We start from the raw sequence: 45,781 nt of genomic DNA, 5'->3' as shown, positions 1-45,781 counted from the left end.
CGTCTGCTGTGCAGTGTCTGGCATGACACGCCCCCTGGTTTGGGTGGGGTTGTGGTTGTGTTGGTGGTTGATGGTGGTGGGGAAACGCCCGGTCCCTTTTCGAACCCGGTAGCTAAGCCCATTTCATGCTGATGGTACTGCACTCGTTGGGGTGTGGGAGAGTAGGTTGCCGCCAACACTAAAACTTCATCAAAAGGGTGGGGTAGGGAAACTCGTGATGGTTTCCCTACCCCCCTTTTTTTGTGTGTATAGGTGTGTGCGCGTGCCGGAGGCGCACACCAAGCAAGGGGCAGCAGGGGGGGGCACGGACCAACCCAAACCCACCAATCCTACTGTCACCCCCTCGGGTATAGTGAACCCCGTGGAAAAGCAGCACATGAATCGAGATCGTCGGCATTCGCAGCGCGCGGGGAGCCGCAATGGCACCAACCCGCAGCGCTATGGCTTCCGGGAGGAGCGCGCCAAGAAGCGCGAGAACGAGCCCGCGATTGCCGAGGACGTGGATATTCGGGATCTCGATCCGATGGTGCTGCAGGATCTCAAGGTTTTGTCCAAGCAGAACGCGGAGAGCGTGGCCAAGCACATGATTATGGCGGCCACGCTGATGGACGAGGACCCCCAGTTGGCGCTGCGGCACGCCCGCGCGGCGAAGAACCGGGCGGGCCGCGTGGCGGTGGCGCGGGAGACCAACGGGATCGCGGCCTATCGCGCGGGGGAGTGGAAGGAGGCGCTGTCCGAGCTGCGGGCGGCGCGCCGGATGAGCGGCGGCCCGGGCCTGTTGGCGCTCATGGCGGATTGCGAGCGCGGCCTGGGGCGCCCGATGAAGGCCATCGAGATCGGCCGCTCGGAGGAGGCCTCGGAGCTTGATCCGGAGTCCCGGGTGGAGCTGGGGATCGTGTTGGCCGGAGCGCGGCAGGACCTGGAGCAGTTTGACGCCGCGGTGCTCACGCTGGAGCAGCTCAACCCCTCCCTGGAGGCCACGGGCTTGACTGCGGCGCGCCTGGACTACGCCTACGCGGACGCGCTCGCGGCCGCGGGGCGAGAGGAGGAGGCCAGGGCGTGGTTTAAGCGCGTGGTGGAGCTGGACGAGGAGGGCCTTTTTGACGCCCAGGAGCGGCTGCAATGACGCTGATCCAGCGCTACGATGCCTTGCTCTTTGACCTGGACGGGACCGTGTGGCACGGGGATGTTCCCATTCCGGGCGCGGCGGAGGCCCTGCGGGGGTGCGATCCGATCTACCTGACTAATAACGCCTCGAAGGCCCCGGAGGAGGTGCAGGACAAGCTCGCCGGCATGGGCTTTCCCCGGGGCAGCGTGTTGACCTCGGCGCAGGCGGCGGTGGCGCTGGCTGCGGAGACTAAGCCGGGTGCCTCCGCGCTGATTCTCGGGGCGGATTCCTTCCGTCGCCTGGCCCGGGAGGCCGGGCTGCGGGTGGTCGAGAGCGCGGACGAGCGCCCGGACTTTGTGCTGCACGGGCACAGCCCGGAGACCGGGTGGCGCCAGCTCTCGGAGGCGGCGCTGGCCATTCGCGCCGGTGCGCGCTATATCGCCTCCAACCGGGATACCTCCCTGCCCTCGGAGCGCGGCCTGATGGTGGGCAACGGCTCCATGGTGGCGGCGGTGGAGTCGGCCACCGGGGTGCGCGCGGTGGCCGCGGGAAAGCCGGAGACCAGGATGTTCGAGCAGGCGGCCCGGGGCGCGGAGCGGCCCCTGGTGATCGGGGATCGCCTGGACACGGACATCGCCGGGGGCGTGGCGGCGGGGATGGACACGCTGCACGTGCTCACGGGCGTTTCCACGGCGTGGGATCTGCTCACGGCGCCCCCGGAGCACCGCCCCACCTACGTGGCGGAGGATCTGGGGGGACTGCACATGGAGCCGGAGGCTCTTCGCCCCGGCCCCCGGGAGGGGGCGCGGGCCTATCGGGACGGCGACGCGATCGTCGTGGAGGGGCCTGCGCACCAGGGGCTGCTCGCGGCGCTTCCGCTGGCCTGGGAGGCCCCCTTCTCCGAGGTCCGGGGCCTATGAGTCCGGAGGAGCTGCGGGAGGAGCTGGATAGGATACTCGACCAGGGAAACACCGCGGACGTTTTGGAAGAGGCTCACGATCTTTTGCAGGGCGCGCTGAGGAAGGATAGTTGATGCGCAGGAGGCTGGACGCGGAGCTGGTGCGCCGCAAGATCGCTCGTTCCCGGGAGCAGGCGGTGGAGATGATCCGCTCCGGTCGCGTCACGGTGGGCGGCTTTCCCGCCCACAAGCCTGCGACCGTGGTGGAGGAGGGGGCGTCGATACGCGTGGAGGCCGCCGAGGAGGACACCTGGGCCTCGCGCGGGGCGCACAAGCTCATCGGCGCCCTGGACGCCTTCGGGGTGGACCCCTCGGGACGGCGCGTGCTGGACGCGGGGGCGTCCACGGGTGGCTTCACGGACGTGCTGCTGCGGCGCGGGGCCCGCGAGGTGGTGGCCGTGGACGTGGGCTACGGCCAGTTGATCTGGCGGCTGCAAAACGATCTCCGGGTGCGGGTGCACGATCGCACCAACGTGCGCTCCCTGACCCCGGAGCAGATCGGGGGCACCTGCGAGATGATGGTGGGGGATCTTTCCTTTATCTCCCTGCGGCTCGTGCTCCCGGCCCTGGCTCGGTGCGTGACCGGGGATCTGTTCCCGATGGTCAAGCCCCAGTTCGAGGTGGGTAAGGAGAGCCTGGGCAGCGGCGGGGTGGTGCGCAGCGCGGCCCTGCGCGCGGAGGCCACCGCACGGGTGGCGCACGAGGCGCAGGAGCTGGGCCTGGGCCTGCGGCAGGTGGTGGCCTCGCCGCTGCCGGGGCCGCAGGGAAACGTGGAGTTCTTTTTGTGGCTCACCCGGGGCGCCCCTCCGGCGCGCAACGTGGAGGAGATGGTGGCTCAGGCGGTGAAGGAGGGTCCGCAATGACGCGCGAGGTGCTGTTGGTTCCCCCGATGGGCGATAACGTGGAGGCCGCGCAGCGGGCGGCGGAACTCCTCGCCGCGGGCAACGTGACCGTGCGACCCCCGAGGGCGGGCGTCAGCGCGAACGTGGAGCTGGTGCTGGTGCTCGGGGGCGATGGCACCTTCCTGCGCGCCGCCGATATCGCCCACGAGGCGGACCTCCCGGTGCTGGGCATCAACCTGGGGCACGTGGGCTTCCTGGCGGAGTGGGAGGCGGAGTCCCTGGAGGAGGCCGTGGGGCGGGTGATCGACCGCGATTACCGGGTGGAGGATCGCATGACCATCGACGCCACGGTGCTCTCGGAGTCCCTGGCCCCCATCGCCCACGGCTGGGCGCTCAACGAGGTCAGCATAGAAAACGTGCACCGGCACGGAGTGCTGGACGCCAGCCTGGAGGTGGACGGGCGCCCGGTGAGTTCCTTCGGCTGCGACGGGGTGCTGATCTCCACGCCCACGGGCTCCACCGCGTATGCCTTTTCCGCGGGCGGCCCGGTGTTGTGGCCGGAGCTGGACGCGATCCTGGTGGTGCCTAACAACGCGCACGCGCTGTTTACCAAGCCCCTGGTGATAAGCCCGCACTCCACGGCCGCGGTGGAGTCCCTGTCCCCGGCGCGCGTGGTGATGGACGGCTTCCGCGAGGTGACCATGCCCGCGGGGGCCCGGGTGGAGGCGGCCCGGGGCACGCGGCCCGTGCGGTGGGTGCGCCTCGACGATTCCCCGTTTGCGGATCGCCTGGTGTCCAAGCTGGACCTGCCGGTGCAGGGCTGGCGTGGTAGGAAGGATAACCATGCTGGCTGAACTCACCATTGAAAACCTCGGCGTGATCCCGCAGGCCACGGCGGAGCTCAGCGAGGGGCTCACCGTGCTCACGGGGGAAACCGGCGCGGGTAAGACGATGGTGGTCACGGGCCTGCGCCTGCTCACGGGCGGGCGCGCGGATGCCTCGCGCATCCGCAACGGGGCGAGCAAGGCCGTGGTGGAGGGGCGCTTCGTGGCGGGCGCGGAGTCCGCCGCCATCGCGGAGGAGGCGGGCGGCGAGGCGGACGAGAACGGCGAGTTCATCGCCTCGCGCACCGTGGCGAGCAGCGGGCGGTCCCGCGCCCACCTGGGCGGGCGCGCGGTGCCCGCCGCAACCCTGGCGTCGTTTAGCCAGGGCCTCCTGACCATCCACGGCCAGAACGATCAGCTCCGGCTGCGGGCCCCGGAGCAGCAGCGCGAGGCCCTGGACCGCTACGCCCGGATCGACCTCGGCCCCTACCGGGAGGCGTATCGGGCGTGGAAGGAGCTCCAGCGGGACCTGCGGCGCCGGACGGAGTCGCGCCGAGAGCTGGCGCAGGAGGCGGACCGCCTGGAGTTTGCCCTCAAGGAGATCGCGGAGGTGGACCCCCAGCCGGGCGAGGAGGAGGAGCTCGCGGCCCTGGTGCGCCGCCTCCAGGACGTGGACGGGCTGCGGGAGCAGGCCACCACGGCCCTGGCGGCGATCGACGGCGCGGAGGCCTTCGGGGAGACGGACGAGGCGGACCCGGCCTCGACGCTGCTGGGGCGCGCGGCCCACGCCCTGCACGGCGACCCCGTGCTCGACGAGCTAGGCCAGCGGCTCTCCGGCATCACCTCGGCGCTGGGGGAGATCACCGCCGAGCTGGGCGCCTTCCTCTCCGACCTGCCCACCGATCCCGACGCCCTGGAGACCGCCCTCCAGCGGCAGTTCCAGCTCAAGACCCTCACCCGCAAGTACGCGCCGGACATTGACGGCGTGATCGCCTGGCGGGACAAGGCCAGGGACCGGCTCGAGCGGATGGATACCTCCACGGAGGCGCTGGAGGAGCTGAAGAGCAAGGTCGCCGCGGCGCACGAGGACGTGCTCGCGCTCGGCACCCGGATCAGTAAGGCCCGGCGCCGGGCCGCCACGGAGCTGGGCGCGGCGGTCTCCGAGGAGCTGCACGGCCTGGCGATGCCGAAGGCGCGCCTCATCGTGGACGTTCGGGTGGGTGATCCCGGCCCGGAGGGCCTGGACGAGGTCTCGCTGCTGCTGGCCGCCAACCCGGAGGCCCCCGCCCGCCCCGTGGACGCGGCGGCCTCCGGCGGCGAGCTGTCCCGGGTGATGCTGGCCCTCGAGGTGATCCTGGCCGGGGTGTCCCCGGGCACCACCCTCGTGTTTGACGAGGTGGACGCGGGGGTGGGCGGGCGCGCCGCGATGGAGATCGGGCGCAGGCTGGCGCGGCTGGGCAGGCACAACCAGGTGATCGCGGTGACCCACCTGCCCCAGGTGGCGGCCTACGCGGACACGCACCTGCACGTGGCCAAGGACGACACGGTGACCTCCGGGGTGGAGGTGCTCACCGGCCAGCGCCGCGTGGAGGAGCTGGCGCGCATGCTGGCGGGCCTGGTGGACGCCACGGGCCTGGCGCACGCGGCGGAATTGTTGGAGCGGGCTCAGGAGTTTTCCCGCGCGCCTTCGCCACTTAGCGGCGAGAACGCGCCATCATGAGTGCATGAGTCTGTTCTCCCGCAAAGACGATCTCCCCGGCACGCACGGGGTGCTGCGCGATTGTACCCCCAGGGGCAAGGGCCTCAAGCGTTTTTCCCAGGGGGACATCGCGGTTATTGATTCCCCGGATATTTCGCGCCGCCTTGCGCAGGATCTCATCGACCTCCGCCCCTCGGCGGTGGTCAACAAGTCCGCCTTTAGCACCGGGGCCGTCCCCAACTTCGGCCCCACCATGCTGCTGGACGCCTCCATTGTGCTCATCGACTCCGTGGGGTCCCTGGGCGGGCTGCGCGACGGCAAGAAGGGGCGCGTGACCGAGGAGGGCGGGGTGTACCACGGGGATAAGCACCTGGCCGACGGCCACGTGGTGGCGCGGGAGGAGGCCGAAAAGACGTTCAACGAGGCCCAGCGCTCCCTGGTGGAGCGCATGGAGGCCTACTTTGGCAACACCGTGGAGTTCCTCAACTCCGAGGCGCCCCTGCTGGTGGACGGCCTGGGCATCCCGGACATCGGGGAGGACATCCAGGGGCGCAAGACCCTGGTGGTCAGCCCCGGGGCGCGCCATCGCGAGCAGGTCGAGGCGCTGCGCTACTTCATCCGCGAGTACGAGCCCTACATCGTGGGCGTGGAGGGCGCCGCGGACACCCTGGTGGACATGGGCTACCGCCCGCACCTCATCGTGGGAAACCCCGTGGAGGTGGGGGCGGAGACGCTGCGCAGCGGCGCGCGCGTGGTGCTGCCCGCCGACGCGGACGGGCACGCCTCCGGCCTGGAGCGCATCCAGGACCTCGGCATCGGGGCCATGACCTTCCCGGCGGCCACGGACTCCGCCACGGACCTGGCGCTGCTGCTGGTGGAGTACCACGGCGCGGAGCTAATCGTGAACGCGGGCGCCCCGCTGAGCCTCGACGGCATGTTCGCGGGCAAGCACGCCCCCGCGGCCCTGGTCACCCGGACCAAGGTGGGCACCAAGCTCGTGGACGCGGACTCCGTGGCCAACCTCTACATCGTTCCCTCCGGCGGCAGCCTCGGCTGGCTGTGGGCGATCCTCGGGGTGCTGGTGGCCTGCGCCGCGATCGTCCTCATCGCGGGCATGGGCGGCGAGGGCAGCTTCAACCAAAATCTCATCGATACCTGGAATAACCTGGCGCTGACCGTCCAGGGCTGGTTTAAGGAGTAACGCATGGCAAAGGGAGTAGTCATCGCCGGCCTGGGCTTTGGCATCGCCATAGGCTCCGCCCTCGGGGCCTTCGTGCTCGCCCCCGTGGACCACACCGACGAGGAGGCCGTGTCCCGCGCCGAGCGGGAGGCGCAGAACAAGGCGCAGGAGGCGGACGCCTCCGATGAGGTGGTGCAGGCCCTGGCCCCCGCCGCGCTGGCGGGCACCCTGGAGCAGCGCCCGGTGCTGATCTTTGCCACGCCCGAGGCCGCGGACCAGGTGGGGCCGGTGCGCAATTGGCTGAATCGCTCGGGCGCGATCGACGCCGGGCAGATCACCCTGGAGCGGCGCTTTAGCGACCAGGAGGGCGCGGACAGCCTCAAGACCATCGTCACCAACACCCTGCCTGCGGGCGCGCAGCTCTCCGAGAACAGCCTGGACCCGGGGACCCACGCGGGCGAGGCCCTCGGCTCCGCCCTCATGCTCAACCCCGAGACCGGAGAGCCGCAGGCCACGGAGGAGGAGCGCGCCGACCTGCTCAGGTCGCTGCGGGACGCGGGCTTTATCTCCTATGCCAGCGGGACCATCCTGCCCGCCCAGGGGATCGTGATCCTCACCGGGCAGGAGGAGGGCTTCGCGCAGCGCAGCCTGGAGAACTTTGCCAAGGCGCTGGACACCCGGGGCAACGCGGTGACCTCGGCCCGGGGCGTGGATAGGGTGTCCGAGCAGGTCAACCTGGTGGTGAGGCTGCGGGATCTGTTAAGCTGAGGTTCCGTGAAAAAATATATTTTTGTTACGGGGGGCGTGGTTTCCTCTTTGGGGAAGGGGCTGACGGCGGCGAGCCTGGGGCAGCTCCTGACGGCGCGGGGCCTCTCCGTGACCATGCAGAAGCTCGATCCCTACCTCAACGTGGACCCCGGCACGATGAACCCCTTCGAGCACGGCGAGGTCTTTGTCACCGAGGACGGCGCGGAGACGGACCTGGACCTCGGGCACTACGAGCGCTTCCTCGACCGGGATCTCACGGCCAACGCCAACGTCACCACGGGCAAGGTCTACTCCACGGTGATCGCCAAGGAGCGCCGGGGAGAGTACCTGGGCAAGACCGTCCAGGTCATCCCGCATATCACGGACGAGATCAAGGATCGCATCCTGGCGATGGACGACGCCGACGTGGTGATCTGCGAGATCGGCGGCACGGTGGGGGACATCGAGTCCCAGCCCTTCCTCGAGGCCGTGCGCCAGGTGCGCCACGAGGTGGGCCGGGACAACGTGTTTTTCATCCACGTCTCCCTCGTGCCCTACCTTGCCCCCTCGGGGGAGCTCAAGACCAAGCCCACCCAGCACTCCGTGGCGGAGCTGCGCTCCATCGGCATCGTCCCGGACGCCCTGGTGCTGCGCTGCGACCGGGAGGTCCCGGAGGCGATGAAGAAGAAGATCGCCCTGATGTGCGACGTGGACGAGGAGGGCGTGATCTCCTGCGCGGATTCCGCCTCCATCTACAACATCCCCGAGGTGCTGTACCGCGAGCACCTCGATACCTTTCTGATCCGCCGCTTGGGCCTGCCCTTCCGCGACGTGGACTGGACGGCCTGGGCCGACCTCCTGGATCGGGTGCACAACCCGCGTGGCGAGGTCACCGTGGGCATCGTGGGCAAGTACATCGACCTGCCCGACGCCTATCTCTCCGTGGTCGAGGCGGTGCGCGCCGCCGCCTTCGCGCACCGGCTGCGCGCCCGCATCCGGTGGATCTCGGCGGACGACCTTACGCCGCTGTCCGAGTGCGACGCCCTGGTGGTTCCCGGGGGCTTCGGGGTGCGTGGCATCGAGGGCAAGATCGAGGCGGTGCGGTACGCCCGCGAGAACAAGGTCCCGCTGCTGGGGATCTGCCTGGGGCTGCAGTGCGTGGTGATCGAGGCCGCCCGCAGCCTGGGACTGGAGGCCTCGTCCACGGAGTTCGACCCCGATACCCCCGCCCCGGTGATCGCCACGATGGCCGAGCAGGAGGACGCCGTGGCGGGGCGCGCGGACCTGGGCGGCACCATGCGCCTGGGCGCGTACCCGGCGCGCCTGCGGGAGGGGTCGGTGGTGGCCTCGCTGTACGGCACCACCGAGGTCTCGGAGCGGCACCGCCACCGGTACGAGGTGAACAACGCCTACCGCGCGCGGATCGAGGAGTCCGGCCTGGTCTTTTCCGGCACCTCCCCGGACGGCGGCCTGGTGGAGTTCGTGGAGTATCCCGATCACCCCTTCCTGGTGGCCACCCAGGCGCACCCGGAGTACAAGTCCCGCCCCACCCGGGCGCACCCGCTCTTTGAGGGATTGATCGCGGCATGTATGAAGTAACCGAATCCTCCCTGCTCCTGGACGCCTCCATCGTCGCCGTGCGCCGGGACGCCGTGACCATGCCTCGGCGCGTCGCGCACCGCGACGTGGTGGAGCACTTCGGCTCCGCCGCCGTGGTGGCCTATGACGGCGAGCGCATCGCGCTGATCCGCCAGTACCGGCACGCGCTGGGACGGCGGCTCTGGGAGCTGCCCGCCGGCCTTCTCGACGTTCCCGGGGAGTCCGCGCTGGACGCGGCCCGGCGCGAGCTGCGGGAGGAGACGGGGCTGCGGGCGCGGACGTGGGGAATGCTCCTCGACCTCGCCACCAGCCCGGGCATGAGCGACGAGGCCACGCGGATCTACCTGGCCACCGACCTGAGCACCGTGGAGCGCCCCGAGCCCGAGGACGAGGAGGCGGACATGGAGCTGGCATGGGTGCCCCTGGACGAGGCCAAGCGCATGGTGCTGCGCGGGGAGATCGTGAACTCCATCGCGGTGGCGGGCATCTTTGCCGCCGCCGAGGGGGCCGCGCGCCCCGCCGAAAGCCCCTTCGACCTGCGCCCGTATGCCCTGGCGAGGAGGCGTGATGGAGCTGGCGGAAACCTGGCTTAACCACCTGGCGGTGGAGCGCGGGCTCAGCGGGAACACGCTGAGCAACTACCGGCGGGACGTGCGCCGCTACCTGGACTGGCTGGGCAAGCCGCTGGCGCAGGTGACCAAGGCGGACGTGGAGGCCTACGTGGCGGACATCCAGCGCGGCGGGCTGTCTGCGGCCTCGGCGGGCCGGGCCCTGGTGGTGGTGCGCGGCCTCCACCGCTTTGCGGTGGAGGAGGGGGCGCTGGACGTGGACGTGGCGCGGGAGGTATCCCCGCCGCGCACCGGGCAGCACCTGCCCGACGTCTGGTCGGTGGAGGACGTCAGCGCCCTGCTGGACTCCATACCGGGGGAGAGCCCGATCGACCTGCGGGACCGGGCGCTGCTGGAGCTGCTGTACGCCACCGGCGCCCGCATCTCCGAGATCGTGGCGCTGGACGTGGACGACGTGGACGAGATGCTGGTGCTCACGGGCAAGGGCTCCAAGCAGCGGATGGTGCCGGTGGGCACGGCCGCGCTGCGCGCGGTGGAGGCGTACACCGTGCGCGGGCGCCCGGCGTTCCAGGGCGGGCGGGCGCTGTTTTTGAACCGGCGCGGGGGGCGGCTCTCGCGGCAGAGCAGTTGGGCGGTGCTCAAGGCGCGCGCGGCGGCCGCGGGGATTGACAAGCACATCTCCCCGCACACGCTGCGCCATAGCTTTGCCACCCACCTGCTTCAGGGCGGGGCGGACGTTCGCGTGGTGCAGGAGCTGCTCGGGCACTCCTCGGTGACCACCACCCAGATCTACACCCACGTCACCGCGGACAGCCTGCGCAGCGTGTGGCGGCAGGCGCACCCCCGGGCCTAGCGGGCGGTGCGGGGCGGTGCAGGGCAGCGCGGCGACAGGGGGCGTCGGCGGGCCGGGTCAAGTCCACGGACTTGTTTCTGTAAAGGCCGGGGCGACCCTGTAGTCTTGTAGCAGGAATGACACCGGTGTAGTTCAGTCAAGGAAGTGGGTATGACTGTGGGCGATGACGTCGGGCTAACGGGCAGGCCGCTGCGTGACCTGCCCGAGCCCGCCCCGCTGACCAGCCACGGGCCGGCCACGATCGTGGCGATGTGCAATCAAAAGGGTGGGGTGGGCAAGACCACCTCCACCATCAACCTGGGCGCGTGCCTGGCGGAGCTGGGCCGTAAAGTCCTGCTCGTTGACCTCGACCCGCAGGGGGCGCTGTCCGCCGGGCTCGGCGTCCCGCACGAGGACCTGGACGTCACTGTGTACAACCTGCTGGTGGACAACCGATCCAGCATCCACAGCGCGCTGCACCGCACGAGCGTGCCGGGCATGGACCTGGTGCCCGCCAACATCGACCTCTCCGCGGCGGAGATTCAGCTGGTCAACGAGGTGGGGCGCGAGCAGACCCTGGCGCGCGCCCTGCGCCCGGTCATGAGGGACTACGACTTCATCATCCTGGACTGCCAGCCCTCCCTGGGGCTGCTCACGGTCAACGCCCTGGCCTGCGCCCACGGGGTCATCATCCCCATGGAGTGCGAGTACTTCTCCCTGCGCGGCCTAGCCCTGCTCACGGACACCGTGGAGAAGGTGCGCGACCGCCTGAACTTTGACCTGGACATCATGGGCATCCTGGTGACCATGTTCGACCGCCGCACGAGCCACGCCCGCGAGGTGATGTCCCGGGTGGTGGAGGTCTTTGGGGACAAGGTCTTTGACTCCGTGATCACCCGCACCGTGCGCTTCCCGGAGACCTCCGTGGCCGGGGAGCCGATCATCTCCTGGGCGCCCCGCTCGCAGGGCGCGGAGCAGTACCGGGATCTGGCCAAAGAGGTCATCGAGCGGGCGTGAGCGATTTCCGCGTGGCCCTCGATAACTTCGAGGGCCCCTTTGATCTGCTGCTGCAGCTCATCCACGCCAAGAAGCTCAACGTCACCGAGGTGGCGCTGGCGGAGGTCACCGACGAGTTCATCGCCTATACCCGGGCGCTGGGCGCGGCGGCGGAGCTGGAGGAGACCACGGAGTTCCTCGTGGTGGCGGCGACCCTGCTGGACCTGAAAGCCGCGCGCCTGGTCCCGCGCGGGGAGGTGGACGACGAGGCGGACATGGAGCTGCTGTCCGCCCGCGACCTCCTCTTCGCCCGCCTGTTGCAGTACCGCGCCTACAAGAAGGTGGCGGACCTGCTGGCCCAGTGGCAGCGCCGCGCGCAGCGGCGCTACCCCCGCGCGGTGGGCATGGAGGAGCGCTACGCCCAGTTGCTGCCGCCCGTGACGCTGCCGGGCCGGGAGAGGTTCGCGGAGATCGCCGCCGGGGTCTTTCGCCCGAAGCCCCCGCCGGAGGTGGGCACCGATCACCTGCACCAGGTGGCGGTGTCCGTGCCGGAGCAGGCGGGGCGGCTCATGGACATGCTGCGCCTGGCCGGGGTGGAGCGCTGGCTCACGTTTGCGGTGCTCACCCGGGACTGCGGCGTCTCCATGGAGGCGGTGGGGCGCTTCCTCGCGCTGCTGGAGCTGTACAAGGCCAAGGCGGTGGAGGTGGACCAGCCGGACCCGCTGGGCGAGCTCAGCGTGGCCTGGACCGGCCTGGAGGTGGATCCGGCGGTCGTTGCCGCAGCTAATTGGGATTAAGGTGGTGCGCATGGCGGCAATCATCGATGTGGAACAGTGCGCCGGCTTGCGGGGCAAGGCGGCGATCCTCTACGCCACGGATCACCCGGGCGAGGGCATTCCCGGCTCGCTGGCGGTGGACCTCAGCGAGCCCGTGGCCGATCCCCGGGATCGCTTCGAGGCCCTGGGCATTAGCGACGCCACCCCGGTGGTGGCCTACGGAGAGCTGGCGCCCTGCGTGTGGTGGCTGGCCAGGGTGGCGGGCCTGCGCAACGTCGCGGTCCTTGACGGCGGCCTGCACGCCTGGGAGGCCTCCGGGCGCGCCACGGGCGCGCTGGGGGAGCCCGGCGGGCGCGGGACGATCACCGCGGACATGGCAGAGGAGTTCATCGCCGAAGAGGAGGAGTCCGACGGCTACGTGACCACGCTGCGCGTGGACGAGGCCCTGCACGCCGCGCTGGTGGACGAGCGCGGCTACTTCTCGCCCTCCGCGCGGCGGGTGCTGGAGGAGCGCGCGGGCGGTGCCCGGGCGCTGATCTTTAGCCGGGGGGAGCGCGCCTGCGCCGGGGCGCTCGCGGCCACGGTGGCCGGCTACGGGGACGTGCGGGTGATCCCGTGACGCTGCGCTCCCAGATCGAGTCCATCCTGCTGGTGGTGGACGCCCCGGTGACCCCGGCCAGCGTGGCGCGGGCGGTGGAGGCCGAGGAATCCGTGGTGCTCGACGCGCTGCGGGAGATCGCACGGGACTTTGACGAGCGCGAATCCGGCTTTGACCTGCGGGAGAGCGCCGAGGGCTGGCGGCTTTATACGCGCCAGGCCAACGCGCCCGCGGTGGAGGCCTTCGTGCTCGACGGCACGCAGACCCGGCTCTCGCGGGCGGCCCTGGAGACGCTGGCCGTGGTGGCGTATCGCCAGCCGGTGACCAGGGCCCAGGTCTCCGCCGTGCGCGGGGTCAACGTGGACGGGGTGATGCGCACCCTGCAGCTGCGCGGCCTCATCAAGGAGGCGGACGCCCCCTACACCTACGCCACCACGGAGCTGTTCCTCGAGCTGATGGGCATGGACTCGCTGGATCGGCTGCCGGATCTCGCGCCCCTCTTACCGGAACTCGATCATATTGATGAGGAGTATCCGGGGTAGGATGACGGGCGCAGAGTAAGCACTCCAGGAAGGACACATTTGTGAAGGACGAGCCCATCGAGCTCTCTTTTGCCCGCCCCGCGCGACGTCAAAACGTGAGTCTCAGCGAGCGCCGCGAGAACCCCTCGGCGGGAGGAGTTCGCCTTCAGAAGGTCCTCGCCCAGGCGGGGGTGGCCTCGCGGCGGCACTCGGAGATCCTCATCGACGCCGGGCGCGTGGAGGTCAACGGCACGGTGGTGCGCCGCCAGGGCATGCGCGTGGACCCCAACGTGGACATCATCCGCGTGGACGGTGTGCGCGTGAACGTCAACGAGGAGACCGTGTACTTCGTGCTGAACAAGCCGCGCGGGATGCAGTCCACCATGCACGATGACATGGGCCGCCCCTGCATCGGGGACATCGTGGGCGAGCGCGTGGCCGCGGGCAAGCGCCTCTTCCACGTGGGCCGCCTCGACGCGGACACCGAGGGCCTCATCATGCTCACCAACGACGGCGAGCTGGCCAACCGCCTCATGCACCCCAAGTACGAGGTGAAAAAGACCTACCTGGCCACCGTGCTCGGTGAGGCGGACAAGGCGCTCGTCTCCGCGCTGCGCCGGGGCCTCGAGCTGGAGGACGGCCCCGCCAAGGTGGACTACGCGCAGGTGGTGGACGCCCACAACGGGCAGTCCATCGTGCGCGTGGAGCTGCACGAGGGCCGCAAGCACATCGTGCGCCGCCTGCTCAAGGAGGCCGGCTATCCGGTGCAGCGCCTGGTGCGGACCAAGATTCACACCGTGCAACTGGGGGAGCAAAAGCCCGGCTCCATGCGGGCGCTGAACAGTTCGGAACTAACTAGCTTGTACAAGGCGGTGGGAATGTGAATCAGCCCCAACTGATCGTCGCGGTGGACGGCCCCGCCGGGACGGGCAAGTCCAGCACGTGCCGGGCGCTCGCGGAGCGCCTGGACGCCCTCTACGTGGACACCGGCGCCATGTATCGCGTGGCCACCCTCGCCGTGCTGCGCGCCGGGATCGATCCGGCGGACACCCGGGCCGTGGTGGCCGCCACCGCGGATCTGCCCACGGACTACGACGAGGAGGAGATTCGCGGGCCGGAGGTGACCGCGCACGTCTCCGCCGTCTCCGCCATCCCCGAGGTGCGCAGGAACCTCGTGGAGTTTCAGCGCCGGGTGGCGCTGGAGGCCGGGCGCGCGATCGTTGAGGGGCGCGACATCGGCACCGTGGTGTTTCCCGATGCCCCGGTGAAGGTCTACCTCACGGCGGAGCCCGAGGTGCGCGCGCGCCGCCGCTACGAGCAGGACCTCGCCGCCGGGCGTAAGGCGGAGTTCGAGGCGGTGCTCGCGGACGTGCTCCGCCGCGACGAGGCGGACTCCACCCGGGAGGACTCCCCGCTGCGCCCCGCCGAGGACGCCGTGGTGGTGGACACCTCCGAGATGAGCCTGGAGGAGGTCGTGGACCACCTCACCGGGCTGATCCTGGACAGTGAGATGGCCCTGGAGTACGAGGAGGACCACGAGAGGGAGGCCCTGTGCACGGTGGCCGTGGTGGGCCGCCCCAACGTGGGCAAGTCCTCCCTGGTCAACAGGTTCCTGGGCCGCCGGGAGGCCGTGGTGGAGGACAACCCCGGCGTGACGCGCGACCGCGTGAGCTATCTGGCGGAGTGGACCGGGCAGCGCTTCTGGGTGCAGGACACCGGCGGCTGGGACCCCAACGTCAAGGGCATCCACGCCGCCATCGCCCGCCAGGCGGAGGCCGCCATGGCCACCGCGGACGTGATCGTGCTGGTGGTGGACTCCAAGGTGGGCATCACCGCCACGGACGAGGTCATGGCCCGGCGCCTGCAGCGCGCCGAGGTGCCCGTGATCCTGGTGGCCAACAAGTTCGACTCCGACGCCCAGTACGCCGACGTCGCGGAGCTGTATTCGCTGGGTCTGGGCGATCCCTACCCGGTCTCGGCCCAGCACGGGCGCGGCGGCGCGGACGTGCTGGACAAGATCGTCGCCTCCTTCCCGGAGGAGCCCAAGGCGGCGTCGATCGTCTCCGGGCCGCGCCGGGTGGCGCTGGTGGGCCGCCCCAACGTGGGCAAGTCCTCCCTGCTCAACAAGTTCACCGGCGAGGAGCGCTCGGTGGTGGACAACGTGGCGGGCACCACCGTGGACCCGGTGGATTCCCTGGTGCAGCTCGACCAGCACCTGTGGAAGTTCGTGGACACCGCCGGCCTGCGCAAGAAGGTTCGCAACGCCCAGGGCCACGAGTACTACGCCTCGCTGCGCACGCGTGGGGTCATCGACGCCGCCGAGGTGTGCGTGATGCTCATCGACGCCTCCGCGCCCATCTCCGAGCAGGATCAGCGCGTGCTGAACATGGTGCTGGAGGCGGGCAAGGCCCTGGTGATCGGGATGAACAAGTGGGACCTCATGGACGAGGACCGCCGGTGGGAGCTGGACCGTGAGCTGGACCTCCAGCTCGCGCACCTGCCCTGGGTCAGCCGCATCAACATCTCCGCCAAGACGGGGCGCGCCCTCCAGAAGCTGGAACCGGCCATGCTGGAGGCCCTCGAGAGCTGGGACCAGCGCGTCTCCACGGGCAGGCTCAACAACTGGCTGCGCGAGACCATCGCCAAGAACCCGCCGCCGATGAAGAACAACCGCCTGCCCAAGGTGCTCTTTGCCACCCAGGCCAGCACCCGGCCCCCGACGATCGTCCTGTTTACCACGGGCTTCCTCGACGCCGGATACCGCCGCTACCTAGAGCGCAAGCTGCGCGAGGAGTTCGGCTTTCACGGTAGCCCGGTGCGCATCGCGGTGCGCGTGCGCGAGAGGACGAAGGCGTCGCAGCGGTAGGGCAGCGCCACCACGGAATCGGGGCGGTATCCGGAGTGCTCGTAGAGGTACCACTCCAGGTTCTCCTGCACCCGGCGGCGGACGCGCTGCGGGGAGCGCAGCCAGTAGGAGCGGGTGCGGGCCAGCGCGATGATCTCCGGGGGCGTCAGCGCGTCCGTCCAGGCGGTGCGCACCTCCCGGGCGATGGCCCAGGGGGCGGCGATCTCGGGAAGAAAGCCGGGGCGCAGCACGTCCCCGGCGTGCATGATGCGGGTTAAGCGCAGCACCCAGGGGTCGGAGACGTCGATGGTGTTCCAGGCCAGCAGGACCACCCCGCCGGGGCGCACGATGCGGTCCAGCTCCGCGCAGGCCAGGGGGACGTTGACCCAGTGCCACGTCTGCGCGCAGGCGGCGGCGTCCACGGAGGCGTCGGCAAGCCCGGTGTGCTCGGCCGTGGCCTGCCAGGCCGGGGCGTACCGGGCGGCGAGCCGGATCATCTCCGCGCTGGGGTCGAGGGCGAGCACCGCGTGCCGCCGCGCGAGGGCGGCGGTGAGCTTGCCGGTCCCGGCGCCGATGTCCACCACCGTGCCCGCCCCGCCCAGCAGGTCGGTGACCTCGGGCGGGTAGGAGGGGCGGGCGTCGTGGTACTCGCTGGCCCCGGTGCGGAAGGCCCGCGCGAGGGCCAGGCGCTGCTCGGTATCGCGGAAGCGTGGCCGCTGCGCTCGGGAGGGATACACGGGTTAGGATGGTACCCCGTGCTCTTTTTGCTTCGCACCATCGTCTCCCGGCGCGCCCTGCTCGCCGGGGCGCTGATGTCCCTTTCTTTCGTGTGCAACGGGCTGACCCCCGTGGTGGTGGGCCGCGCCATCGATCATTCCATCGCCTCCCGGGAGCCGCTCTGGCCGTGGCTGGCGGCGCTGCTCGGCCTCTTCGCGGTCAACGCGCTGTGCGCCTGGCGGGGCCGTTGCCTCGCGCTGCGCGCGGTGCAGGAAAAGGACCACGAGCTGCGCATGAGGGTCACCGACCGCCTGGACGCGGGCATGGAGCCCGGGGCCTTCCTCTCCGTGGCCAGCGTGGACACCCGCCGGGTGGCGGATGCCGTCATGCTCATGGTCTTTCCCGTGGCCGAGGTGGCCTCCATCCTGTATGCCTCGGTGGCCCTGGTGACCGTCTCGGTCCCCCTGGGCCTGGCCGTGCTCTGCGGCGGGCCGCTCATCGTGTGGGTATCGCTCCGCGCCGCCAGGCCCCTGCGCCGCGCGGCGGTCGCCCGCCAGGCCTCCGTGGCCCGGGCGGCCTCCGTGGCCACCTCGATCCTCGGCGGTCTGCGCACGCTCAAGGGCCTCGGCGTCACCGGGGCGGCCGCCCGCCGCTACGGTGACGCCTCGGAGGAGGCCTATCGCCGCGCCGTGGCGGCCAACGCCGCGCACGCCAGGCTCAACGCCACCACGGACGCCGTGGGCCTGCTCTACGTGGTGGGCATCGCCCTGGCCGCCGCGCGCATGGACTTAAGCATCGGGCAGCTCATCGCGGTGGTGGGCATCGCGCAATTCATCATCCACCCCATGACCATGCTGGGCAAGAACATCGCCTCGCGCTGGGCCGCCGCGCAGGCCAGCGCCGAGCGCATCCGCGCGGTGCTGAACGCCCCGCCCGCCCCGACCCCCGCCGAGGCCCCGGAGGGCTCCGGGCTGGAGGTGCGCTCCGGGGAGTGCCCGTATGCCTCGGGCCCCGGGGTGATCGTGGCCCCGCGCCGCGCCCACCTCTTCGACGGCACGGTCTACGAGAACGTACACCCCGACCCCGAGCGCGCCCGCCACGCCCTGTGGGTCGCCGCGGGGTCCGAGATCCCCAACAGGGACGTGGGCGAGGGCGGCGCGGCGCTCTCCGGCGGACAGCGCCAGCGCGTGGCCCTGGCCCGCGCCATCGCCACCCGGGCCCCGATCCTGGTGCTCAACGAGCCCACCACGGCCGTGGACTCCGTCACCGAGCACACCATCGCCCGGCGGGTCCGCGCCGAGCGCAGCGGGCTGACCACCCTGGTGTATAGCGAGGCCCCGGCGTGGCGGGAGGCGGCATGTTCCCCGTAGCCCCGTGGTCGCAGATCCGCCGCCAGATACGGCCCACCCCGCGCTTTGCGGCGGGAATCGTCCTCCTGCTCTGCGGCTCCGCTCTCAGCGTGAGCATTGCCGCCCTCATGGGCCGCCTCGTGGACGGCGAGGCGGTGGCCCTCGTGGCCCCGCGCCTGGTGGGCGCGGCGCTCGGGGCCGCGCTGCTCAGCGCCTCCGGCTTCTACCTCGTCTCCACCCAGGCTGAGCGCGGCATCGCCACCCTGCGCGCCACGATGGTGGGCACCGCCCTGGCCCTGCCCATACACCGCGTGGAGGAGTCCGGCACCGGGGACCTGGTCAGCAGGTCCACCGACGACGTCGCGGAGCTGTCCTCGGCGGTCACCGGCACCGTCCCCATCCTCTCGAGCTGCCTGTTCACCGTGCTCAGCACCGCCGTGGCCCTGGCCTCCGTGGACTGGCGCTTCCTGGGCGTGCTCGCGGTCGCCCCGCTGTACTACGCCGGGGCGCGCCGATACCTCGCGGTGGCACCGCGGAGCTACGCCGAGGAACGCGCCGCCCGCAGCAGCAGGGCGCGCCGGGTGCTCGAGGCCGTCCACGGGGCGGAGACGGTGCGGGCCTACGGCATGGAGGAGGAGATCCGGCGGGGGATACGCGAGTCCTCCCGGACGGTGATGGAGCGCGGCATCCACGCGCGCGGCACCCTGGTGACGCTGCAGGCGTGGATCACCCTGTGCGAGTTCCTCACGCTCGCCCTGGCTCTGCTGATCGGCCACGGCCTGCACCTGAGCGTGGGCACGGTGACCGGGGCGCTGCTCATGCTGATTCGGCTGCGCGGCCCGGTCATGATGTTCATGCGGGTGCTCGACACGGTGCAGTCCGCCTACGCCTGCCTCGCGCGCATCGCCGGCGTGCCCGAGGCCGGGCCGCAGGAGGACACCGGCGTGGGGGAGCCCACGGGCCGCGCGAGCCTGGAGCGCGCCTGCCTGAGCTACGGGGACGGGGGCGTGCGCGGCATCGACCTGCGGCTCGACGGCCAGGTGGTGGCGCTCGTCGGCGCGTCCGGGGCGGGCAAGACCACGGTGGCGGCCCTGCTGGCGGGCCTGCGCGTGCCGGATGAGGGGCGGGCGTTGATCGACGGAGTGGAGGTATCCCGCCTGTCCGATAGGGAGCGCGCCGGGCGCGTGGCGCTGATCTCCCAGGAGGTGCACGTCTTTGGCACCCCGCGCGAGGACCTCGCCTTGACCCAGGCCTCGGAGGAGCGCATGCGGGAGGCGCTGCGCCGGGTGGGGGCGGACTGGGCCGAGGACCTGGATCGGGAGGAGCCCCTGGACCCGGTGCAGGCGCAGCAGTTGGCGCTCGCCCGGGTGCTGCTGCTCGATCCCGCCCTGGTCATCATGGACGAGGCCACCGCCGAGTCCGGAAGCCTGGACGCCGCCGCGGCCGAGGTGATGCGGGGCCGCACGGTGTTGGTGGTGGCCCACCGTCTTGACCAGGCGACCCTAGCGGATAAGGTTTTGGTTATGGAAAGCGGCGAGGTGATAGAGCAGGGCAGCCACGAGGAGCTGCTCGCGCGCGGTGAGCAGTACGCCCGGCTCTGGCAGGCCTGGACGAGGGGCCGCCGCGGATGAAGCAGCTCCGCGCGGTTCTTGCGCTCGTGGCCGTGGGGATCATCGCCGGGTTTTCCCTGGTGGGACTCGTGTCCGTGCAAAAGGAGGAGGAAACGGGCTACGAGCCCTTCCCGGAGACCGAGCCCGGAAACAGCTCCGTCATCGCCTTGGAGTCCGCCGGGCTGAACCGCTCCCTGATCCTCTCGCGCCCCGCCAGCCCGGCCCCGGAGGCCGGATACCCCGTGATCTTCATGTTCCACGGGTGGCAGGAGACCGCCGTGCTCATGCAGGAGTACGCGCAGATGGACGGCGCGCAGGCCCTCGTGGTGTACCCGGACGGCCTCGCGCGCGCGTGGGGCGGCGGCCCGTACGCCGAGACCAACGAGAATCGCGGGGACGAGACCCTGGTGCGCGACATCGTTGAGCGGCTGGATCGCACGTACCCCATCGACCGGGAGCGCGTCTTTGCCGCGGGCATGTCCAACGGCGGCGGCTTTGCCACCCTGCTGGGCTGCCGGGCGGACGATGTGATCAAGGCGGTGGCGTCCGTGTCCTCCGCCAACTACGACGGCCTGCGCGACGGCTGTTCGGAGGCCCCCATGCCCACCCTTGCCATCCACGGCACGGCGGACCAGGCCATGCTCTTCGACGGCGGGACGCGCCACGGCGCCCGCTACTATTCCATCGCGGAGGCCAGGGAGGCCGACGTGGCGCGCAACAAGTGCCGGGAGCCCATCACCAAGATGGTGGGAGAGACCATCGAGCGCACCGTGTGGCAGGGCTGCGACGCCCGCACGGAGTTCTACACCATCTACGGCGGCGTGCACATCTGGGACGGCAAGCCGGAGGACCAGAACGCCACTGTGCCCCCGCGCTTTGCCACGGAGACGCTGCTGGAGTTCTTCGGGGTGGAGGAGGAATAAAAGAGGAATAACGGGGGAAACAAAAAAGAGGGCCGCGAGGGCCCTCTTTTTTAAGAGTCGGACTGACAGGATTTGAACCTGCGACCCCTACACCCCCAGTGTAGTGCGCTGCCAAACTGCGCCACAGTCCGCCGTGCATTGTCTGCAACGAGTAATCAGGTTACAGCAGTGTGCTTATTTTACTAAATCCCCAGCACACAGGCCCTAAACCAGGCGTCGATGAGGTCCGCCACCCGGTGCGCGGCCCCCGGGGCGGTGAGCATGTGATCGGCCTCCACGCTGAGGCAGGACGCGTGCGGGACGAGGGACTCGTCCCAGGGGACGATCTCGTCCGTGGGGGAGTGCACCACCAGCAGCGGGCCGGGGAGATCGCGCAGCGGCGGGTGCGCGGCGAGGTCGTCGAGGAAGCCGGCGGGCAGCCCCACCGGGTACCCGCCGATGACCGCCCTGTCCCCGCTGACGTAAGGCAGGATCGAGGCGTGCGGGTCGCGCGGGGTGCCCACGGTGGCCAGGGCGGCGCCCAGCCCAGAGCGCAGCACGGCCGCCCCGCCCAGGGAGTGCCCCACGAGCAGGCCCGGGGCGGCGTGGTGCCGCTCCATCCAACCGTAGGCCTCGCGCAGCTCCGCGATGTTCTCGCTGAGCAGCAGGGAGGTGAAGTCGAAGCGCAGGGTGGCGATGCCGTGGTGGGCGAGCCGCTTGCTGATGCGCGCGGTGGCGAGGTTGCGCCGCGAGCCCGCGAAGCAGTGCGCCATGAGGGCGTAGGCCTGCGGGTGGTCGGGGGCGTCGAGAGAGCCCTCGGTGAAGGGGAGACGGACGTGTTGGGAACGCATTTTCACTAGGATATGGGGGTTGTAACCCGCACGCTACGGAAGGCATCACGTTATGGGCGCATTTGACTGGTTCTGGAAGGCCATGGGCTCGGGATCGAGCAGGAACCAGAAGCGCAGCATCGCTATCACGGATAAGGCCGCCGCGCGCTCCGAGGGGCTGGCGGAGTGCAGCCGGGAGGAACTGGGCGAGCGCGCCCGGGCCGCCACCTCCGGGGGGCAGCTCAAGGACCCCGCCGAGTTCCTCGCGGTGCTCGGGGAGGCCTCGCGGCGCACGCTGGGCATGACGCCCTTCAAGGTGCAGTCCCAGGCGGTGCTGCGCCTGCTGGAGGGCGACGTGGTGCACATGGCCACCGGCGAGGGCAAGACCCTAGTCGGGGCGATGGCCGCCACCGGCTTCGCCCTGATGGGCAAGCGCGTCCACGTGATTACCGTCAACGACTACCTGGCCTCCCGCGACGCCGAGTGGATGCGCCCGCTGGTGGAGTTCTTCGGGGTCAGTGTGGGCGCGATCACCCAGCGGCTCGGGCCGCAGGAGCGGCGCGAGGCCTATGCGCGCGACGTGGTCTACGGGCCGGTCAACGAGATCGGCTTCGACGTGCTGCGCGACCAGCAGGTCACCGAGCGCGCGCAGGCGGTGCAGGCCCCCGCGGACGTGGCCCTGGTGGACGAGGCCGACTCCGTCCTGGTGGACGAGGCCCTGGTGCCGCTGGTGCTGGCGGGAAACCAGCCCGGCGCCGCCCCCACCGGCCAGATCACCGACGTGGTGCGGGGCCTGCGGGAAAAGGAGGACTACACCACGGACGAGGACCAGCGCAACGTGTTCCTCACCGAGCAGGGCGCGCACAAGATCGAGCGCGCCCTGGGCATCGAGAGCCTCTACGACGACGAGCACGTGGGCGGCACGCTCATCCAGGTCAACCTCGCCCTCCACGCCCGCGCCCTGCTGCACCGCGACGTCCACTACATCGTGCGCGAGGGCAAGGTGCAGCTCATCGACGCCTCCCGGGGCCGCGTGGCCGACCTACAGCGCTGGCCCGACGGCCTCCAGGCTGCGGTGGAGGCCAAGGAGGGCCTCAGCGTGACCGAGGGCGGAAAGATCCTCGACACGATCACCCTCCAGGCCCTCATGGGGCGCTATCCCCTGGTGTGCGGCATGACCGGCACGGCGGTGGAGGCCACCGACCAGCTCCGGCAGTTCTACGACCTGCGGGTCTCCGTGATCGAGAGGGAGAAGCCGCTGCGGCGCTTCGACGAGGCGGACCGCATCTACGCCACGATGGAGGAGAAGAACGCGGCCATCGTGGAGGAGATCGCGCTGCTGCACGGCACCGGGCAGCCCGTGCTGGTGGGCACGCAGGATGTGGCCGAGTCCGAGGCCCTGGCCCAGGCCCTGGCCGCGCGCGGCATCGAGGCCGCCGTGCTCAACGCCAAGAACGACGCCCAGGAGGCCGAGATCATCGCCCAGGCCGGGCAGCCCGGCAGGGTCACCGTGTCCACGCAGATGGCCGGGCGCGGCACCGACATCCGCCTGGGCGAGGGCGTGACCGAGGGCCTGGCCGTCATCGGCACCTCGCGCCACCGCACCGCCCGCCTGGACAACCAGCTGCGCGGGCGCGCCGGGCGGCAGGGGGACCCGGGGCTCTCCCTCTTCTTCGTCTCCCTCGAGGACGACGTGGTGCTCACCGGCGGGGCGGGGGAGCAGGTCACCGCGCAGCCGGACCATCAGGGGCGCATCGAGCAGAAGAAGATCCAGGACTTCGTGGAGCACTGCCAGCGCGTCACCGAGGGGCAACTGCTGGAGATCCACGCCCAGACCTGGAAGTACAACAGGCTGCTGGCCGATCAGCGCGAGATCATCGACGCCCGCCGCGCCCGCCTGCTGGACACCGACCAGGCGTGGGAGGAGCTGGCCGAGCGGGCCCCGGAGCGGGCCGCCGAGGTGAGCGGGGGCAATCAGGCCACGCACAAGGCGGCGCGGCAGATCATGCTCTACCACCTCGACGCCGCGTGGGCCGATCACCTGGCGCTCATGGACGACGTGCGCGAGTCCATCCACCTGCGGGCGATCGCCCGGGAGACGCCCATCGACGAGTACCACCGCATCGCGGTGCGCGAGTTCAAGGAGCTGGCGCAGCGCGCCGTGGACGCGGCGGTGGAGACGTTTAAGGAGGTGCGCATCGACGAGGACGGTGCGCACCTGGAGGATCACGGCCTGGTGCGCCCCTCGGCCACATGGACCTATATGGTCTCCGATAACCCCCTGGCGGGGGGCAATTCCGTGGTGCGCGGCATCGGAAATATCTTCCGGTAGCATGTTGATCGTACGCGCATCGTTATGATCCGGAGACCACACCGGTGATGAGGCCACCAACCGGTGGGGATTATGCGCCCTGATCCACAAGTCTGTCTCGGTAATACCTGTGGCCAGGAGGCATAAATATCCGAGGGGACCACCATCGACACCATGACCCCCGGCGCTCTAAGTAGTACGCCGGGGAAAGCGACGCTGCCCGGTGGTGCGCGCATCATAGAATCATGAGCGAGAACCCCCACGGCGTGCGCCGCGCCTGCCGGTGGGGGTACCCCGCAGATGACTGACCAGGTGCCCCCGCTATACACGGGGTGTGAGAGATCCTGGGTAGGCCAGGCAAGCCCCTCACGGTGGCGGATACGACTCCCTCCACCACGAGGGAACTAAGACCAATATCGGCACCACCCGCGGTGAACTCTACAAGCTTATGCACCTGGCCTGACAGCAAGATCGCGTCCTAGAGGAATACCCCGCCGTCATACACGTAACAGCGGGAGCAGCATCGGGGTCAGGGAACACCGCCCACCGTGGCATCACGGGTAGTGGCTGTGGGGCAGGGGCGCACTCGCACAGGGCACGTCCTGAAGCGTCTCCCGTGAGTGCCCCACAGCACCCCACGGCGATATTGAGCGCTTCTTGAAGGGACTGCAGGGTCTGCATCATCAGGCAAACACCGCTTGCCCACCGGCCATGAACACCGAGAAGAAACCATGCCCACGGCATGGAACTAAGGGGTGATAGGTAAGAAGAATTGAGGCACCAACTATCTTCAGATTGGCACCTCAACTCTTAATCAGTCTCACGCCTTTTTCTTTGAGGAATGGATGAGACTCTTGCCCCGAGACGAGATGGAGAGAGTCGGCAGGAAAAAATGAAGAATGCCAAACCCTATCGTAAATACTCGCGCAATATCATTCGGGAATGCGATGGTAATAAAAATTACTGCCGCAAAGAAAAATATCACACGAATAACATCTTTCCAAGGATCCTTTTTCCTCGACGCGGATGCTAGAGCTGCGGAGAAAATGACAACAAAAAGCGCTCCATACATCCACGGGTAAGGTGTCTCATGCAGAAAACCGCTCCAGCTATAACGCTCAATGCTGACCGAAGCGTAAGCTGATAATACCGCCCAGATTAGCTCTGGTGCACGATTGAACAGACTCTTATTATGCATGATGAAACTCCCTCTGTTGCGTTAGTCTTCTTCGACTTCAACCACGAGAGGTGGGAATCCAGCACGACCATAGAGGGTCAAGCCACGCCCACTCGCGACCGCAGCGAGGATCTTAGCTGCAAGATCGATGAAAAACCCGGTACCGAGAACTGCGATGGCACCTGTAATAGCTGTTCCGACTGGCTCACCTTGAATGGATCCCCAGGCTACGAAGGCAGCTTCCAGCGCGACAGGGCCTGCTTCTGCTGCCGTGACCAGGGTTACGGCAGCGCCGACGGTCAGATCCTGGTGGGAGATGTGAACGATTCTGTGGTCATACGGAGTGATGAACCGTTGGTCGCTCTTGTTCTGGTTAAGAGTCTCTTGATTCAGGTTCATGATTCCATGAAGCTGTTGAAGTTCTTCATCGGAGAACCCATACTCAGGCTGGATCTCTTCATCGGTGAGATCAACAGTCAGTTTCCCGTCTTTTTGGCCTGATAGTGTTCACCAATGGAGGCCACCTTTTCGATGAACCGCAGATCCTCATCTGACATGTTCTCTAGGGCCTCAGCCGCCGCTTCTTCAATCCAGACAGTTTCTTTCTCCGTCTCGCCGGTTTCTGTGCTAGCAATATTTTCGGTGAATGCCAGTGCAATCATAGTTCCGGTTGCGATAGCCTTGATGGTTCGTGATTTTTCATGTTTCAACCTTTCCTGGCTTTTGTTGAAAATGCCTGTCCTTGAAGATTTTATTTTTGGGTTCCGTATCCTTTCTTTCGGTTCTTCTCCAGGGTACATCAATGATTCTCGGGCTGTAATGCATGTGGTTTATGCGCCCCCTTCTGGGTGTGTACGAAGTATGATTATACGGGTGAGGTTGATCACCAAAAAGTCTGAACCTTTATATGTGTCAGGTCACTCCCTCCGTTGGCGTGATCGGTAGGTTTCTGCTGTGACACGATTGCAGGCGGGAGGCTGGAAGCGGTAGGTTCCAGGAAATGGGCGGGCCGCCAGGCCTCGAGTTATATACCATGCCACTCATGGTGGGACTGATTGCGGGGGATCCGTGCTCTCTAGGCTGCAGGGTATAAACCAAGTCTATGGCTGGAAGGATGAGCGTTGGGGGATGGGAGGTTGAGGGGGCTGTTCTGGTGGAAACTTGCTTGCAAGCAATCCTGTCCTGTTTCTCGCAGCACAACCACCACCCGCCAGGAAGAATGATCGCCGCCCTGAGAATGCGAAGCACCCCGCCACTGGCGAACCTACCGAGGACCGCCAGTGCACCGACAATGATTGTGGCCCTCGCCCAGGATGGGCTCCTGGGCGAGGGGGCTCAGGGGCTATGAAGGATCATCCTTTCGCCATCGGTCTGTACGAAAGAATGATCCGCTACCCCCAGTTAAATGTCACAACCGGGGGTGGCGGAGAAGAAGCCTCCTATGTGGAGATGGTAACTCCTGAATAATTAGTTTTTGATTCGCTCCTTGGTTGGCACTTTCCAGTAGTTCCAGCCCCAGAATATATTCCAGATAAAGTACGCCGACCAGGCATAAAAAAATGGGCCAGTCTTAGTGTTATAGGGTTTTGTATCTGGATTGCTCTTGGCTACGAAGAAAATGCTCAGAAATGTCAGGGCCATGATTATGGCGATGTACAAGGCTGTAAGCCACACCGAGTGGAGTCGGAAAATGGCATCCAGGGTAAGTAGGAGAAGTACGCTTCGTGCGATTCCTCGAGCGTATTGTCCGAGGAAATAATTATGCCCACCACCCCACCCCGACCAAACAGCAATAATATAGGTTCGCTGCTTGGTTCGAGTTATGGGACCGTCCCGGATATAATCAAGTTCCTTGTCGATATATTCCGGAGTGTAGCCAAACACGTCTATGCTACCCTTGGCCCGTTACTGCACAGCTTCCGGCAGCAACAGCGAGACGTCCCGCCAAGACTGCGGGGTTGGAGCCTCCCATGGCCTTGATTGCTCCTTCGACACCGTAGCCGAGGGTTCCACTCGCGGCCATTTCTCCGTAGACGCGAACGATCAGCTCGGCTGCTTCTCGGAAGTGTCGATCCTTCAATTTCTTCCCGATCTCGACGGTTTTCTCGCGATCGGGAAGGGGGAAGGGGAGCATTCCAGCGAGGACGCACTCGGCGTAGGCGGCCCAGTCCCACTCTGCAGCTCGGAATGAACTGTTGCGCGGAGTGAAGGGATCGTCCTCGTTGAGCATCTCCGCCATCAGCTCGAGGTTGGAAGGATCAATCTCGGGGGCGACAGATACGGCTTCTTGTTCGTTTACATGCCATTCGCCATTCTCATCTTGAGAAACGACATTTGAGTAAAAATACTCAAAGCCTGCTGCGAGTTCGTCAGCGATCTGTTCCTCTTCTGATGACAGGGTATGGGTGGAAACCTGATTTACGGACGAGGGGTTTTCTGCTGCCTCTGCAACGCTCACGGAGGAAAAAGCTACGGATATTGCGAAAAGTGCGGAGAGAGATCGCTTTGCGATCTTCATGTTGGCTCCCTGCTTGATTACATGTGCATGATCCAGTGTGTATATGTAATTTTTCCGAGTCAAGGAATGGTGATTTCCCTAGGCCCTTTTGGGGGTGTCCGAAAGTAGGTTACGCAGGTGAGATCGGCCATATAACGTGTGGACCTTTTGCTGGTGTCGTGCCGTTCTAGGGTGGGGCAGTGGATGTTCCCGTGGGGGCATGGCAGTCCAAGTTATGACTCGAAGGATGAACCTTGGTGAAGCGGGGTACTGGAGGCTGCTCTGGTGGAGACTTGCTCGTGCGGGAAACGGGACTACTCGTATTCAGGCTTCTCTTGATTCGGGGTGCGGCAAGGACTTGCACGCCGGAACGCTAGGGCACCGTTCCGGCGGTATCGTCGTGCGATGAAACAGTCCATCACTCCTTCCCGCAGTGTACTGATTCTGGCACCCGTAATCTTGATAGGTGGTTAGGCGCGCTTGAACGCCCTCCGCGTAGGCCGCTTGGAGACCCGAAGAGGGGATTTCCGCTGTAGGCGAGTGCGTTGCGAGGGTTAGCACCCAAACTGGTCGGGGAATCGCACACATGCTGGGGATAGCGGTTGGTCGGGGCTGGAGCCATCGCCGGAGTCTGGGTTGAATGTCGGCTCAGCGTAAGGCGCAGCCGGGACGAACTCACCGAGCGGTACGGCCTCCTCTACCTCCGGGTACTGCTGAGGCGTCCATGCTGCACGCATTTGACTGTCACACGTTTCACTCCACCAGCTGGTGCCATCAGTGCAGAAAAGCGGTTCCAAACTGGTGTAAGCTCGGGTCTCCGCACGATGAGATTGCTGTCTCGAGGATGGGGGAGGTTTTAGCTGGTGCTACCTCTTGTGGCGTGGGGTCTACATCGAGGGGTGGACCTTGGGAGCGACAGTTTCTTCGGCTTCAGTGCTGGTTGGCTGGTTGCTGTCTGGGGGTTGAACTTTTCAGTTCGGACGTTGCAGGGGCATGGCCTTTGCCTTTTGTGCTGCCCTGATTGGTGAAGCTTTCTGGGGTTAGTTCCTACCTCAGCTAAGGACAGAACGCTTCAACCTTCATCGAACGACATGCCTCAGACGTAGAAGCCGCAGCACAACTCGGACACCTTGGAGATACAGGAGTCACACGACGGCACTACATCCGAGCACGCGCAGCGCAAGCCCCAGACCTATCGAACATACTTGAGAAACTGGCAGGCTAGGGTTTTATCATTAACCCATCACCTTGAAGCCCAACCGGCCCTATCCCACGCACCCCTGCAGGACACGGTAGGTTGACAGATTTAGGTTTCACCAGGTGAGATACATGAAGAGAGGCATCTAGGGGCGACAACCCCCATGCGCTTCATAACATCGCTATGATGTGAAGTTGGCGTTGACTCAACAAGTGGAGGTTAAAAGATGAGCGAGAACACCGGGACCGGCCAGCCGCAGGTGGAAACCACCTCGGTTTTCCGCGCCGACCTGCTCAAGGAAATGGAATCGGGTGCGCCCGCCGCCGTGAGCGCGGAGAACCTCCCGGAGGGTTCCGCTCTCCTCGTGGTCAAGCGCGGCCCGAACGCGGGCGCCCGCTTCCTCCTGGACCAGGCCACTACCACCGCGGGCCGCCACCCGGAGTCGGACATCTTCCTCGACGACGTGACCGTCTCCCGCCGCCACGCGGAGTTCCGCCTCACCGACGACGGCGAGTATGAGGTGGTGGACGTGGGATCCCTCAACGGCACCTACGTCAACCGCGAGCCGCGCAACTCCGAGACCCTGTCCACCGGCGATGAGATTCAGATCGGCAAGTTCCGTCTGGTTTATCTATCCGCCAAGTAACCCCTTTGTTGTTGTATGAGCGCTGTAACTAAGGCGGCGGCCGCGCCGAAGCCGAAGAAGACGATGTCCATCGGCGTGGTCCTGGAGCGGCTGCGTCAGGAGTTTCCCGACGTCACCGTGTCCAAGATTAGGTTCTTGGAGTCCGAGGGGCTGGTGACCCCCCAGCGGACGTCCTCTGGGTACCGTCGCTTCACTGACGACGACGTGGAGCGGCTTCGCTATATCCTCACCACGCAGCGCGACAACTACCTCCCGCTGAAGGTCATCCGGGAGCAGCTTGAGGCCATGGACTCCGGGCAGGTGACCGCGATCTCGCATTCGCTGGTCTCCCCGGAGAACTTCCGCAGCTCCCCGTTCCGCCTGACGGACGTGGAGGTGGCCCGCAAGGCGGGCGTGGCCGAGTCCGTGGTGGAGGAGTGCGTGGCCGCCCGGCTCATCAGCCCGGATGCGGCGGGTATGTTCACCGCGGACGACGTCACGGTGGTGAGTAACGCCGAGGCCCTGCGCGGCTTCGGCTTCGACGAGCGCCACCTGCGCTCGCTGCGCAACGCCGCGCGGCGCCAGGCGGACCTGATCGGCCAGGTGGCCGGGCCGGTGGCCAAGTCCCGTTCGCAGAGTGCCAAGCAGGAGGCCGAGGAGATGAGCCAGCAGATGAGCGCGCTGGTGGTCTCCCTGCACGCCTCCCTGTTCAAGAAGGCCCTGCGAGACGAGCTGGATCTATGATCCCGGTAGAGTTTCACGGCGTGCGCCGCACGGGGCCGGAGGATTTTTATTGCGTGGTCCTGCGCTGGGCCGAGCGCAACCGGCTGCTTCCGCTGTGGGTCGCGCCGGCGGCGGCCGCGGAGATCGAGGCCCGCGCGGCGGGCTATGTCCCGCGCCGCCCCGGGACCGTCGATCTGCTCGCGGAGGCGCTGAGCGCCATCGGGGTGGAAAAGGTGGGCATCACCAGCGCCTTCGAGGGCGTGTTCGTGGCCGAGATCACGCTGAGCGACGGCACCGAGGTGGACGCCCGCCCCTCCGACGCGCTCATGGTGGCCCAGCTTTTGGGCCTGCCCTTCTCCGTCTCCGAGGACGTGCTCACCCAGTTCTCCTTCTTCGCGGCGGATTCCGCGCTGCGCGAGTACCTGGGCCTGAGCTTTGGGGAGGAAGGCGCGGAGGATGCGCATGGGGCGGAGGATTCCGCCTCGGGGGACGCGCAGGCGGACGCCGACTTCGAGCGCATGATGCGCGAGCTCGGGGTCTCCGAGGAGGATCTGTCCGGAGGCGAGGGGGACGAGGGGGATGACAACGATGAGGGCTAGGTCTAAACTTCAACTTGAGGTTTAAGTTTTGGGCGTGTCGCGCGGTCACCACTTGACCTTGGGATAACCTTGGCATTGAATAAAAAGCCAAAGACCTACAGATCATTGGAGTACTGACGGTGAGCAACAACCAGGATCGCCCTGTGCAGGAATCACTCTTCGACCTCGGCCCCGGCGAAGAGGTCGGGTACCGGGTGCCCATCGCCTGCCAGGTGGCGGGGATTACGTACCGTCAGCTCGATTACTGGGCGCGCACCAACCTGGTCAAGCCCTCCATCCGGGGGGCGCAGGGCTCGGGCTCGCAGCGCCTTTATTCCTTCCGCGACATCCTGGTGCTCAAGATCGTCAAGCGGTTGCTGGACACGGGCATCTCCCTGCAGAACATCCGCCTCGCGGTGGAGCGGCTGCGCGACCGCGGCGTGGACGACATCGCGGAGATCACCCTGGTCTCCGACGGCACCACCGTGTACGAGTGCCACTCCGCCAACGAGGTGATCGACCTGCTCGGCGGCGGCCAGGGGGTCTTTGGTATCGCGGTGCCGGGCATCGTCAAGGAGCTCTCCGGCACCATCGCGGCCTTCCCCTCGGAGCGCATCGCGGGGGAAAGCAACGTCATCGCGGTGGACGAACTCGCGGCCCGGAGGGCCCGCAAGTCCTCCTAGCCGCTGCTTAGCGGGCGTACTCCGTAAGGAGCGGGTCCGCCTGATCGCCCACCTGCACAACCTCCAGGGAGACCTGGGGGTTTTCTAGCGTGGAGGCAAGCTGGCGGCCAAAGGCGGCGTCATCCAGGTCCTCGGGGGCGGTGCCGGAGGTAAACAGCACCACGCGCGCGGGCTGGCCCGTGGCCTGCGCCTGCTCGGCGGCGGTGCGCAGCGCCGCCAGCACCGAGGTGCGGGTCAGCGGAATGCCGCCGGTGCCAAAGCCGTTGAGCACGGGGGTGATCTCCTGGGCGGGGCCGAAGCCCACGTTATCGCGCCACGGGCGGGTGACGCCGGGGTTGAGCGGGGAGGAGTAGTTCCACAGCGCCACCGGCTGCTCGAGCGCGGCGGCCTCCTCGGCCAGGCGCGCGCGGGTGGCGTCAAACTGCGGCGCCATCTGCGCGGAGGCGTCCAGGAGGAAGAGGGTCTGCGGCTGCGCGGGCGCGGCCTCGGTGGCGTCGGGGTTCTCGGAGTTTTCGCCCTCATCGTTCTGAGCGCCCTCGGGGAGGTTCGGGTTGTTCACCTCGATGGCGGAGAAGGTCAGCTCCGCGCCCGGCAGCGCCGTGAACACGCGCCCCTCGGGGTTGGTCAAGGAGGTCACGGCGAGGGGAACGGCGGGGTCCTCTGGTGCGGGCACCTGGGAGTCGCGCGTCACGAGGGACTCGGCCTGCTCGGGGTCCCCGGCCAGCGCGGAGGCCGCCGCCTGGGCCACCGCCGGATCGCTGCCGTAGTACACGGACTGGGGGTCCACCTCGCCCTCGGGGGCCTGCGGGGTGCTCAGCCCCACCGGGGTGCTGCCCACCACCTTGGGCGGCTCGGGGGAGCGGCTCAGCCCCTGCTCCGCGAGGGCGGCGTCCGCGGCGGGGGAGTCCACCGCCACGTAGACCTGGGCCTGGGAGGGGGAGCTCACCAGCTCCGGGGTCACGCACTCCTCGGAGAAGTCGCGCAGGAACATGTCCGCTGCACCGGGGTACTGCTCCGCGACGTGCAGGACCGTGGGGTTCTCGCACGCGCCCTGGGCCTGGGAGGACTCGGAGGAATCGTTCTTGTGGTAGAAGAGCCACCAGACTACCGCGAGGATCACGAGGATGATGACGATGATCGTGGTGATCGTCGCCCCGTGACTCTTAGCTTCTGTCCTATGTTGACCGGGCACCGAGCAGTCCTCCCTTAGGTAGTCTCACTTTTAGCTAGAAGTTTAGCGTCTTTGACGATAGAAACAATCTTGATGAGCCGGTCGCGGATGGGCTCCGCGGCGTGCGCCAGCTCGCGCTGCCTGCGCACGTACTCGGCCTTGCCCTCCGGGGTCTCGATGGGCACCACCCCGAACCCCAGCCCGCGCACGTCGTACGGCGAGGCCTCCATGTCCAGCACCCGGGCGCGGCGGGCGAGCACGAAGGCGTCGAGAAGTAGGTCGCCCGGCACCAGGGGGCCGAGCTTGTGCGCCCACTTGTAGAGGTCCATCGTGGCGTGGACGCAGCCGCGCTGCTCGTGCTGCGCCTGGGCGGGGCGGCTGAGCACCGTGAGGTTGAGGGGGCGCGCGGGCGGGGTGAAAAAGCGGAAGGCGTCGTAGTGCGTGCAGCGCAGGCTGTGCTCCTCCACGACCTCGTTGGTGCGCGCGCCCAGCCGCAGCGGCAGATCGTGGCGCGGGGTGCCGTGGTAGACCATCGCCCACTCGTGCAGGCCAAAGCAATCGAAGCGCGCGGGGTTCGAGGCGGTGCGGGAGAGCAGCTCACCGATCTTGGCCACCCCCTCCCCGCGCCTCCGGAGGAAGGCGTCCACGTCCACACCCACGGGCTGCTCGCGGCGGTAGTCCCGCCACCCGGCGTGCGGGGGCTGACCGAGCAACTGGGTGCCCAGGCCGGGATGCCAGGAGCGCAGTTGACCGGGGCGCACCTGGTAGTAGTCGAAGAGGAAATCGTAGACCGGGTGCTTGCGGTGGTTGCGGCGGCGCTCCAGGTGGGCGCGGGTCAGGGCGTCCGCGCGGTCGGCGTGCTCGCGCATCCGGGCGCGCCACTGGGCGGGAACCAGGTAGCGCACTAGGCCTCCTCGTGCGTCCAGTCGGTGACGGTTCCCACGTACTCCTCGATGAGGTCCTCCAGCGCCACGATGCCGATGAGTTCGCCGCGATCGCGCACCTGCGCCATGTGCGCGGAGCGCAGGTGCAGCGTGTGCAGGGCGTGATCCAGGGGTTCCTGGCCGTCCACGAAGATCAGCGGCCGCAGCTGGCTGCGCGGGATCACCGCGTCCGGGGACGAGGAGGACATCCACCCGAGGACGTCCTTGACGTGGATGTAGCCCAGGTAGGAGCCGTCGCGCCCGGTGACCGGGAAGCGGGAAAAGCCCGTGTCCTGGACCAGCCGTTCCAGGTCCGCGATGGTGGGGCCGCTGCGGCCAAAGTCCAGGCTGCGCACCTGCGGCAGGGGGATCATGACCTCCTTGAGGCTGCGGTTCTCCGAGCGCAGCGCCTTGTTGAGGCGCGCGTGCTCCTCCGCGTCGATGTACCCCTCCGCGCGGGACTCCGCGATCATGGAGGCGAGCTGCTTTTGGTCCACGGTGGAATCCAGCTCGTCCTTCTGCTCGATGCCAAAGAGCCGCAGCGTGATCCGGGCGATCCAGTTGAGCAGCTCGATGAGCGGGCGGGTGACGCGCACCCAGCCGATGATGCCCGGTGCCAGCCACAGCGCCAGCGTCTCCGGCCCGGCGATGGCGATGTTCTTGGGCACCATCTCCCCGAAGAGGATGTGCAGGAAGGTGATGATCGCCAGCGCGATCACGAAGGACAGCGGGTGGATGAGGTTGGCGGGCACCCCGAGGGCGCTGAAGGGCTCCTCCACGAAGTGCGCTACGGCGGGCTCCGCGACTTTGCCGAGCACCAGGGAACACAGGGTGATGCCGAACTGCGCGCCGGCCAGCATGAGGGAGAGGTGCTCGGTGGCGTAGAGCACCCGGGGCGCGCCCGCCCGGCCCTGGGCGATGAGCGCCTCCACCCGGTCGCGGCGCGAGGAGATCAGGGCGAACTCGCTGGCCACGAAGAAGGCGTTGGCCAGCAGCAGGGCGGCGATCAGGGCCACGGTGGTCAGGATGCTCACTGCTGGTACTCCTTTGCCTCTTCCTCCGTGATGGGGGTGAAGATGACCCGGTCGATGCGGCGCTCGTCCATGCCGGAGACCCGCGCGATCCAGCGGCCCGAGGAATCGCCCAGCACGGTGGCGTCGCCCACCTTGGGGATGCGGCCGATCTGCGCCATGATGAGGCCGCCGAGGGTCTCATACGGCCCCTCCGGGGCGTGGTAGCCGATCTCCTCCGCCAGCTCGTTCGTGCGCACCAGCCCGGAGACCTCCCAGCTCGTGCCGAAGCGCTGGAAGTCGCGCTGCGCCACCTGGTCGTCGTGCTCGTCGTAGACGTCCCCGAGGATCTCCTCCACCACGTCCTCGATGGTGATGATCCCCGCGGTGCCGCCGTATTCGTCGGCCACCAGCACCATCTGCGAGCCCGCCGAGCGCACGGCCTTGAGCACCGCGTCCCCGCCCAGGGACTCGGGGATCGCCGGAATCCGGCGGGCCAGCGAGCCCACCGTGACCCGGTGGCGGTCCGCTGCGGGAACGGAGAAGGCGTCCTTGACGTGGACCACGCCGAGCGTCTCGTCTAAGTCCCCGTTGACCACCGGGAAGCGCGAGTGGCCGGTGTCCAGGCTCAGCGCGATGAGGTGGCTGACGCTCTCCTGGGCCTGGAGCAGGTCCACGGTGGAGCGCGGCGTCATCAGCTCCTCGGCCGTGGTCTCCCCGAACTTCAGGGAGGCCTCCAGCACCTCGGCCTTGGTGGCGTCGATGCCGCCCACGCCCACGGAGTTGCGCACCAGAGACCCCAACTCCTGCGGGGAGCGCGCGGAGGCGAGCTCGTCGGCGGGCTCGATGCCCATCCGGCGCACCGTCCAGTTGGCGGCGACGTTAAGGAAGTTGATGAACCACTTGAAGGAGACGTTAAAGACGTGCACCGGGTGGACCACCAGCCGGGCCACCGGCAGGGGCATGGTGATGGCGATGTTCTTGGGAACCAGCTCGCCAAAGACCATGGACAGCACCGTGGCCACGATCATGGCCAGCACCAGGGCGAGGGTCTCCGAGGAATCCGTCCAGGACAGCAGCGGGGTAAAGTACCGCGCCAGGATCGGCTCCGCGAGGAAGCCCGTGGCCAGCGTGGTCACCGTGATGCCGAGCTGCGCGCCGGAGAGCACGAAGGAGAGGTTGCGGAAGTCCCGCTGCACGGCGCGCGCCGAGGCGTCCCCGCGCTCCTTGACGTGGTTATCCACCGTGGAGCGCTCCACCCCCGTGAGCGCGAACTCGATGGCCACGAAGAGCCCCGTGCTGGCCGTCAGGACCACGAAGCCGAGGAGGGAGAGAATACCTATGAATATGTCCATGGTGGGGGCGGGTCTTACGCTCCAGCCTTCTTCTTGGGAACACGTGCACCCGTGATCTTAGCCAAAGCGGGGGAGTCCGGGGTGATTTTGCACTCCTGCGCGTCCACCCCGGCCTTGCGCAGAAGCTGGGACACCTCCTTTTCCTGCTGCTCCATCACGAGGGTGACCACGCTGCCGCTGTGCCCGGCGCGCGCCGTGCGCCCCGCCCGGTGCAGGTAGGCCTTGTGCTCGGCGGGGGGATCGACGTGGACCACCAGGGAGACGTCGCCGATGTCGATGCCGCGGGCGGCGATGTCCGTGGCCACGAGCACCGGCACGGAGCCGTCCGCGAAGCCCTCCAGGGCCCGGGTGCGAGCGGACTGGCCCTTGTTGCCGTGGAGCCCGGCGGCGGCGATCCCGGCGCGCTGGAGCTTTTTCACCTGGCGGTCCACCCCGTGCTTGGTACGCATGAACATGATGGTCCGGCCCCGGCGGGCGCCGATGCGCAGCACCACCTCGTTGCGCGCCTCGCGGGTGCCCACCAGGAACGTGTAGTGCGTCATCGTGTCCACCGCCGCCTGGGCCGGGGCGGTGGAGTGTTCCACGGGCTCGCGGAGGTACCTGTTCACCAGCGTGGACACCTGGCCGTCCAGGGTGGCGGAGAAGAGCAGCCGCTGCCCGGCGGGGGTGAGGTCAAGCAGCCTGCGCACCTGGGGCAAAAAGCCCATGTCCGCCATCTGGTCCGCCTCGTCCAGGGCGGTGATGCGCACCGCGTCGAGGAACAGGGCCTTTTGGTTGATGAGGTCCTGGGCGCGCCCGGGGGTGGCCACGAGGAGGTCCACGGGGGCGGCCAGCGCCGTCTTGTGCCGCTTGATGTTGATGCCGCCCACCACGTCCAGGACGCGCAGGCCCAGGGCGGCGGCGGGGTCGGCCAGGCGCTCCCGGATCTGAGCGGCCAGCTCCCGGGTGGGCACCAGCACCAGGCCCCGGGGGTGGCCGGGGCGGGACGGCGCCCCGGCAAGTAGCGCCAGCATGGGCAGCCCGAAGGCGAAGGTCTTACCCGACCCGGTGGGGCCCCGGCCCAGCAGGTCGCGCCCGGCGAGGATGTCCGGGATGGCGGCCTCCTGGATGGGGAAGGGGTGGGTGATCCCCTCGGAGCGCAGGCAGCGCTGGAGGGAATCGGGGAGGCCGAGGTCTACGAAAGAAGTCACCCGGCGAGTCTACTAGGCCTCCACCTCGGAGCGGTCCTCGGACCACAGGGTGTGGAAGCGGCCGGGGCGATCGGTGCGCTCGTAGGTGTGCGCGCCGAAGTAGTCGCGCTGCCCCTGGATGAGGGCGGCGGGGAGGCGCTCGGAACGCAGGCTGTCGTAGTAGGACAGCGAGGAGGCGAACACCGGGATCGGCAGGCCCATCCGGGTGGCGGTGACCACCACGCGGCGCCAGGAATCCAGCGACTCGGTGATCTGCTCGGTGAAGTACGGGTCCAGCAGCAGGGACTCCACCTCGGGGTTTGCGTTGTAGGCATCCACGATGCGGTTGAGGAACTTGGCGCGGATGATGCAGCCGCCGCGCCAGATGGTGGCCAGGTCGCGGGGATCGACGTCCCAGCCATGCTCCTGGGATCCGGCCTTGATCTCGTCGAAGCCCTGGGCGTAGGCCACCACCTTGGAGGCGTACAGCGCGCGGCGGACGTCCTCGACGAAGCCCTCGGGGTCCTCCAGGGTGCCCAGCGCGCCGGAGGGCAGGGACTGCGCGGCGCGGCGCTGCGGGCGGGCGCTGGACAGGGCGCGCGCGAACACCGCCTCTCCGATGCCGGTCACGGGGATGCCCAGGTCCAGGGCGGCCTTGACCGTCCAGCGGCCGGTGCCCTTCTGCCCGGCGGAGTCCACGATGACGTCGATGAGCGGGCGGCCGGTGGCGGTGTCCACCTGGGCGAGCACCTCGGCGGTGATCTCGATGAGGTAGGAGTTGAGATCGCCCTCGTTCCACTCCCTAAAGATCTCCGCGATGCGCGCCGGTTCCAGGCCCGCCGCGTAGCGCAGCAGGTGGTAGGCCTCGCCGATGACCTGCATGTCCGCGTACTCGATGCCGTTGTGCACCATCTTGACGAAGTGCCCGGCGCCGTCCGGGCCGATGTGGGTGCAGCAGGGGGTGCCGTCCACGTGCGCGGAGATGTCCTCCAGCAGCGGGCCGAGGGAGGCGTAGGACTCCTCGGTGCCGCCCGGCATGATGGAGGGGCCGTTGAGCGCCCCCTCCTCGCCGCCGGAGATGCCGGTGCCCACGAAGTGCAGGCCGCGCGCGGAGATCTCCTTCTCCCGGCGCACGGTGTCGGTGTAGAGGGCGTTGCCGCCATCGACGATGATGTCCCCCTCCTCCATCGCGTCCGCGAGCTGATTAATCACCGCGTCGGTGGCGGCGCCGGCCTGCACCATGATGATGGCGCGGCGCGGGCGCTCCAGGGAGGCCACGAACTCCTCGATGGTCTCGGCGGGGAGGAAGCTCCCGTCCCCGTAGCGCGCCATGAACTCCTCGGTCTTGGCGGCGGTGCGGTTGTACACCGCCACCGTGTAGCCGTGGTTGGCAAAGTTTCGGGCGAGGTTAGAGCCCATGACCGCGAGTCCGATGACGCCGATCTGAGCCTGGGAATGATCAGTCATGCCAAAAGACTACCCCGAGGGGTGCGCAGGTGCTTGGATAGAGGGATGGACTTTCAAGAACTCATGCGGCGGGCCTCCCGGGGCCCGCTCGACGCCGCGGCCCTGAACATCATCAACGGCGCCCAGGAGGGCGCGGAGGCCGCCCTGGGCATCCGCTTTACCGCCGTGGGGCCGGACGAGGTGCGCGCCGAGATGGCGGTGGACGGGCGGCACAAGCAGCCGATGGGGCTGGTCCACGGCGGGATCTACTGCGTGCTCACGGAGGGCGTGGCCTCCCTGGCGGCCCTGGTGGCCTCGGAGGGGCTGCCCATCGTGGGCGTCAACAACACCACCGACTTCCTGCGCTCCGTGACCGAGGGCACCATCGTGGCGCGCGCAACCGCGCTGCAGCGCGGCAGGCGCACCCAGCTCTGGGAGGTGCGCATGGAGCACGAGGGCGCGCTGGTGGCGCTGGGCAAGCTGCGCACCATGACCGTTTAGACCCAGCCGCGCCGCCGGCACACCCACAGCACCAGCAGCACCGAGGCCGCCATGGAGGCCAGGGCGAGGGGATAGCCGAAGGACCAGTGCAGCTCCGGCATGTCCTCGAAGTTCATGCCGTAGATCCCCGCGATCAGGGTGGGCAGGGCCACCATGCCCACCAGCACGGAGAGCTTGCGCATGTCCTGGTTCTGCTGGAGGGAGATCTTGGCGGCCCCGGCGTCGATGAGCGCGGAGAGGCGCTCGTCGAAGTTGACCACCCTATCGCGCGCGATGTTCGCGTTGTCCGCCACGTCCCGGAAGTACGAGCGCACCTCCTTGCTCAGCAGGTCCTGGTGCCGGGTGAGCAGCGCGTGGAGCGCGGCGGGGAGGGGGTCGAGGCTGTGGCGCATCTCCAGGACCTCGCGCTTGAGCTGATAGATCTCGTCGATGTGGAAGTCCGAGCTGGGATTGAACACCGCCTCCTCCAGGTCGTTGAGGTCCTGCTCCAGCTCGTCCGCGATGGAGGCGTAGTCCTCCACGATGAGGTCCGCCGCCCGCCACGCCAGGCTGAAGGGGCCGTGATCCTCCAGCTCCAGCGGGCGATCCATGCCGGAGATCAGCCCCGCCACCTGCGCCCCGTGGCGCACGGTGAGCAGAAAGTCCGGGCCCACGACCATGTGCACCTCGCCGGTGCGGATGATCTGGCGGGGATCGCTGGGTTCCTCGGTGTAGGCCACCGTGCGGATCACCAGGAAGAGGTGGGCATCGTAGCGCTCCACCTTGGGCCGCTGGCGCGCGGTCACGGCGTCCTCGACGATCAGCTCGTCGAGGCCAAAGCGCTGGGCCACCTCGAGCATCCGCGCGCTCGAGGGGTGTTCTAGGTCCACCCAGGTGAAGTCCCCGGGGCCGGAGGCGGGGATACCGCCGCGAAAGGTACGGCATACGTCCATGGGCAACGACGATACACCGGCGGCGCGGCGGTCCCGCTGTGCGGGGCTCGCGGCTGGGGCCTGGGGTGAGGGGCGGCTAGGGGAGGAGGCTAGGCCACGATCTTGAACACGATGGCGCTGATGGCCACCAGGCCGGAGATCACGATGAACACGTTGGAGGCCTGGCCGCGATACGGCGCCAGCGCGGGCACCTTGGAGATGGCGTACATGGGCATCAGGTAGAGCAGCGCGGCGATCACGGGGCCGGAGAGCGTCTCGATGAGATCCAGCACGCTGGGGTTGACGATGGCAGCCAGCCAGGTGGTCAGGAAGATGAAGGCGTACACGCCCAGCGTCAGGGGGCGGGCGGGAAGATCGCGCCGGGCGATCCCGCGCACGATGCTCTCCGCGCCCTCCGCCGCGCCGAGGACGTGGCCGAAGTAGGAGGAGACGATGGCCGCGATGGCGATGACGGGCGCCAGGTAGGAGAGCACCGGGTTATCGAACACGTTGGCCATGTAGGAGAGCACGGGCAGGTTGGCCTCGCGGGCCGCCGCCAGGCCCTCCGTGCCCAGCGCCAGGGAGCAGGACCAGACGAAGAACATGGTGAACACCGTGAGCAGGACGGCCGTGTAGGCCAGCACCACGGAGGCCCGGCGCGTGGCCTTGTCCCCGTGGTTGCGCTGCATGGCCAGGGAGAACTGGGAGATGGCGGGGGAGTGGTTGAAGGCAAAGACGAGGACCGGGATCACCAGCCACACCGCGGCGGCGGTGGCCCACACCCCCTTGCCCGGGGCCCCGAAGAATCCCTGCAGGTCCCAGGAGGGGATCAGGTAGAGGGAGATGGCCCCCAGCAGGAAGATCAACGGATACACCAGCACCTGCGTGACCGCCAGCATGAGCTTTTGCCCAAAGACCAGCACCAGCGTCATGGCCCCCACGAGCAGCCCGGACAGCAGCGCCCGGGGGATGGAGGGCCCCCCGAGCTGGTTGACGATCAGGCTGTCCACCGTGTTGGTGATGCTCACCCCGTAGATGAGCACGATGGGGTAGATGGCCGCGAAGTACAGCAGGGTGATCACCCAGCCGATCTTCTCCCCGAAGTAATCGCGCGCCACCACCGTGATGTCCTCCCCCTTGCGCGGGGACACGCACACCATGCGGGCCAGGGCGCGGTGGGAGAAGTACGTCATCGGGCCGATGAGCAGCGTGGCCACGAGCAGCGGCCACACGCCGGAGCTGCCCGCGTTGATGGGCAGGAAGAGGATGCCGGCACCCACGGCGGTGCCAAACAGGGAGATGGTCCAGCTAGCATCGAGGCCGCGCGGCGGGCGCTGCGTGGGAGTAGCCATAGGAAGCGTCCTTGCTCTTGAGTGGGTAATTCCTATGACACTGTAGAGCCTCGGGTGAGTGCACACACAATCAGCGGCAGGAGGCCTGCCGGAAGAAATCGCGCTCGAAGTAGCACGCGGCCACGAACGCCCGCGCGGCCCCGAGGCGCTGGGCCTCCGAGGCCTCGGAGAGGGCGTGCTCCACCCGGCCGATGGCGGCTCGGGCCTCCGCTATGAAGGCGTCGTCGCCGTAGGCCGAGAGCCACGGGGCGTAGGGGTGATCCGGGGTCACCGCGCCGCGCAGGCGCAGCCCGATGTGGGCGTAGAGCCAGAAGCAGGGAAGCACCGCCGCGGCCGCCTCCGGGTAGGAGCGCTCGGCGGCCAGAAACGAGGTATAGGCCAGCGTGACGGGCGAGACCTCCACCGCCTCGGTGCCGCCGTGCCCGAGCAGCTCGCGGTGGAGCTGGGCCTCCTCCTCCACGCATACGGCGGCGCTGCGCGCCCAGCGCGCCGCGTGCTCGGGGTGCCTGCAGCGCGACGCCACCCCGGCCAGCGTGCGGGAGTAGGAGCGCAGGTAGTGGGCATCCTGCGCCAGGTAGAACAGGAAGTCCTCGCGCGGCAGGGTGCCCGCCTCTAGCTCCTCGAGGAAGGAGAGCGCGTAGGTTTGCCCCAGCGGCTCCCGTGCCAGCCGCCACAGCGCGCGCGTCCACGGACCCACGGCCCAGGAATCGTCCGGCTCCGGGCACGGGGAGAAGGCCGTGGGCAGCGGCCAGGGCTCGGCGCAGGCCGCGGCGCTCAGGCGGCGGCTGCGGTGGCAGTGATCCACTGGGCCGTTGCCGGTGCCCACCTGTAGATCACCCCCGTGCCGGATGGCCTCCACCAGCCAGCGCGTGGACCACCGCAGCGCGGCGGCGGGGCTGGCGTCCAGCACCAGGCGGGCGGCCAGGCTGGAGGAGAGGGAGCACCCGGTGCCGTGGGTGTGGCGGGTGGTGATCCTCGGGCAGGGCACGCGGGTCACGGAATCGGGGGTCACCAGGGCGTTGTCCGCGTGGCGGGCGTCCAGGTGCCCGCCCTTGACCACGAAAGCGGTGTTCCACGCCCGCGCCAGGGGCCGGGCCTGCGCCACGGCCTCCTCCAGGGTGCGCGCCGGGGCGGAACCGGCCAGCACGGCCAGCTCCGCGAGGTTGGGCGTGACCACGTCCGCCTGCGCGCACAGCCCGCGCAGGGCGTCCTCGGCCTCGCGGTCGAGCAGGCGATCCCCGCTGGTGGCCACCATCACCGGGTCGAGCACCACCGGGGAGACGGGGTGCGCGCGCAGGTAGGAGGCCACGGCGTCGATGGTGTCCGCGGTGCCCAGCATGCCGATCTTGACGGCGTCCACGGAGACGTCGTCAAACACGGCGTCGAGCTGGGCGAGCAGGAAGTCCCGGGGCGGGGTGTGCACGGCCCGGACGCCGCGGGTGTTCTGCGCCACCAGCGCCGTGGTCACGGAGAGGGGAAAGCCCCCGGCCTCGGAGATGGCCTTGATGTCCGCCTGGATGCCCGCGCCCCCGGTGGGGTCGGTTCCGGCGATGGTCAATACGCGCGGTATCACGACAAAATCCCTTCGCTAGTCCGAACTAGAGCAGGTTCCACGGGTATGATCTCAGCGCCACGGCGCACCCCGTTTGCCTGCGTTCAGGCTAGCAGAAGGGATAGAGGGGGGAGGGGGAATTACTTCTCCCCGAAGCGGCGGGTATCGCGCACCTCGATGGGGAAGTCCGCGTCCGAGCCCACGAGCCCGTTGAGCTTGTTCAGGCCGTTGCGGCCGTGGAGCTGCTGGCGGGTGGTGGCCAGGTTCCAGCGCTTGCGGGACAGCGCGTTGAGGCCCCAGGCGAAGGCCGCCACCAGGCGGTTGCGGAAGCCCACCAGGTACATCACGTGCACGGCCAGCCACAGCACCCAGCCGATGAAGCCGCTGACCTCGACCTTGCCCATCTTCACCACGGCGGAGAAGCGGGAGATCGTGGCCATGGAGCCCTTGTCAAAGTACTCGAAGGGCTCGCGGTTCTCCGGCTTCTGCTCGCCCTCGACCTCGGCGGCGATCTGCTCGGCGGCGTACTGGCCGGTCTGGATGGCGGTCTGGGCCACGCCCGGCAGGCGGTTGAGGCCCATCATGTCCCCGATGACGAACACGTTCTTGTGCTCGCCCACGGTGAGGTCCGGGTTGACCTGGACGCGCCCCGCGCGGTCCACCTCCACGCCGGCCTGATCCGCCACGAGCTTGCCCAGCGGGGAGGCCGCCACGCCGGCCGACCAGATCTTGGTGTAGCTCTCGATGGTGTGCTCCTCCTCGCCGGCCTTGTAGGTCACCGAGGTCTCGTCCACGTTGGTGACCATCGCGCCGAGCTTGACCTCCACACCCAGCTTCTCGAGCTGGCGCTGGGCCTTGCGGCCCAGGCGCTTGCCAAAGGGCGGCAGCACCTGGGGGGCGCCGTCGAGAAGCAGGATCTTGGCGGAGTCGGTGGAGAAGTTGCGGTACTCGCCGGAGAGCGTGCGGTGCGCCATCTCCGCGAGCTGGCCCGCCAGCTCCACGCCGGTGGGCCCGGCGCCCACGATCACGAAGGTGAGCAGGCGCTCCCGCTCGGCGGGGTCGGAGGTCAGCTCCGCGCGCTCGAAGGCGCCGATGATGCGGGCGCGGATCTCCAGGGCGTCGTCCAGCGTCTTCATGCCGGGGGCGTACTGGGCAAAGTGGTCGTTGCCAAAGTAGGACTGCCCCGCGCCGGCGGCGATGATGAGGGAGTCGTATTCGTAGCTGCGCTCGTAGTTGCCCAGGTGGGTGGTCACCGTCTTGGTCTCGATGTCGATGTCGGTAACCTCGCCCTTGACCACGGAGGCGTTCTCCTGCCCGGCCAGGATCTGGCGGGTGGAGGGGGCGATCTCCCCGGAGGAGAGGATGCCCGTGGCCACCTGGTACAGCAGCGGCTGGAAGAGGTGGTGGTTGCCGCGATCAATCAAGGTGACGTCCACGTCGGCGTCCTTGAGATCCTTCGTGGCAAAAAGGCCGCCGAACCCGGAGCCGATGACGACGACGTGGTGGCGTCCGCCAGCCGGGCGGTAAGGCTTCTGGGAAGATGACATGCGCTTTTACTGCTCCTGTTTTCTCATGCGGTGCGATTCTTGCAGTGATAGCAGATGATGATAGTCGGCTACCTCACCTTTGGCAGGGTAGGGGCCACAGGAATCCACCCATTCGGACCGAAACACAGAAACATGGGGGCGTGCATTTTTGGTTTAGCGCTCCCGCCGGAGTTCTCGGTATCGTGGTTCAGCGGTACTGGTTAACGGGGACGGAGGCGCAATGGCGGATCGGCATCACCGGCAGCACCGTCATCACCCTCATCTCGACGCCATCGACCTGGACGCGTGGCCGGGGCTGGGGGCCACGGAGCGGGACTGGCGGATGCGCCGTCGGGCCCGCCGCGCGGAGGCGGAGTTCGCGGACGCCTGCGAGGCCGCGGGCCTGGAGCTGGAATCCGAGCGCCCCGCGCTGCTGGTGGAGCGCGACGAGCTTTTCTACCGCCTGGCCACCTCGGGATGGCTCGGCCTGGCGGAATCCTACATGGCGGGCGAGTGGCACGCCCCCGACCTCCACGCCGTGCTCTTGGCGCTGCTGCGCGCGGACTACAAGCCCCATCGGGGGGCCGTGGAGCCGGGGCGCTACGACGGCGGCGCGCTGCCCGCCGACCTCGTGGAGTTTTCCTCCGCCGACGGCATGAGCCTCATGGGCGGGCTCTTCGAGTCCGGCGTGCCCACCACGGTGCGCGAGTCCGTGCCCAGCTTTGTGCGCGGCGCCGGGCACGGCAGCGAGCCCGCGACGCACTTCGTGGACGTCACCCGCGTGGCCCCTCCGGTGGCGGTGGAGCGCGCCGACCTCGCCGCCGGGCAGCGGGGCGTGGTGCGGGCGCTTCTCGACGCCGCCGAGGTGCGGCGCGGCACCGACGCCGTGGAATACCCGGCGGCGGGCGCCGCGGTGGTGCTGGAGGCCTCGCGCCGGGGCGCGAACCTGGGCGCGGTGACCGCCGACGAGGCCTGCGCCGGGGCCATCGAGGAGCGGCTCACCCTGGCCGGTGCCCGGGGGCGGGTGCTGGCGGTGCCGGAGGTGGCCGGGGGAGTCCAGCCCCCCGCCGAGGCCGTGGTCAGCGCGGAGTACCTGGAGCTGCTCAGCCCCCGGCAGCGCGGGGAGTATGTGGGCAGCCTGGACCGCTCCCTGCGTCCCGGCGGATACTGCGGGGTGCAGGCGCTCGTGAGCACGGAGGCGTTCGGCGCGGCGGCCCGCCGCAGCCTGGACGCGCTGCGCGCCTACATCTGGCCGGGGCTGGATTACCCCAGCATGGAGCAGGTCTACCGGCTCACCGACCAGTCCAGTCGGCTGCGGGTGGTGGGGCAGCGGCACTTCGGGGAGCACTACTCGCTGGCGCTGAAGCTCCAGTCCGAGTGCTTCGAGGCCCACTCGCGGGAGGCCGCCGCCGCCGGGTTCGACCAGGTCTTTCGCCGCCTGTGGCGGTATCAGTTTGCGCTGCGGCGCGCCCTGCTGGACCTGGGCATGATCGACGCCGTGCAGCTCAGCCTCACGCACCGCCGACGCCGGGGGCGCTAGATCCGCGTCATGTCCCGCTCGCGGGTCTCCC

43 protein-coding genes, 1 tRNA gene, 1 rRNA gene and 1 riboswitch (1 of these 46 running past the window's edge) are annotated in these 45,781 nt (G+C 68.5%); of the genes, 27 read left to right on the top strand and 18 right to left on the bottom strand.

Features of this window, described 5'->3' with window-relative positions; all coding sequences use genetic code 11:
* Positions 1-59: 59 nt before the first annotated feature.
* The 17 genes from rrf (at position 60) to der (ending at position 16,115) form a co-directional block, all read left to right on the top strand.
* Positions 60-178, top strand: a 5S ribosomal RNA gene (gene rrf / locus B140_RS0108705).
* A 183-nt stretch (positions 179-361) separates the two neighbouring features.
* A complete protein-coding gene (locus B140_RS0108700) occupies positions 362-1,126 on the top strand; it encodes a tetratricopeptide repeat protein (RefSeq protein ID WP_211208156.1) in 765 nt (254 codons plus the stop codon).
* Positions 1,123-2,028, top strand: coding sequence for an HAD-IIA family hydrolase (locus B140_RS0108695; protein ID WP_018118975.1), 906 nt, complete (start codon positions 1,123-1,125; stop codon positions 2,026-2,028). The genes B140_RS0108700 and B140_RS0108695 overlap by 4 nt, the downstream gene beginning before the upstream one ends.
* A 112-nt stretch (positions 2,029-2,140) precedes the next feature.
* Entirely contained in the window at positions 2,141-2,929 is a 789-nt protein-coding gene (locus tag B140_RS0108685; RefSeq protein ID WP_018118973.1) for a TlyA family RNA methyltransferase, read from the top strand.
* Positions 2,926-3,762: an NAD kinase gene (locus tag B140_RS0108680; RefSeq protein ID WP_018118972.1), complete on the top strand. Its 837-nt coding sequence runs from the start codon at positions 2,926-2,928 to the stop codon at positions 3,760-3,762. Before B140_RS0108685 ends, B140_RS0108680 begins: the two co-directional genes overlap by 4 nt.
* Positions 3,752-5,452: a DNA repair protein RecN gene (recN, locus tag B140_RS0108675; protein ID WP_018118971.1), complete on the top strand. Its 1,701-nt coding sequence runs from the start codon at positions 3,752-3,754 to the stop codon at positions 5,450-5,452. The genes B140_RS0108680 and recN overlap by 11 nt, the downstream gene beginning before the upstream one ends.
* 4 nt (positions 5,453-5,456) lie before the next feature.
* On the top strand, positions 5,457-6,632 hold the full coding sequence (gene steA / locus B140_RS0108670) for a putative cytokinetic ring protein SteA (protein WP_018118970.1): 1,176 nt from the start codon (positions 5,457-5,459) through the stop codon (positions 6,630-6,632).
* 3 nt (positions 6,633-6,635) lie between these two features.
* Positions 6,636-7,379 (top strand): copper transporter, encoded by a 744-nt coding sequence (locus tag B140_RS12340; RefSeq protein ID WP_018118969.1) that lies wholly within the window; start codon positions 6,636-6,638, stop codon positions 7,377-7,379.
* A gap of 6 nt (positions 7,380-7,385) precedes the next feature.
* Positions 7,386-8,957 (top strand): CTP synthase, encoded by a 1,572-nt coding sequence (locus B140_RS0108660; protein ID WP_040426316.1) that lies wholly within the window; start codon positions 7,386-7,388, stop codon positions 8,955-8,957.
* Positions 8,945-9,550, top strand: a complete 606-nt coding sequence (locus B140_RS0108655; protein WP_018118967.1) for an NUDIX domain-containing protein — start codon at positions 8,945-8,947, stop codon at positions 9,548-9,550. The genes B140_RS0108660 and B140_RS0108655 overlap by 13 nt, the downstream gene beginning before the upstream one ends.
* Positions 9,504-10,379, top strand: coding sequence for a site-specific tyrosine recombinase XerD (gene xerD / locus B140_RS0108650; protein ID WP_244874410.1), 876 nt, complete (start codon positions 9,504-9,506; stop codon positions 10,377-10,379). The genes B140_RS0108655 and xerD overlap by 47 nt, the downstream gene beginning before the upstream one ends.
* 150 nt (positions 10,380-10,529) lie before the next feature.
* Positions 10,530-11,375, top strand: a complete 846-nt coding sequence (locus tag B140_RS0108645) for a ParA family protein (RefSeq protein WP_018118965.1) — start codon at positions 10,530-10,532, stop codon at positions 11,373-11,375.
* A complete protein-coding gene (locus B140_RS0108640; RefSeq protein ID WP_018118964.1) occupies positions 11,372-12,151 on the top strand; it encodes a segregation and condensation protein A in 780 nt (259 codons plus the stop codon). The genes B140_RS0108645 and B140_RS0108640 overlap by 4 nt, the downstream gene beginning before the upstream one ends.
* Before the next feature lie 10 nt (positions 12,152-12,161).
* Positions 12,162-12,749 carry a rhodanese-like domain-containing protein gene (locus tag B140_RS14415; protein ID WP_018118963.1) on the top strand — a complete coding sequence of 196 codons (588 nt, stop codon included), beginning with the start codon at positions 12,162-12,164 and terminating at the stop codon, positions 12,747-12,749.
* Complete coding sequence (scpB, locus tag B140_RS0108630; RefSeq protein WP_018118962.1) at positions 12,746-13,270, top strand: SMC-Scp complex subunit ScpB; 525 nt, start codon at positions 12,746-12,748, stop codon at positions 13,268-13,270. The genes B140_RS14415 and scpB overlap by 4 nt, the downstream gene beginning before the upstream one ends.
* A 41-nt stretch (positions 13,271-13,311) precedes the next feature.
* Positions 13,312-14,133: a pseudouridine synthase gene (locus B140_RS0108625; protein WP_018118961.1), complete on the top strand. Its 822-nt coding sequence runs from the start codon at positions 13,312-13,314 to the stop codon at positions 14,131-14,133.
* Positions 14,130-16,115 (top strand): ribosome biogenesis GTPase Der, encoded by a 1,986-nt coding sequence (gene der / locus B140_RS0108620; protein WP_018118960.1) that lies wholly within the window; start codon positions 14,130-14,132, stop codon positions 16,113-16,115. The genes B140_RS0108625 and der overlap by 4 nt, the downstream gene beginning before the upstream one ends.
* Here der and B140_RS0108615 read toward each other — a convergent pair.
* On the bottom strand, positions 16,052-16,831 hold the full coding sequence (locus B140_RS0108615) for a class I SAM-dependent methyltransferase (protein WP_018118959.1): 780 nt from the start codon (positions 16,829-16,831) through the stop codon (positions 16,052-16,054). The genes der and B140_RS0108615 overlap by 64 nt on opposite strands.
* Positions 16,832-16,849: 18 nt before the next feature.
* Here B140_RS0108615 and B140_RS0108610 point away from each other — a divergent pair, with 18 nt between their 5' ends.
* Genes B140_RS0108610 through B140_RS12330 form a run of 3 tightly spaced genes read left to right on the top strand, consistent with a single transcriptional unit; the run spans position 16,850 to position 20,693 of the window.
* On the top strand, positions 16,850-18,181 hold the full coding sequence (locus tag B140_RS0108610) for an ABC transporter transmembrane domain-containing protein (RefSeq protein WP_018118958.1): 1,332 nt from the start codon (positions 16,850-16,852) through the stop codon (positions 18,179-18,181).
* Positions 18,169-19,791 carry an ABC transporter ATP-binding protein gene (locus B140_RS0108605; RefSeq protein WP_018118957.1) on the top strand — a complete coding sequence of 541 codons (1,623 nt, stop codon included), beginning with the start codon at positions 18,169-18,171 and terminating at the stop codon, positions 19,789-19,791. Before B140_RS0108610 ends, B140_RS0108605 begins: the two co-directional genes overlap by 13 nt.
* A complete protein-coding gene (locus B140_RS12330) occupies positions 19,788-20,693 on the top strand; it encodes a CE1 family esterase (protein ID WP_018118956.1) in 906 nt (301 codons plus the stop codon). Before B140_RS0108605 ends, B140_RS12330 begins: the two co-directional genes overlap by 4 nt.
* Before the next feature lie 57 nt (positions 20,694-20,750).
* Here B140_RS12330 and B140_RS0108595 read toward each other — a convergent pair.
* Positions 20,751-20,824: transfer RNA gene (locus B140_RS0108595), tRNA-Pro, on the bottom strand.
* A gap of 51 nt (positions 20,825-20,875) precedes the next feature.
* On the bottom strand, positions 20,876-21,523 hold the full coding sequence (locus tag B140_RS12325) for an alpha/beta hydrolase (protein WP_018118955.1): 648 nt from the start codon (positions 21,521-21,523) through the stop codon (positions 20,876-20,878).
* A 52-nt stretch (positions 21,524-21,575) separates the two neighbouring features.
* Between B140_RS12325 and secA2 the strand changes: the two genes are divergently transcribed.
* Entirely contained in the window at positions 21,576-23,834 is a 2,259-nt protein-coding gene (secA2, locus tag B140_RS0108585) for an accessory Sec system translocase SecA2 (RefSeq protein ID WP_018118954.1), read from the top strand.
* 799 nt (positions 23,835-24,633) lie between these two features.
* On the opposite strand, the gene B140_RS13815 is transcribed toward secA2, so the two are convergent.
* The 4 genes from B140_RS13815 to B140_RS13800 all read right to left on the bottom strand — a co-directional run bounded on the left by B140_RS13815 (position 24,634) and on the right by B140_RS13800 (position 27,508).
* Positions 24,634-25,011, bottom strand: coding sequence for a hypothetical protein (locus tag B140_RS13815; protein WP_156801710.1), 378 nt, complete (start codon positions 25,009-25,011; stop codon positions 24,634-24,636).
* A 21-nt stretch (positions 25,012-25,032) separates the two neighbouring features.
* Positions 25,033-25,389 (bottom strand): hypothetical protein, encoded by a 357-nt coding sequence (locus B140_RS13810; RefSeq protein WP_156801709.1) that lies wholly within the window; start codon positions 25,387-25,389, stop codon positions 25,033-25,035.
* Between the two features lie 77 nt (positions 25,390-25,466).
* Entirely contained in the window at positions 25,467-25,790 is a 324-nt protein-coding gene (locus B140_RS13805; protein WP_156801708.1) for a hypothetical protein, read from the bottom strand.
* A gap of 1,091 nt (positions 25,791-26,881) precedes the next feature.
* Positions 26,882-27,508, bottom strand: coding sequence for a hypothetical protein (locus B140_RS13800; RefSeq protein WP_156801707.1), 627 nt, complete (start codon positions 27,506-27,508; stop codon positions 26,882-26,884).
* A gap of 1,403 nt (positions 27,509-28,911) precedes the next feature.
* Between B140_RS13800 and odhI the strand changes: the two genes are divergently transcribed.
* The 4 genes from odhI to B140_RS0108560 all read left to right on the top strand — a co-directional run bounded on the left by odhI (position 28,912) and on the right by B140_RS0108560 (position 31,294).
* On the top strand, positions 28,912-29,331 hold the full coding sequence (odhI, locus tag B140_RS0108575) for an oxoglutarate dehydrogenase inhibitor Odhl (RefSeq protein WP_018118952.1): 420 nt from the start codon (positions 28,912-28,914) through the stop codon (positions 29,329-29,331).
* A 15-nt stretch (positions 29,332-29,346) separates the two neighbouring features.
* Entirely contained in the window at positions 29,347-30,054 is a 708-nt protein-coding gene (ftsR, locus tag B140_RS0108570) for a transcriptional regulator FtsR (RefSeq protein ID WP_201797062.1), read from the top strand.
* Positions 30,051-30,632 carry a bifunctional nuclease family protein gene (locus B140_RS0108565; RefSeq protein WP_018118950.1) on the top strand — a complete coding sequence of 194 codons (582 nt, stop codon included), beginning with the start codon at positions 30,051-30,053 and terminating at the stop codon, positions 30,630-30,632. The genes ftsR and B140_RS0108565 overlap by 4 nt, the downstream gene beginning before the upstream one ends.
* A 119-nt stretch (positions 30,633-30,751) precedes the next feature.
* Positions 30,752-31,294 carry a MerR family transcriptional regulator gene (locus B140_RS0108560; protein WP_026166175.1) on the top strand — a complete coding sequence of 181 codons (543 nt, stop codon included), beginning with the start codon at positions 30,752-30,754 and terminating at the stop codon, positions 31,292-31,294.
* Positions 31,295-31,301: 7 nt separating this feature from the next.
* Here the strand turns inward: B140_RS0108560 and B140_RS12995 are convergent, their stop codons facing one another.
* From B140_RS12995 to gndA, 6 genes are read right to left on the bottom strand one after another with little or no spacing between them, the layout of a single operon-like run.
* Positions 31,302-32,486, bottom strand: a complete 1,185-nt coding sequence (locus B140_RS12995) for a vWA domain-containing protein (RefSeq protein WP_156801706.1) — start codon at positions 32,484-32,486, stop codon at positions 31,302-31,304.
* Positions 32,487-32,500: 14 nt separating this feature from the next.
* The gene (locus tag B140_RS0108550; RefSeq protein WP_018118947.1) at positions 32,501-33,370 is read right to left on the bottom strand and encodes a hypothetical protein; all 870 of its coding nucleotides are present in this window, start codon (positions 33,368-33,370) and stop codon (positions 32,501-32,503) included.
* Positions 33,370-34,422, bottom strand: coding sequence for a hemolysin family protein (locus tag B140_RS0108545; RefSeq protein ID WP_018118946.1), 1,053 nt, complete (start codon positions 34,420-34,422; stop codon positions 33,370-33,372). The genes B140_RS0108550 and B140_RS0108545 overlap by 1 nt, the downstream gene beginning before the upstream one ends.
* A complete protein-coding gene (locus B140_RS0108540) occupies positions 34,419-35,753 on the bottom strand; it encodes a hemolysin family protein (protein WP_018118945.1) in 1,335 nt (444 codons plus the stop codon). Before B140_RS0108540 ends, B140_RS0108545 begins: the two co-directional genes overlap by 4 nt.
* Before the next feature lie 14 nt (positions 35,754-35,767).
* The gene (locus tag B140_RS12315) at positions 35,768-36,943 is read right to left on the bottom strand and encodes a DEAD/DEAH box helicase (RefSeq protein WP_018118944.1); all 1,176 of its coding nucleotides are present in this window, start codon (positions 36,941-36,943) and stop codon (positions 35,768-35,770) included.
* A 12-nt stretch (positions 36,944-36,955) separates the two neighbouring features.
* Positions 36,956-38,389, bottom strand: coding sequence for an NADP-dependent phosphogluconate dehydrogenase (gene gndA, locus B140_RS0108530; RefSeq protein WP_018118943.1), 1,434 nt, complete (start codon positions 38,387-38,389; stop codon positions 36,956-36,958).
* A 45-nt stretch (positions 38,390-38,434) separates the two neighbouring features.
* On the opposite strand from gndA, the gene B140_RS0108525 reads away from it, so the two are divergent.
* Positions 38,435-38,869 carry a PaaI family thioesterase gene (locus tag B140_RS0108525; protein WP_018118942.1) on the top strand — a complete coding sequence of 145 codons (435 nt, stop codon included), beginning with the start codon at positions 38,435-38,437 and terminating at the stop codon, positions 38,867-38,869.
* Here B140_RS0108525 and B140_RS0108520 read toward each other — a convergent pair.
* The 4 genes from B140_RS0108520 to B140_RS0108505 all read right to left on the bottom strand — a co-directional run bounded on the left by B140_RS0108520 (position 38,866) and on the right by B140_RS0108505 (position 44,231).
* The gene (locus tag B140_RS0108520) at positions 38,866-39,801 is read right to left on the bottom strand and encodes a magnesium and cobalt transport protein CorA (RefSeq protein ID WP_083912283.1); all 936 of its coding nucleotides are present in this window, start codon (positions 39,799-39,801) and stop codon (positions 38,866-38,868) included. The two genes, B140_RS0108525 and B140_RS0108520, sit on opposite strands and share 4 nt — an antisense overlap.
* An 89-nt stretch (positions 39,802-39,890) precedes the next feature.
* Positions 39,891-41,132, bottom strand: a complete 1,242-nt coding sequence (locus tag B140_RS0108515) for an amino acid permease (RefSeq protein ID WP_018118940.1) — start codon at positions 41,130-41,132, stop codon at positions 39,891-39,893.
* Between the two features lie 70 nt (positions 41,133-41,202).
* Positions 41,203-42,705: a bifunctional hydroxymethylpyrimidine kinase/phosphomethylpyrimidine kinase gene (locus tag B140_RS0108510; protein ID WP_026166173.1), complete on the bottom strand. Its 1,503-nt coding sequence runs from the start codon at positions 42,703-42,705 to the stop codon at positions 41,203-41,205.
* A riboswitch (TPP riboswitch) is annotated at positions 42,695-42,787 on the bottom strand. It overlaps the preceding gene by 11 nt.
* A 37-nt stretch (positions 42,788-42,824) precedes the next feature.
* A complete protein-coding gene (locus B140_RS0108505) occupies positions 42,825-44,231 on the bottom strand; it encodes an NAD(P)/FAD-dependent oxidoreductase (RefSeq protein ID WP_018118938.1) in 1,407 nt (468 codons plus the stop codon).
* A gap of 220 nt (positions 44,232-44,451) precedes the next feature.
* Here B140_RS0108505 and B140_RS0108500 point away from each other — a divergent pair, with 220 nt between their 5' ends.
* Entirely contained in the window at positions 44,452-45,750 is a 1,299-nt protein-coding gene (locus tag B140_RS0108500) for a class I SAM-dependent methyltransferase (RefSeq protein ID WP_018118937.1), read from the top strand.
* Here B140_RS0108500 and B140_RS0108495 read toward each other — a convergent pair.
* Positions 45,747-45,781 carry the end of an MFS transporter gene (locus B140_RS0108495; protein WP_018118936.1) on the bottom strand. 1,306 nt of this gene lie beyond the right edge of the window, so the window shows 35 of its 1,341 coding nt (coding positions 1,307-1,341); its start codon lies off the right edge, out of view — the gene reads right to left on this strand; it ends in the stop codon at positions 45,747-45,749. The two genes, B140_RS0108500 and B140_RS0108495, sit on opposite strands and share 4 nt — an antisense overlap.

Source organism: Corynebacterium mastitidis DSM 44356, from assembly GCF_000375365.1.
Taxonomy (GTDB): domain Bacteria; phylum Actinomycetota; class Actinomycetes; order Mycobacteriales; family Mycobacteriaceae; genus Corynebacterium; species Corynebacterium mastitidis.
The sequence above is the reverse complement of the archived record's forward strand: the minus strand, read 5'-3'. Positions and strand labels throughout refer to the sequence as shown.

Coding starts and splice junctions, on each gene's coding strand:
- B140_RS12340 (WP_018118969.1), top strand. CDS start 6,636: ATGGCAAAGGGAGTAGTCATCGCCGGCCTGGGCTTTGGCATCGCCATA.
- B140_RS14415 (WP_018118963.1), top strand. CDS start 12,162: ATGGCGGCAATCATCGATGTGGAACAGTGCGCCGGCTTGCGGGGCAAG.
- B140_RS0108500 (WP_018118937.1), top strand. CDS start 44,452: ATGGCGGATCGGCATCACCGGCAGCACCGTCATCACCCTCATCTCGAC.
- xerD (WP_244874410.1), top strand. CDS start 9,504: ATGCCCTGGCGAGGAGGCGTGATGGAGCTGGCGGAAACCTGGCTTAAC.
- B140_RS0108685 (WP_018118973.1), top strand. CDS start 2,141: ATGCGCAGGAGGCTGGACGCGGAGCTGGTGCGCCGCAAGATCGCTCGT.
- B140_RS0108645 (WP_018118965.1), top strand. CDS start 10,530: ATGACTGTGGGCGATGACGTCGGGCTAACGGGCAGGCCGCTGCGTGAC.
- B140_RS12325 (WP_018118955.1), bottom strand. CDS start 21,523: ATGCGTTCCCAACACGTCCGTCTCCCCTTCACCGAGGGCTCTCTCGAC.
- B140_RS0108695 (WP_018118975.1), top strand. CDS start 1,123: ATGACGCTGATCCAGCGCTACGATGCCTTGCTCTTTGACCTGGACGGG.
- B140_RS0108515 (WP_018118940.1), bottom strand. CDS start 41,132: ATGGCTACTCCCACGCAGCGCCCGCCGCGCGGCCTCGATGCTAGCTGG.
- recN (WP_018118971.1), top strand. CDS start 3,752: ATGCTGGCTGAACTCACCATTGAAAACCTCGGCGTGATCCCGCAGGCC.
- ftsR (WP_201797062.1), top strand. CDS start 29,347: ATGAGCGCTGTAACTAAGGCGGCGGCCGCGCCGAAGCCGAAGAAGACG.
- secA2 (WP_018118954.1), top strand. CDS start 21,576: ATGGGCGCATTTGACTGGTTCTGGAAGGCCATGGGCTCGGGATCGAGC.
- steA (WP_018118970.1), top strand. CDS start 5,457: ATGAGTCTGTTCTCCCGCAAAGACGATCTCCCCGGCACGCACGGGGTG.
- B140_RS0108565 (WP_018118950.1), top strand. CDS start 30,051: ATGATCCCGGTAGAGTTTCACGGCGTGCGCCGCACGGGGCCGGAGGAT.
- B140_RS0108505 (WP_018118938.1), bottom strand. CDS start 44,231: ATGTCATCTTCCCAGAAGCCTTACCGCCCGGCTGGCGGACGCCACCAC.
- B140_RS13800 (WP_156801707.1), bottom strand. CDS start 27,508: ATGAAGATCGCAAAGCGATCTCTCTCCGCACTTTTCGCAATATCCGTA.
- B140_RS13805 (WP_156801708.1), bottom strand. CDS start 25,790: ATGTACCCTGGAGAAGAACCGAAAGAAAGGATACGGAACCCAAAAATA.
- B140_RS0108680 (WP_018118972.1), top strand. CDS start 2,926: ATGACGCGCGAGGTGCTGTTGGTTCCCCCGATGGGCGATAACGTGGAG.
- B140_RS0108605 (WP_018118957.1), top strand. CDS start 18,169: ATGTTCCCCGTAGCCCCGTGGTCGCAGATCCGCCGCCAGATACGGCCC.
- B140_RS12330 (WP_018118956.1), top strand. CDS start 19,788: ATGAAGCAGCTCCGCGCGGTTCTTGCGCTCGTGGCCGTGGGGATCATC.
- B140_RS0108540 (WP_018118945.1), bottom strand. CDS start 35,753: ATGGACATATTCATAGGTATTCTCTCCCTCCTCGGCTTCGTGGTCCTG.
- B140_RS0108525 (WP_018118942.1), top strand. CDS start 38,435: ATGGACTTTCAAGAACTCATGCGGCGGGCCTCCCGGGGCCCGCTCGAC.
- odhI (WP_018118952.1), top strand. CDS start 28,912: ATGAGCGAGAACACCGGGACCGGCCAGCCGCAGGTGGAAACCACCTCG.
- B140_RS13815 (WP_156801710.1), bottom strand. CDS start 25,011: ATGCATAATAAGAGTCTGTTCAATCGTGCACCAGAGCTAATCTGGGCG.
- B140_RS0108655 (WP_018118967.1), top strand. CDS start 8,945: ATGTATGAAGTAACCGAATCCTCCCTGCTCCTGGACGCCTCCATCGTC.
- B140_RS0108520 (WP_083912283.1), bottom strand. CDS start 39,801: ATGGACGTATGCCGTACCTTTCGCGGCGGTATCCCCGCCTCCGGCCCC.
- gndA (WP_018118943.1), bottom strand. CDS start 38,389: ATGACTGATCATTCCCAGGCTCAGATCGGCGTCATCGGACTCGCGGTC.
- B140_RS13810 (WP_156801709.1), bottom strand. CDS start 25,389: ATGAACCTGAATCAAGAGACTCTTAACCAGAACAAGAGCGACCAACGG.